Source organism: Actinoallomurus vinaceus, assembly GCF_039542055.1.
Taxonomy (GTDB): Bacteria; Actinomycetota; Actinomycetes; order Streptosporangiales; family Streptosporangiaceae; genus Actinoallomurus; species Actinoallomurus vinaceus.
This window is the reverse complement of sequence record NZ_BAABHK010000029.1, coordinates 55,969-98,009: the sequence shown is the minus strand read 5'-3', so window position 1 is coordinate 98,009 and position 42,041 is coordinate 55,969. Positions and strand designations below refer to the sequence as shown.

General features: G+C 71.4%; 35 protein-coding genes (1 of these 35 running past the window's edge). 19 read left to right on the top strand and 16 right to left on the bottom strand.

Annotation, left to right across the window (positions count from 1 at the left end; genetic code table 11):
- The first annotated feature begins 23 nt into the window (after nucleotides 1–23).
- Nucleotides 24–155, top strand: coding sequence for a DUF4082 domain-containing protein (locus ABEA24_RS53955; protein WP_425551333.1), 132 nt, complete (start codon nucleotides 24–26; stop codon nucleotides 153–155).
- Between the two features lie 8 nt (nucleotides 156–163).
- Here ABEA24_RS53955 and ABEA24_RS50910 read toward each other — a convergent pair whose 3' ends face one another.
- Complete coding sequence (locus ABEA24_RS50910) at nucleotides 164–823, bottom strand: response regulator (protein WP_345443485.1); 660 nt, start codon at nucleotides 821–823, stop codon at nucleotides 164–166.
- A complete protein-coding gene (locus tag ABEA24_RS50905; RefSeq protein WP_345443483.1) occupies nucleotides 820–2,412 on the bottom strand; it encodes a sensor histidine kinase in 1,593 nt (530 codons plus the stop codon). Before ABEA24_RS50905 ends, ABEA24_RS50910 begins: the two co-directional genes overlap by 4 nt.
- Nucleotides 2,413–2,567: 155 nt before the next feature.
- Here ABEA24_RS50905 and ABEA24_RS50900 point away from each other — a divergent pair, with 155 nt between their 5' ends.
- The 3 genes from ABEA24_RS50900 (at nucleotide 2,568) to ABEA24_RS50890 (ending at nucleotide 5,381) form a co-directional block, all read left to right on the top strand.
- A complete protein-coding gene (locus tag ABEA24_RS50900) occupies nucleotides 2,568–3,413 on the top strand; it encodes an ABC transporter ATP-binding protein (protein ID WP_345443482.1) in 846 nt (281 codons plus the stop codon).
- The gene (locus ABEA24_RS50895; protein ID WP_345443479.1) at nucleotides 3,403–4,251 is read left to right on the top strand and encodes an ABC transporter permease; all 849 of its coding nucleotides are present in this window, start codon (nucleotides 3,403–3,405) and stop codon (nucleotides 4,249–4,251) included. The genes ABEA24_RS50900 and ABEA24_RS50895 overlap by 11 nt, the downstream gene beginning before the upstream one ends.
- Before the next feature lie 74 nt (nucleotides 4,252–4,325).
- Nucleotides 4,326–5,381, top strand: a complete 1,056-nt coding sequence (locus ABEA24_RS50890) for an ABC transporter substrate-binding protein (protein WP_345443477.1) — start codon at nucleotides 4,326–4,328, stop codon at nucleotides 5,379–5,381.
- Nucleotides 5,382–5,432: 51 nt separating this feature from the next.
- Here ABEA24_RS50890 and ABEA24_RS50885 read toward each other — a convergent pair whose 3' ends face one another.
- The gene (locus ABEA24_RS50885; protein ID WP_345443474.1) at nucleotides 5,433–6,854 is read right to left on the bottom strand and encodes an NAD-dependent succinate-semialdehyde dehydrogenase; all 1,422 of its coding nucleotides are present in this window, start codon (nucleotides 6,852–6,854) and stop codon (nucleotides 5,433–5,435) included.
- A gap of 240 nt (nucleotides 6,855–7,094) precedes the next feature.
- Here ABEA24_RS50885 and ABEA24_RS50880 point away from each other — a divergent pair, with 240 nt between their 5' ends.
- The 3 genes from ABEA24_RS50880 to ABEA24_RS50870 all read left to right on the top strand — a co-directional run bounded on the left by ABEA24_RS50880 (nucleotide 7,095) and on the right by ABEA24_RS50870 (nucleotide 10,022).
- Nucleotides 7,095–7,997, top strand: coding sequence for a CDP-alcohol phosphatidyltransferase family protein (locus ABEA24_RS50880; protein ID WP_345443471.1), 903 nt, complete (start codon nucleotides 7,095–7,097; stop codon nucleotides 7,995–7,997).
- 187 nt (nucleotides 7,998–8,184) lie between these two features.
- A complete protein-coding gene (locus ABEA24_RS50875) occupies nucleotides 8,185–8,940 on the top strand; it encodes a hypothetical protein (RefSeq protein ID WP_345443468.1) in 756 nt (251 codons plus the stop codon).
- A complete protein-coding gene (locus ABEA24_RS50870; RefSeq protein ID WP_345443465.1) occupies nucleotides 8,937–10,022 on the top strand; it encodes a hypothetical protein in 1,086 nt (361 codons plus the stop codon). Before ABEA24_RS50875 ends, ABEA24_RS50870 begins: the two co-directional genes overlap by 4 nt.
- Before the next feature lie 129 nt (nucleotides 10,023–10,151).
- Here the strand turns inward: ABEA24_RS50870 and ABEA24_RS50865 are convergent, their stop codons facing one another.
- Together ABEA24_RS50865 and ABEA24_RS50860 are read right to left on the bottom strand one after the other, a co-directional pair.
- The gene (locus ABEA24_RS50865; RefSeq protein WP_345443462.1) at nucleotides 10,152–11,222 is read right to left on the bottom strand and encodes an alpha/beta hydrolase; all 1,071 of its coding nucleotides are present in this window, start codon (nucleotides 11,220–11,222) and stop codon (nucleotides 10,152–10,154) included.
- Nucleotides 11,223–11,538: 316 nt separating this feature from the next.
- Complete coding sequence (locus ABEA24_RS50860) at nucleotides 11,539–13,026, bottom strand: alpha/beta hydrolase (RefSeq protein WP_345443459.1); 1,488 nt, start codon at nucleotides 13,024–13,026, stop codon at nucleotides 11,539–11,541.
- Between the two features lie 479 nt (nucleotides 13,027–13,505).
- On the opposite strand from ABEA24_RS50860, the gene ABEA24_RS50855 reads away from it, so the two are divergent.
- The 4 genes from ABEA24_RS50855 to ABEA24_RS50840 all read left to right on the top strand — a co-directional run bounded on the left by ABEA24_RS50855 (nucleotide 13,506) and on the right by ABEA24_RS50840 (nucleotide 17,485).
- The gene (locus ABEA24_RS50855; RefSeq protein WP_345443456.1) at nucleotides 13,506–14,372 is read left to right on the top strand and encodes a hypothetical protein; all 867 of its coding nucleotides are present in this window, start codon (nucleotides 13,506–13,508) and stop codon (nucleotides 14,370–14,372) included.
- Between the two features lie 69 nt (nucleotides 14,373–14,441).
- Nucleotides 14,442–15,851 carry an aldehyde dehydrogenase family protein gene (locus ABEA24_RS50850; RefSeq protein ID WP_345443453.1) on the top strand — a complete coding sequence of 470 codons (1,410 nt, stop codon included), beginning with the start codon at nucleotides 14,442–14,444 and terminating at the stop codon, nucleotides 15,849–15,851.
- A 98-nt stretch (nucleotides 15,852–15,949) separates the two neighbouring features.
- Nucleotides 15,950–16,687 (top strand): LysE family translocator, encoded by a 738-nt coding sequence (locus ABEA24_RS50845; RefSeq protein WP_345443450.1) that lies wholly within the window; start codon nucleotides 15,950–15,952, stop codon nucleotides 16,685–16,687.
- A gap of 396 nt (nucleotides 16,688–17,083) precedes the next feature.
- Nucleotides 17,084–17,485 (top strand): nitroreductase family deazaflavin-dependent oxidoreductase, encoded by a 402-nt coding sequence (locus tag ABEA24_RS50840; protein ID WP_345443501.1) that lies wholly within the window; start codon nucleotides 17,084–17,086, stop codon nucleotides 17,483–17,485.
- A 2-nt stretch (nucleotides 17,486–17,487) separates the two neighbouring features.
- On the opposite strand, the gene ABEA24_RS50835 is transcribed toward ABEA24_RS50840, so the two are convergent.
- From ABEA24_RS50835 to ABEA24_RS50825, 3 genes are all read right to left on the bottom strand, one after another.
- Nucleotides 17,488–17,925 (bottom strand): HNH endonuclease, encoded by a 438-nt coding sequence (locus ABEA24_RS50835; RefSeq protein ID WP_345443447.1) that lies wholly within the window; start codon nucleotides 17,923–17,925, stop codon nucleotides 17,488–17,490.
- Nucleotides 17,926–18,353: 428 nt separating this feature from the next.
- A complete protein-coding gene (locus ABEA24_RS50830; protein ID WP_345443444.1) occupies nucleotides 18,354–19,322 on the bottom strand; it encodes an LLM class F420-dependent oxidoreductase in 969 nt (322 codons plus the stop codon).
- 33 nt (nucleotides 19,323–19,355) lie between these two features.
- Nucleotides 19,356–23,441 (bottom strand): S8 family serine peptidase, encoded by a 4,086-nt coding sequence (locus ABEA24_RS50825; protein WP_345443442.1) that lies wholly within the window; start codon nucleotides 23,439–23,441, stop codon nucleotides 19,356–19,358.
- A gap of 89 nt (nucleotides 23,442–23,530) precedes the next feature.
- Between ABEA24_RS50825 and ABEA24_RS50820 the strand changes: the two genes are divergently transcribed.
- Together ABEA24_RS50820 and murA are read left to right on the top strand one after the other, a co-directional pair.
- Nucleotides 23,531–24,490, top strand: a complete 960-nt coding sequence (locus tag ABEA24_RS50820; protein WP_345443440.1) for a helix-turn-helix domain-containing protein — start codon at nucleotides 23,531–23,533, stop codon at nucleotides 24,488–24,490.
- A 105-nt stretch (nucleotides 24,491–24,595) separates the two neighbouring features.
- Entirely contained in the window at nucleotides 24,596–25,903 is a 1,308-nt protein-coding gene (murA, locus tag ABEA24_RS50815; RefSeq protein ID WP_345443437.1) for a UDP-N-acetylglucosamine 1-carboxyvinyltransferase, read from the top strand.
- A gap of 77 nt (nucleotides 25,904–25,980) precedes the next feature.
- Here the strand turns inward: murA and ABEA24_RS50810 are convergent, their stop codons facing one another.
- The 6 genes from ABEA24_RS50810 to ABEA24_RS50785 all read right to left on the bottom strand — a co-directional run bounded on the left by ABEA24_RS50810 (nucleotide 25,981) and on the right by ABEA24_RS50785 (nucleotide 31,956).
- Nucleotides 25,981–26,427 (bottom strand): hypothetical protein, encoded by a 447-nt coding sequence (locus tag ABEA24_RS50810; RefSeq protein ID WP_345443434.1) that lies wholly within the window; start codon nucleotides 26,425–26,427, stop codon nucleotides 25,981–25,983.
- Nucleotides 26,428–26,499: 72 nt separating this feature from the next.
- The gene (locus ABEA24_RS50805; protein WP_345443431.1) at nucleotides 26,500–28,011 is read right to left on the bottom strand and encodes a glycosyltransferase family 2 protein; all 1,512 of its coding nucleotides are present in this window, start codon (nucleotides 28,009–28,011) and stop codon (nucleotides 26,500–26,502) included.
- A complete protein-coding gene (locus tag ABEA24_RS50800) occupies nucleotides 28,008–28,382 on the bottom strand; it encodes an NUDIX hydrolase (RefSeq protein ID WP_345443428.1) in 375 nt (124 codons plus the stop codon). The genes ABEA24_RS50805 and ABEA24_RS50800 overlap by 4 nt, the downstream gene beginning before the upstream one ends.
- Nucleotides 28,383–28,449: 67 nt before the next feature.
- Entirely contained in the window at nucleotides 28,450–29,745 is a 1,296-nt protein-coding gene (locus ABEA24_RS50795; protein WP_345443425.1) for an RICIN domain-containing protein, read from the bottom strand.
- A gap of 198 nt (nucleotides 29,746–29,943) precedes the next feature.
- A complete protein-coding gene (locus ABEA24_RS50790; protein ID WP_345443422.1) occupies nucleotides 29,944–31,095 on the bottom strand; it encodes a L,D-transpeptidase in 1,152 nt (383 codons plus the stop codon).
- A 117-nt stretch (nucleotides 31,096–31,212) separates the two neighbouring features.
- Nucleotides 31,213–31,956: a VC0807 family protein gene (locus ABEA24_RS50785; protein ID WP_345443419.1), complete on the bottom strand. Its 744-nt coding sequence runs from the start codon at nucleotides 31,954–31,956 to the stop codon at nucleotides 31,213–31,215.
- A gap of 199 nt (nucleotides 31,957–32,155) precedes the next feature.
- Between ABEA24_RS50785 and ABEA24_RS50780 the strand changes: the two genes are divergently transcribed.
- Both ABEA24_RS50780 and ABEA24_RS50775 read left to right on the top strand, forming a co-directional pair.
- Entirely contained in the window at nucleotides 32,156–32,425 is a 270-nt protein-coding gene (locus ABEA24_RS50780) for a DUF1876 domain-containing protein (protein ID WP_345443417.1), read from the top strand.
- Between the two features lie 67 nt (nucleotides 32,426–32,492).
- Nucleotides 32,493–32,822: a CU044_2847 family protein gene (locus ABEA24_RS50775; protein ID WP_345443415.1), complete on the top strand. Its 330-nt coding sequence runs from the start codon at nucleotides 32,493–32,495 to the stop codon at nucleotides 32,820–32,822.
- 34 nt (nucleotides 32,823–32,856) lie between these two features.
- Here ABEA24_RS50775 and ABEA24_RS50770 read toward each other — a convergent pair whose 3' ends face one another.
- Nucleotides 32,857–35,043, bottom strand: coding sequence for a CHAT domain-containing tetratricopeptide repeat protein (locus tag ABEA24_RS50770; protein ID WP_345443412.1), 2,187 nt, complete (start codon nucleotides 35,041–35,043; stop codon nucleotides 32,857–32,859).
- Between the two features lie 397 nt (nucleotides 35,044–35,440).
- Here ABEA24_RS50770 and ABEA24_RS50765 point away from each other — a divergent pair, with 397 nt between their 5' ends.
- The 3 genes from ABEA24_RS50765 (at nucleotide 35,441) to ABEA24_RS50755 (ending at nucleotide 40,630) form a co-directional block, all read left to right on the top strand.
- Complete coding sequence (locus tag ABEA24_RS50765) at nucleotides 35,441–36,823, top strand: tryptophanase (protein ID WP_345443409.1); 1,383 nt, start codon at nucleotides 35,441–35,443, stop codon at nucleotides 36,821–36,823.
- 57 nt (nucleotides 36,824–36,880) lie between these two features.
- Complete coding sequence (locus tag ABEA24_RS50760; protein WP_345443406.1) at nucleotides 36,881–38,374, top strand: M1 family metallopeptidase; 1,494 nt, start codon at nucleotides 36,881–36,883, stop codon at nucleotides 38,372–38,374.
- Nucleotides 38,375–38,866: 492 nt separating this feature from the next.
- Nucleotides 38,867–40,630: a S53 family peptidase gene (locus tag ABEA24_RS50755; protein ID WP_345443403.1), complete on the top strand. Its 1,764-nt coding sequence runs from the start codon at nucleotides 38,867–38,869 to the stop codon at nucleotides 40,628–40,630.
- A 46-nt stretch (nucleotides 40,631–40,676) separates the two neighbouring features.
- Here ABEA24_RS50755 and ABEA24_RS50750 read toward each other — a convergent pair whose 3' ends face one another.
- The gene (locus tag ABEA24_RS50750; RefSeq protein ID WP_345443400.1) at nucleotides 40,677–41,300 is read right to left on the bottom strand and encodes a PaaI family thioesterase; all 624 of its coding nucleotides are present in this window, start codon (nucleotides 41,298–41,300) and stop codon (nucleotides 40,677–40,679) included.
- 384 nt (nucleotides 41,301–41,684) lie between these two features.
- On the opposite strand from ABEA24_RS50750, the gene ABEA24_RS50745 reads away from it, so the two are divergent.
- On the top strand, nucleotides 41,685–42,041 hold the 5' portion of the coding sequence (locus ABEA24_RS50745) for a hypothetical protein (protein ID WP_345443398.1). 222 nt of this gene lie beyond the right edge of the window; the window shows 357 of its 579 coding nt (coding positions 1–357); it begins with the start codon at nucleotides 41,685–41,687; the stop codon falls past the right edge of the window.

Here is a 42,041-nt window from a genome sequence, read left to right as displayed (position 1 = left end):
CCAGTGCGCACATCAATGGTCCTTTGACCGCGCCGGCGAGCGCTGATTCTGGCGGGAACGGTGTGTATGCCTACGGTGCCACGAACACGTTCCCCACGGGGAGCTATCAGTCCACCAACTACTGGGTTGACGTGGTGTTCGCACAATCGAGCTAGGCACGCGGTCAGCGGGCGCGCCAGTCGTACTGGTGCTCGGGTCGGCCCGTGGTGCCGTACCTCATTGTGACGTGCACCCGCCCCGCCTGGGCGAGTGAGGCCAGGTAACGCTGGGCCGTGGCGCGGGAGATGCCCACCTCGTCGGAGATCTCGGCGGCCGAGCGCGGCTCGCCGGAGCGCTTGAGCGCGTCGGCGACCAGCCGGGCGGTGACCGAGGACTGTCCCTTGGCGGGCCGCGGCTCGCCGCGCGGTACGGCGTGCAGGGCGCGGATCGCGCGGTCCACGTCGGTCTGGGTGAGCTCCCCGGTCGTCGTGAGGTGATCGCGGTAGCGGGCGTAGGCCTGCAGCCGGTGGCCGAGCTCCTGGGCGGTGAACGGCTTGATCAGGTAGTGCAGCGCGCCGCGGGAGAAGGCGGTGCGGACCGACTCGGGGTCGGTCGCGGCGGTGGCCATGATGACGTCGGCGTCCAGGTCGGGCAGCAGCGAGAGGCCGGACTCGTCGGGCAGGTAGACGTCGAGCAGCACCAGGTCGACCCCTGCCGCGCCGGCCCGGGCGTCGGCGGCGGTGTGCGCCCGACCGGCCACGCGGAACCCGGGCACCAGCTCGACGAACCCGGCGTGGATCTGCGCCACCCGGAAGTCGTCGTCGACGACCAGGACATCGATCACTGCAGCACCTCCGGGAGGCTCGCGACGAACACGGCGCCGGCGCCGTCGGGTCCGGGGTCCGCGATGGTGACGTCGCCGCCGCGGCCCCGCGCGGCCTGGCGGGCGAGGGCCAGGCCCAGCCCGCGCGGCCGGCCGGGCTCGGGCTCGCGCGTGGACACGCCGTCGCGGAAGACGGCCTCTCTGAGCTCCTTCGGCACGCCCTCCCCCGAGTCCGCGACGGTGACGTGCAGGTCGGTCCCGTCGCCGAGCAGTTCTACCTCCACGCGCGCCGGGCGGCTGCCGAGCCGCGCCGCCTCGATGGCGTTCTCCACCAGGTTGCCGAGGACGGTGGTCACGTCGAGCGGGTCGACGACCCGTCCCGGCACCCAGCTCGTCTCGGCGATCTCCAGGGAGACGCCCTTCTCGGTCGCGACCGCGGCCTTGGCGGCGAGGAACGCGCGGAGGTAGGGATCGGGGACGTCGTCCGGGGGCGCCTCCCGCGCGGCCGGGACCTCGGCGAGGGTCTGGATGTAGCCCGCCGCCTCCTCGTAGTGGCCGAGCTGGAGGAGGCCGGACAGGGTGTGCATGCGGTTCGCGTACTCGTGCCGCTGCGCGCGCAGCGCGTCGAACAGGGCGCGCACCCCGTCGAGCTCCCGGGCCAGCGACTCGACGTCCGTACGGTCCCGCAGCGTGATCACCGTGCCGAGCAGGCGCCCGTCGTGCCGGACCTCCCGCCGGTTGACGACCAGGACGCGCTCACCGGCCAGGACGAAGAGGTTGTGCGCGTCCTCCTCCCCGTCGAGCACCGACCTGAGCCGTCCGCGTACGGGCAGGTCGGCGACGGGTTCCCCGCGGTCGGGGGTGACGCCGAGCAGCCGGGCCGCCTCGGCGTTGCAGGCCGTCACCCGGTTGGCGGCGTCGACCGCGAGCACGCCCTCGTTGATGCCGTGCAGCACCGCCGCGCGCTCCTGGACCAGCTCGGCCAGCTCGTACGGTTCGAGGCCGAGCGTCTGGCGTTTGAGCCGGCGCCCGATCGCGACCGACCCGACCACGCCGAGCGCGACGGCGGCCGCGGCGACCAGGGCGGCGACGGCCATCGTGCGATGCACCCGCCGGTCGATGTCCTCCGCGTCGAACCCGACGCTGACCTCGCCGACCAGGGCTCCGGTGTGGTCGCGTAGCGGGACCTTTCCGCGCGCGGACAGGCCGAGGGTGCCGCGCTCGATGACCTTCACCTCCCGGCCGGACAGCGCGGCCGAGGGATCCGTGCTGACCCGTTTGCCGATCAGCGAGCGGGTGGGATGGGCGAGGCGGATGCCGTTCCGGTCGGTCACCACGACGAACAGCGCGCCGGTGGCGAGCCGCACGCGCTCGGCCCGGTCCTCGACGACGCCGTGCGGGTCGCTCCCGGTCGCGGCGGTGTCACCGATGACCGGATCGGCGGCCACCGACCGGGCGAGCGTGAGCGCCCGCGAGGCGTACTGGTTGCGCAGCTCGTCCCGCTGCATCCACGAGGCAAGTCCGTACCCGACCAGCGCGACGAGCACGACCACGCTGATCTGCAAGATCAGCACCTGGTGCGCGAAGCGGATCCGGATCCCGGAGGACATGACGTGCACGGTAGCCGATACCACTCCGGCGGCTCCGCTCCGCGTGAGCAGAATGCGGAAAACGCCGCTAAGGACGATAAGCGCGGGAAAAACGGCTTGCGATTACATCGCGAGCAAGGCTTAACGGCGCGGAAACGCACTCGTAACCTCCGGGCATGCCAACGCAAGCAGAGCCTGACGGCCCCGCGATCGAGCTCCGCGACGCGACCAAGCGTTTCCGCTCATCGTCGGGCGGAGTGCACACCGCCGTCCGCAACCTCGACCTGACCGTACGCGCCGGTGAGTTCGTCGCCGTGGTCGGCCCCACCGGATGCGGCAAGTCCACCACCCTGTCCCTCGTCTCCGGCCTGGAGCCCCCCTCGGCGGGCGAGGCCCTGGTGCACGGCCGGCCGGTCAACGGCATCCCCGACGGGGTCGGGTACATGTTCCAGACCGACGCCGTGCTGCCCTGGCGGACCGTGCTCGACAACGTCGCCACCGGCCCCCGGTACCGCGGCGTGAGCAAAAAGCATGCCCGGGAGCAGGCCCGCGACTGGGTGCGACGGGTCGGCCTGGACGGGTTCGAGTCCTACTACCCGCACCAGCTGTCCGGCGGCATGCGCAAGCGCGTCGCCCTCGCCCAGACGCTCGTCAACGAGCCCTCGATCCTGCTGATGGACGAGCCGTTCTCCGCGCTCGACGTGCAGACCCGCGGCCTGATGCAGGACGAGCTGCTGCGCCTGTGGTCCGGTGACGACCCCCTCGGGCAGGGCGGCGGCGCGGCCGTCGTCTTCGTCACGCACGACCTGGAAGAGGCGATCGTGCTCGGGGACCGGGTCGTCGTCATGACCGCGAGCCCCGCCACCGTCAAGGCCTCCTTCACGGTGCCGCTGAAGCGCCCACGCGACGCCGAGGAGATCCGGCTCACCCCCGAGTTCCTCGAGATCTACCGCGAGGTGTGGGAGTCGCTCCGCGAAGAGGTCCAGATCACCCGCGAGAGGGGTGCCGGCAATGCTGCTTGAGCTGGACGACCAGGCGACGGCCGTCGCCCAGGCCCGCGCCGCGGGCCGCCGCCGGTCCTTCACCGTCAACGCGGTCCGGATCCTGCTCGTCGCCGCCGTGCTCGGCTCCTGGGAGCTGGCCGCGACGTACTGGATCGACCCGTTCTACTACTCGAAGCCGAGCGCGATCTGGAACCGCCTCGTCGACTGGTTCACCACCGGCACCTCGCAGGGCTCGATCTGGACCCAGATCACCTACACCCTGGAAGAGGCCGTGATCGGGTTCGCGCTGGGCAGCGTCGGCGGCGTGGTCCTCGGCATCATCCTGGGCCGCAGCCGGTTCCTGTCCGACGTGTGCGCGCCGTTCATCAAGGCCGCCAACGCCATCCCCCGGATCATCCTGGCGTCGTTGTTCGTCATCTGGTTCGGCCTGGGCATGTCCTCGAAGGTCGCGACCGCGTTCATCCTGGTGTTCTTCGCGGTGTTCTTCAACGCCTTCCAGGGCGCCCGCGAAGTCGACCGTAACCTGGTGAACAACGCGCGGATCCTGGGCGCGAGCCGTACCGCCGTCCTGCGGACGATCGTCGTGCCCAGCGCGACCTCCTGGATCCTCGCCTCGCTGCACTCGGCGTTCGGGTTCGCCATCATCGGCGCGGTCGTCGGCGAGTACAGCGGCGCGGACAAGGGCCTCGGCCTGCTCATCAACCACGCCCAGGGCACGTTCGACTCCGCCGGCATCTACGCCGGAATGATCATCATCACGGTGATCGCGCTGCTCGCCGAGTGGCTCCTGACCCTCCTCGAACGCCGCCTGCTGCGCTGGCGTCCGCCGACCGCCGGCCACGACGCGCAGATCTGACCCACCCCTCCGTCCCCGGCCCGCGGAACACCCCGCCGCGGATCGGCATCCTCATGTACCCAAGGAGAGCTCATATGCGCACCACCACCCGTATCGCCGCGGCGGCGCTCGCCGCCACGACCGCCCTGTCCCTGGCCGCCTGCCGCGACTCGCGTACCTCCTCCGGAGGCGGCGGCGGCGGGAAGGGGAACGACACCGTCAAGATCATGGTCGGCGGCATCGACAAGGTGATCTACCTGCCCGCCAAGCTCACCGAGCAGCTCGGCTACTTCAAGGAGCAGGGCCTGAACGTCCAGCTGCTGACCGAGCCGGCGGGCGCCCAGGCCGAGAACGTCATGATCTCGGGCGATGTCCAGGGCGTCGTCGGCTTCTATGACCATACGATCGACCTGCAGACCAAGGGCAAGTGCGTCGAGAGCGTGGTCCAGCTGTCCGACGTCCCCGGAGAGGTCGAGGTCGTCAACTCCGGCAAGGCCGGCCAGATCAAGTCCCCGGCGGACTTCAAGGGCAAGAAGCTCGGCGTCACCAGCCCCGGTTCCTCGACCGACTTCCTCACGCAGTACCTGGCCACCAAGAACGGCGTGCCGACCTCCGGGTACACCACCGTGAAGGCGGGCGCGGGCCAGACCTTCATCGCCACGCTGAAGAACGGCGGCATCGACGCCGGCATGACCACCGACCCGACCGTCGCCAAGCTCACCAGCACCGGTCAGGGCAAGGTCATGCTCGACATGCGGACCGAGGCGGGCACCAAGGCGGCGCTCGGCGGCCTGTACCCGGCCAGCTCCCTCTACATGAACTGCGACTACGTCAAGAACAACGCGGCGACCGTGCAGAAGCTGGCCAACGCGTTCGTCAAGACGCTCGGCTGGATCAAGGCGCACAAGCCGGCGGAGATCGCCGCGAAGATGCCGGCGGACTACGCCGGCGGCGACCCGAAGCTGTACGAGAAGGCCATCACCGACAGCATCGGCATGTTCACCGCGGACGGCGTCATGCCCGCCGACGGCGCGAAGAACGTCCTGAACGTCCTCGCGCAGTTCTCGCCGAACGTCAAGGGCAAGAAGAACGACATCGACCTGTCCAAGACTTACACCACCGAGTACGCCTCCAAAGCGCCCAAGCAGTGACGACCGTCCGTACGGCCCCGGGACTCGCTTCCGGGGCCGTACGGCTTTTCGTCACAGGTCGACGGCGAGGTACTTCACCTCGGTGTACTCGTCGATGCCCTCGTAACCGCCCTCGCGGCCGATACCGGACTCCTTCACCCCGCCGAACGGCGCCGCCGGGTTGGACACGAGCCCGCGGTTGATCCCGACCATGCCGCTCTCCAGGGCCTCCCCGACCCGCAGCGCCCGGTTCAGGTCCCGGGTGTAGGCGTAGGCGACCAGGCCCGCCTCGGTGTCGTTGGCCGCGGCGATCATGGACTCCTCGTCGGGGAAGGCGGCGATCGGCGCGACCGGGGCGAAGATCTCCTCCCGCATCACGCGGGCGTCCGCCGGCACGTCGCTCAGCACGGTCGGCGGGTAGAACCATCCCGGCCCCTCCGGCGTCTTCCCGCCCGTACGGAGGGTCGCCCCGCGCTCGAGGGCGTCGGACACGAGGCCGGCGACGCGGTCCCGGGCCCGCTCGTCGACCAGCGGGCCGACCTGGGTCCCGGGGTCGAGCCCAGGGCCGAGCCGCAGCGCGCTGAGCCGCTCGGCGAGCCCGGCCGCGAACTCCTCGGCCACCGCCTCGTGGACGATGAACCGGTTCGCGGCGACGCACGACTCGCCGGTGTTGCGCATCTTGGCCAGCACCGCGCCGTCGAGGGCGGCGTCCAGGTCGGCGTCGTCGAAGACGAGGAAGGGGGCGTTGCCGCCCAGCTCCATCGTCGTCTTGATCACCTTGCTCGCCGCCTGCTCCATCAGCTTCCTGCCGACCGGCGTCGAGCCGGTGAACGAGAGCACGCGCAGCCGGCCGTCCGCGATGAGCGCGTCGGTCACCTCGGGCGCGTGATTCGTCGGCAGCACGCTCAGGACGCCCTCGGGCACGCCGGCGTCGGTCAGCAGCCGGCCGAGGGCCAGCGCTGACAGGGGCGTCGCCTCCGCCGGCTTGATGATCATCGTGCAGCCCGCGGCGATCGCCGGGCCGACCTTCCGGGTGACCATGGACAGCGGGAAGTTCCACGGGGTGACGAGGTACGCCGGTCCGATCGGCTGCCGCGTGGTGAGGATGCGATAGTCACCGCCCGGGGCGACCCGGTATTCGCCGCCGACGCGCACCGCCTCCTCGGAGAACCACCGCAGGAACTCCGCCGCATAGACGACCTCGCCCTTGGACTCGGCGAGCGGCCGCCCCATCTCGAGCGTCGTGATCCGCGCGAGCTCGTCGGCGCGCTCGTGCATCAGCTCGTACGCCCGGCGGAGGATGTCCGACCGCTCCCGGGGGGCCGTCGCGGCCCAGGACGCCTGGGCGGCCGCCGCGGCGTCGAGCGCGCGTACGGCGGCGTCCGCGTCGGCGTCCGCCACCGAGGCGAAGACCTCGCCGGTGGACGGGTCGGTCACGTCGAAGGTCGCCTTCGCCGTCTCCCACGCTCCGCCGATGTAGAGCCTGTTCTCCATGTTGATCGCCTCCCGATGCCTCTCGCCCCGCACGTTACCCGCCCCGGCACGCGCGGCCTCTCGCAGGTCGGTCCGGAGCGGATCGTCCGTTACGGATTTCAAAGGTGACCAAAAGGCCAAGTTTCCGTAAATCTGAGGTAAACCATGGAACCGGAAGGAGCGTCTCACCCAATACCGATCAGAACGCGACGGCCCGGGGGTTTCGGGCCGTCCTCACTGTGACCAAGGGGACCGAATCGTATGAAGTTCACGCTGGAAGAGGTGAAGTCCGGGACCTTCAAGGCCCGGGACGCCTGGTGGACCGTGTTCCTCGTGGACCCCCTGGCCGGCCGGCTCGTCGTCGGAACCGCGAACAGGACCTCGATCACGCCGAACCAGATCACCTGGGGCGCGCTCTTCCTCGGCCTCGGCTCGGCCGGCTGCTTCCTGATGGCGGACTGGAAGTGGCTGGTGCTGGGTGCCCTCCTCTACCACCTGAGCTTCGTGCTCGACTGCATGGACGGCAAGATCGCCCGGCTCAAGGGCACGGGCACGGTCCTCGGCGGCTGGCTCGACTACGTCTTCGACCGCGTCCGCGTGCTGACCTGCACCCTCGCCCTGATGTGGGGGCAGTACCACGCGACCGGCAAGGAGCGCTACCTTCTCCTCGGCGTCGCGGTCGTCTTCCTCGACATGCTCCGCTACGTCGACGCCCTCCAGGTGGCGAAGGTCCGGCGTCAGATGAAGGGCGAGCTGACCAAGGCGATCGAGGAGTCGGCCTCCGCCCACACGCCGGTCTTCGCCGAGGACCTCCTGCGCGAGGACCCCGACCTCGACCCGGACGAGATCAAGACGCGCACCGTCGAGGTCATCGACCTGCAGCAGGAGTTCCGCTCCCGCTTCGCGTGGTACATCCGCGTCCGCGACTGGCTGCGCGACCACCGCGTCCGTACGCACCTGGTCAGCGGCATCGAGTTCCAGATGGCGGTCTTCATCGTCGGGCCGCTGGTGAACCAGATCGTCCCGGTCACCATCGGCGCGGCCGCCCTGCTGCTCGTCTTCGAGTTCGCGATCATGTACAAGCTCTGGCTGTCCTCGCGGGACTTCACCCGCGCTCTCGCGGAGATCCGGGGCGCGGAGTCGCAGCCCGCGCCGGTCGCCTGACCGCGTCCTCTCGTGGGCCTTCGCCCGGTGACACCGCGGCGGAGACGATCGGCAGCATGACGAAAGCCCGGGCCGTGGCCGCCTCTCTCGGCGGCCACGGCCCGGGCTTTCGTTGTGAATCCCAAGGCGTTTTGACCTGTTTTATACGGGCACGTGGCGTCTATCACAGCCCACCACCGGAGGCATCATGTCGACCGCCACAGTGGCCGTCATCGTGATCGTCGCGGTTCTGGTCATCGCGGCCTTGGGTTTCTTCGCCTCGCGGCAGCAGCAGCGACGCCGCCTGCGCGAGAGATTCGGGCCGGAGTACGACCGTGCCGTCGAGCGTCATGGCAGCGCCCGCGAGGCCGAGCAGGAGCTCCGCGCCCGCGAGCAGCGTCACCGCGAGCTCCAGATCCACCCCCTCGACCCGGCCGTGCGTGACCGGTACCACGCCGACTGGCAGCGGGTGCAGGAGCGCTTCGTGGACTCCCCCCAGAGCGCCGTCGCCGAAGCCGACAACCTTCTCATCCGGGTCATGAAGGACCGGGGCTACCCGACCGAGGACTACGAGCAGCAGGTCGCAGACCTGTCCGTCGAACACGGCGGCACGATCGACCGGTACCGGACGGCACACGACATCCGGGGCCGAGCCGACGCCGGTCAGGCGACCACCGAGGATCTGCGCCAGGCCATGGTCGACTACCGCGCCCTGTTCGCGGATCTGCTCGGCGACGGCGAGATCCACGTGCACCGGGCATCCACCGAGGACCGCCGGGTGCCCGCGTCCGGCGACGCGCAGGAGGACCGCGAGGACTCCGAAGACCGCGGAGACCGCCAGGACCGCGACGATCGCGAAGACGCCGCCCGTGCGGCGGCCGAGGAGCAGCGCGCATCGACGCCGGTCGGCCGCCATGCGGCGTCCCGGCGGGACGCCGAGGTCGCGGAGGGACGGAGACGATGAGCGAGCGCCAGGATCGACCCGACGGGCGCCACGCCCTCCCCGGCGACCGCCCCGTGGCCGGGATGCCCTCCGACGACGCCGTCGAGGGCCGCGTCGTCGGCTCCCCGGGAGAACGGACCGGCCGGCCCGGCGAGCCCTCGGCCGGACCGGCGGGCGCCACCGTCCCACCGCAGCCCGGCCCGGTGACGGGCATCGGCGGACGCGGTCCGCTGCCCGCCCGCACCGGCGGAACCGACCGCCGGCGCGACGAGCGCACCCCGCCGGAAGGCTCGCGCGACGCGCGGCCGGACGCGCCCGGGACGGCGAACACGAACCGCGCCGGCGAGGCCGGATCAGACGGAATGATCGAGCCGGGCAGTGCGGCCGATCCGCTGGGCGAGCGTACGGCCGGGCCCTCGGCCACCGCCCGGTCGTACGCTCACGGGGGGTCGTCCGCTCCAGCGATGGCTCCGGGCACCGGCTCCTCCGCCGACCGCGACGAGGACAGATCTCCGAGCCGTGCGCCGGGCGACCGATCCGAAGCGAGCGTGACCCGCACGGACCTGCCCGGCGTGGGCGGACCAGGCGAGGCCCGCACGGACAGGCCTGGCACGGGCGCACCAGGCGATGGCCGCACGGACAGGCCCAGCGCAGGCGGACCGGGCAAGGTCCGCACGGACAGGCCCGGCGCAGGCGGACCAGGCGATGGCCGCACGGACAGGCCCAGCGCAGGCGGACCGGGCAAGGTCCGCACGGACAGGCCCGGCGCAGGCGGACCAGGCGATGGCCGCCGGCACGTGCCCGGCGCGGGCGGACCGGGCGAGGCCCGTGCGGCGACCGAACGGCTGCTCGGCCGAGGCGACGCCGACCGGTTCGAAGCCCGCTGGCACGAGGTCAAGACCGGTTTCGTCGACGATCCCCGCGACTCGGTGCGGCAGGCCAGTTCCCTGTGCGAAGAGGCCGTACGCGCGCTGACCGCCGCCCTCGACGAACAGCGCCGGAGCCTCGAACAGCGATGGCAGGGCGACGACGCCGACACCGAGCGTCTGCGCATCACGCTGCGGGCCTACGGAGATCTCCTGCAGCGTCTCGCCACGCTCTGAGACGACGGCACCGTACGGCGGCGGGCGCATCCGGCGCCCGCCGCTTCCTCGTCCGCCGGAACGCGGAATCGTCAGAGGCGACCTCGCCCAGAACCGGCGCGCGATCGCTCAGAACGGGCAGGCGATCGCTCAGGACGGGCGTGGTGCGGACAGGCGGCTGCTCAGCCAGGCGTACGACTTCGGCAGCATCGAGTTCCAGACCGAGGCGTTGTGGCCGCCCTTGGGCAGGACGTACAGGAAGGCCGTCGTCGGCGGGCGGATGAGCGGCATGATCTGGTCGATCGCCTCGTCGGAATGGCGGTCCTGCCGGGTACCCGCCAGCAGGAGGCTGATCGGCGGACGGTGCGTGCGGAGCAGGTCGAGCACGGAGTTCTGAGCGTTCAGGGCGTGGTCGCGCTGGACCTCCGGCGTCTGGGGAACCGCGTCCCCCTGCATGGTGACGGCCGCACCGAACATGTCGGGCCGGCGGACCGCCATCTTCGCCGCGCAGTAGCCGCCGGTGGAGAATCCCATCAGACCCCAGGCGCCCCGGTCCGGCTGGGCGCGGAACGCCTTCGTGACCGCCTGGCGCACGTCGTCGGTGAGCCAGGTCTCGACGCGTGGCCCCTTGGGGAAGTCGACGCACTCGGTGTCGCGGCCGTGGATGACCGTCGTCACCGGCGCGACGAGGATGAAGGGATGGGCGTGGCCCGCGGCCACGGCCTGCTTGAGGGCGCTCGCACCGTGGACGGCGTGGAACCAGGTCGAGGGGGTGCCGGGATAACCGGGCAGGAGCTCCACCACGGGATAGGTCTGGTGGGCGTTCGCGGGCGAGTTGTAGCCCGGGGGCACCCAGACCAGGATGCGGGAGCGGATCCGGGAGCGTTCGCCGGTCAGCGTGGCGGTGTAGACGTCCGGATCGAGCTTGGGAGTGCGCTGGAAGCGCACGTTGCCGCTGCCGATCGCGCCGGGTCCGAGCGCCTCGATCGGCGTGTCCTCGCCCTTGCCTCCCCCGAACAGGTCGCTCCAGGAGGCGTAGAACTCGAAGTAGTGGTTCACGCTGACGCCGCCGACGAGCAGAGCGAACGCCTGGCACATGACGATCATGAAGAGCCGGGCGGCGATGGCCAGTCGTCCCTTCACGCGGTTCCACAGGTACAGACAGGCCACCGGCCCCGCGATGGCGAGCAGGACGGCCGCGATGAGAAGCGGCCAGCCCATTAGTCCCATGAAGTCCCCCGAAGAACCCGTTGACGTGAGCAGGCCGAGGTTAAGGCGCGCATCGCAGCATCAGCTCCTGCTTCATCCCGATTTAGGGCGTTGTTCACGGCAAGATCCGCTTCATCAACCTCGCCCTAAGCTGCATAAACCTTCCTCTAACCTTTCCCAAGCCCGTGAGCTTTCTCCCACCCGATAGCGGCCGGGGCCAATGCCGCCCGCCGAACGCGTCCGGCGTTCCACGTCCACCATCCTTTCCGACGGATGCGTAAGGGGCCGGTCGAATGAACGATCCGGCCCCTTACGACGTCGCGAACGGTCAGCCGCCGAGGAACGCGATCACCGCATCGCGTCCGGCATGGCCGCGCTCACGGTTCTGGATCGAGTGCGAGGCGCCCTTGACGACGACGACCTTGCCGTTCGGCGCGTGCGTCGCCTCCTCGTACGCCCACTCCAGCGGGGTGGACAGGTCGTGGTCACCGTTCACCAGCAGCACCGGCACGTCGGGCAGCCGCGTCGGCGGCTCCGCGGCCGGGCGCGACCGCCAGCGCAGGCACTCCTGGGTGAAGCCGCTCCCCGCCGAGGTCGCCCGCGTGTACGGCCAGACGCGGCGCGGGTCGGTGTGCCGCAGGAACCGATCGAGCGCGGCCTGCCGGGTGGCCAGGGGCGCGTCGGACCGGCCCCACGGGAAGGCGGCGTCGGAGCAGTACGTGTCGATGTGCAGCCCCGAACTGTACGAGGCCACCGGATCCCCGCCGGGCGCCATGTCGGCGACGATCGTGTCGAGCCGGGCCGGGTCACCCTGCCGGGCCGACCGCAGCGCGCCGATCAGGTCGCCGTGGCCGGCGGGCAGGCCCGGCGGGTTCGGGTCGCGGTACGTCGGGTCCAGGAACTCGTACGACACGATGGCATCGAAGATCTTTACGCCGTCCGCGGCCGGCCGGTGCCGCACCACCCATGCCAGGTCCGCGGCAGGGTCCGACGGGCACGCGGGCGCGGTCGCGCAGGCGTCGCGCAGCACGCGCGCCTGCGCGTGGAGACCGACGAAGTACAGACCGTCGTCGGCCTGCGGGTCGACGTGCGGCAGCACCGAGTCGAGGACGACCTTGCGAACGTGCGACGGGTGGACGGCGGCGTAGCTTGCGGCGGTGAACGACCCGTACGAGACGCCGTCGACGACCATCTTGTCGACGCCGAGCGCCCGCCGGAGCGCCTCATAGTCGGCGACGGTCTGCTCAGTGCCGTAGAGGCCGCGCCGGTCGCCGAGGATGTCGGAGCACTCCTTGATCGCGGCGGGCGTGGGCGCGGCGATGTCGGAGCTGCCGACCTGGGCCTGGAGCTGCGGGCAGTCGATCGCGCCGAACTCCCCCGTGCCCCGCTGGTCCAGCATGACGAACCGGTAGTCCTTGCCGAGCTCGGGCAGGCGTTGCGTGGCGATCCGGGTGATGAACGGCACGCCGGGCTGGCCGGGCCCGCCGGTGAGGAACAGCAGGACGCCCTTGGGCGCCGTGGCGTTGTCGGCGGTGGCGACCTGAAGGTCGAGCGTGCCGGGCACCCTGCCGCGGTGGTCGAGCGGCACCCGGAGAGTGGAGCACGTGAATCCGGGCTGGTCCTTGCACGGGTGCGGATCGGTGAGCCTCGGCCGGGCGGCCACGGCCGAGGCGGTCGCCGCCCCGGACGCGGTCGTCTGCGCGGCGGGCGGTGAGGCGTCGGCGGAGGGCTGAGGCGTGCTGTCGGCGGCGGCCGGGCCGCCGAGGGCGGCCACGGCGGCGGCGCCGACCGCGGTGACGAGTAGTCGTGATCGCATGAGCGGATTCTGACGATCCGGAGCGCCGACGAACATCCTCCACGCGCCGGTTGACGCTTCTCTGACCTCTCGTGGCCACCGGGTGCGCCGCGCCGCCGCCCCAGACGTCTCCGCGCGGCCTCGCCTCACCGGCGCACACCGCAGCCGATCTCCGCCGCGGTCGGCCTACCGGACGCGCACCACAGCCGATCCCCACCGCGCTCCGCCCACCCGACGCACACCACAGCCGATCCCCACCGCGCTCCGCCCACCCGACGCACACCACAGCCGATCCCCACCGCGCTCCGCCCACCCGACGCACACCACAGCCGATCCCCACCGCGCTCCGCCCACCCGACGCGCACGGCGGCCGGTCTCCGCCGCCCGCGTCAACCGACCATCGTGACCGCGCCATGACTGGCCCAAGTCGCGCGCGGTCACGGGGTGGGCACCGGAGCGTACGGCTAGCGTCTGATGCCGATCACCATCAGGGGGACGTCATGCGCACTTTCGCGATCACCGCACTCTTCGGCACGGGCCTGCTCGGCCTCGCGCCGCAGGCCCAGGCCGCGTCACACGCCCGGCCGGGGAATCCGCAGCCGCTACCGGCCCGGCCCGCCGCCGAGAACGCCGCCCACGCCCGGAAGGCCGACCCGCACGCCATCCGGCCCGCCGCCCAGAACCCTGCCCAAGCGCCCGCTGCCCAGGCCCGGCCCGCCGCCCACGCCCGGCTGGCCGCCCACGCCGGGAAGGCCGACCCGCAGCCGAGCCGGTCGGCCGCCCAGAACGCCGGGAACTCGCGGGCGGTGGACGCGCAGACCGGCAAGCCGGCCGTACGGAACGACGTCCGCGTCCAGACCGAGGACCCACAGGCCGGCCGGCCCGCCGCGCAGCACCTCGTCCACGTCCGGCCGGTGCACGCGGAGCCCGACCGGCCCCAGAACCCCGTCCACGGCCGGCCCCGCGACCCGGGGCCGCAGCCGCAGCCGTCGGACCGGCCGTCGTACGCGATGCACATGACGGGCCAGGCGCAGCATTGGGAGGTCTCGCCGGGTGAGCTGGAGACCGTGCGCTGGACCCTCACCAACACCGGCAACCGGCCGCTGGACCACGTGATGCTGGTGGCCGCCATTCCGGCCGGGTGGGGCGTCCGCGAGGGACAGGGCTGCACACGTCACAGCGAGTACCTCGGGTGCGACCTCGGGTCGCTGGAGCCGGGGCGGAGCTCCGCCATCCTCGTGCCGATGGTCGCCCAGGGACGGCCGGGATCCGTGCGGCTGGCCGCCTGGTCGCGGGCGACGGCGGGTTCGCTGACCATTCCGGGGCCGACGACGTCGTTCCGCGTCGAGGTCACCGGGCGCAAGTAGGTTCTGGCCAAGACGGACCTCCTGGGGACAGACTGAACGCTGTTCGGTTTGGCGTTCCCAGGAGGCACCGTGCCCGACTTCACGATGACCATCGGCGGCGCGGCCGTGGAGACCACGGCCACGTTCGACGTGATCAATCCGGCGACCGGCTCGCCGCACGCCGCCGCGCCGGACTGCTCGCGGGCCCAGCTCGACGCGGCGTTCGACGCGGCGGCGACGGCGTACCCGGCGTGGCGGTCCGACGAGGCCGCCCGGCGCACGGCGCTGAAGGCCGCGGCCGACGTCCTGATGGCGGCGGCCGGCGGCGACCTGGCCGCGACCCTGACGGCCGAGCAGGGCAAGCCGCTCCAGGACGCCCGCATCGAGCTCATTGGCGCCGCCGTCTGGCTCCAGTACTTCGCCGACCTGGAGATCCCGCGTGAGGTCATCCAGGACGACGACCGGGCCAAGGTCGAGGTCGTACGCCGCCCGCTCGGCGTCGTCGCGGCGATCACGCCCTGGAACTTCCCGCTCGTCCTCGCCGCCTGGAAGATCGCGCCGGCGCTCCTGGCCGGGAACACGCTCGTCCTCAAGCCGTCCCCGTACACGCCGCTGGCCACGCTCAAGGTCGGCGAGCTGCTCCGCGACGTCCTGCCGCCGGGTGTGCTGAACGTCGTCAGCGGCGGCGACGACCTTGGCGCGTGGATGACCTCCCACCCCGTACCCCGCAAGATCAGCTTCACCGGGTCGATCGAGACGGGCAAGAAGGTCGCCGCCGCCGCGGCCCCCGACCTCAAGCGGACCACCCTCGAGCTCGGCGGCAACGACCCCGCTATCGTGCTGGACGACGCCGATCCCGCGACGGTGGCCGAGAAGGTCTTCGACCAGGCCTTCGCCAACAACGGCCAGGTCTGCTCGGCGATCAAGCGGGTGTACGTCCCGGACCGGCTGTACGACGACGTCGTCGAGGCGCTCGCCGCCAGGGCGCGGTCGGTCAAGGTCGGCAACGGCCTCGAGGAGGGCGTCCAGTACGGCCCGGTCAACAACCGGCCGCAGTACGAGCGGGTCAGCACGCTGGTCGCCGACGCGCTCGCCAAGGGGGCGAAGGCGGCCGCCGGCGGCGGCCCGATCGACGGCCCCGGTTACTTCTTCGCGCCGACGATCCTGACGGACGTCGCCGAGGGCGTCCGGATCGTCGACGAGGAGCAGTTCGGGCCGGCGCTGCCCGTGCTCCGCTACACCGACGTCGACGACGCGGTGGCCCGCGCGAACGCCACGAACTTCGGCCTGTCCGGCTCCGTCTGGGGGACCGACGCCGACCGCGCCGCCGAGGTCGCCGAGCGCCTGGAGTGCGGCACCGCGTGGGTGAACACCCACCTCGCGCTCGCGCCGCACCAGCCGTTCGGCGGGTTCAAGTGGAGCGGCATCGGAGTCGAGAACGGCACCTGGGGACTCACCGGCTTCACCGAGATCCAGGTCGTGCACCGCGCCAAGCGCTGACCCTCCCCCGTGGCCGGGTCATGCCGCGTTCGTCACCTTCGCCACGAAGACGGGGAAAGTGCCGAACTGAGCATGACCCGACCACTTACGATGAACCCGTGCCCGAACTGTTGTTCCCCTTCCTGGGGGTCGTCGCGCTCCTCACCGTGACACCCGGCCCGGACATGCTCCTGGTCGTCCGCAACGGCCTGAACGCCGGCAGCCGCGCGGCCTGGCTGACCGGCCTCGGCTGCTGCCTGGGCATCTCGATCCACGCCACGGCCGCGGTGCTCGGGCTGTCGGCGATCCTCGCGGCCTCCGCCACCGCGTACACGGTGGTGAAGCTGGCCGGCGCGGCGTACCTCGCGTACCTGGGCATCCGCATGCTCATCTCGGCCCTCATGTCCGTCGGCGGCGAGGACGACGCCGAAGCCGGATCCACGACGGCGGCGTCGATTCCGGTGGCCGCGGCCGTGACGGCGGCGCGCGAGGGCGGAGCGGGCACGGCCGCGCCGGCGGTGCCGCCGGAGGACGGCGCGCGGGCCGCGTCACGCACCGGCACGGCGGTGTTCCGGCAGGGACTGATCACCAACCTGCTCAACCCGAAGATCGCGCTGCTGTTCCTCACCCTGCTGCCGCAGTTCGTGGCGCACGACGAGCCGCGCCTGCGCACGACCGTCGTCCTCGCGGCCATCTTCCTCTGCGTCGCGGTGGTGTGGTGGCGGACCTTCTCCCTCGCGATCGGACCGATCTCGCGGGTGCTGCGCGGCGGCCGTGCCCGTCGCCTCCTCGACGGCCTCGCCGGCTCGGCTCTGCTGGCCATCAGCGCCGTCGTCGCCCTCGACGGCGACCGCTAGGGACACCCCTAGCCCCTTGCAACGCGCCGGGCGAATCGATCACAGTGCCGTGCTCGGAGTGAATCGGTCACCGGAGGGCGCTGACGCGGGTTGCAATTTACTGTCAGGCCGAACGCCCTTTCCGGTCGGCTCCTATGGCGCTACGTTCACTCTGCCCTTGGTCGCACGGCCGGTGTCCTTCCAGTGATCCCCTTGCGATCCGGCTTCGCGGCTGCGGCGTGCCGGGGAGGGACGGCGAGGCACTGCGCCGCCGTCCCTCCCGACGGCGCGGCACGGCGTGCACCGACGGCCCACCTGATCGCCAGGCCACGCGGCCCGTTTCGTACTCTCCGGAATATCCACGCGGGCGAGCGGTTCTGCTCCGAAGAGGCCCGCGACAGTGAGGGTGTGATCCAGATGCTGTTCGGAGAAGAACACATACGGCGCTATGTCGAGACCGACGGCGCGGAGGGCCACGACTGGGAGGGCACCACGACCCTGCTCCTGACCACCACCGGCCGCAAGACCGGCAAGCAGCGCACCACGCCGCTGATCTACCAGAAGAACGGCGACGACTACCTCGTCGTCGCGTCGAAGGGCGGCGCGGACGAGCCGCCGCTGTGGTTCCTCAACCTCCAGGCCCACCCGGAGGTGGGCGTGCAGGTGCTCGGTGACAAGTTCACCGCGCACGCCCGCACGGCCACCCCGGAGGAGAAGCCGGCCCTGTGGCGGCAGATGGCCGCCACCTGGCCCGCCTACGACGACTACCAGACGAAGACCTCACGGGAGATACCCGTCGTCGTCCTCGAACGCGTCTGAGGTCACGGCAGCAGTTCGTTCCACTGCGGGATACGCGGCTCGATCAGCAGCCGCATCCCCGCCTCTTCTGGCGTGCGGTCCCGTTTGCGGTTGTTGCAGGGACCGCACGCCAGGACGGTGTTCTCCCACGTCGACCCGCCGCCGCGGGACTGCGGCAGGATGTGGTCGACCGTGTTCCCCCGCCCACCGCAGTAGCCGCACAGTCCGCGGTCCCGGCGCCGGAGCCCCCGTTTGCCCCACGCCGGGCGGTGCCCGTGACGCCACCGCATGGCGACGTAGCGGACCAACCGCAGCACTCGCGGTAACGGGAAGTGCCCGATCCGCCGGCCTTCCACGGCCTCCTCCACCACCGCGACGCCGCGCACGAGCATCCGGACCGCGTGCCGCACGTCGACGTTCTGGAGGGGCTCGTAGGACGCGTTCAGAACGAGTACGCTCACCGAAATCCCCTATCGAACAAAAAGGCCGCTCCCGGAATCCGGAGGCGGCCGATGATGAACCAGGGCGTCATTGGCCCTGGCGGCTGTCTCCGTCCGCAATTCGATCGCGCCCCCGGTGTTCGGCCGGACCGTACTCCACGGGGTCACCGCAGGCCTGCGCCTGGGTGGACACACGTGAGCGGCGTTCCGGCGGCGTGAGCGCGGCCGGCGCGTCGCTCGGCGTCTCGTCCGCCGACTCGATCGGGTGTAGCACCGTCTCCTCCTTTCTTCCCCGAAATCGAGAACAGAATGAATCAACCGTCGCACCGCAGGCAACGCTTTTTTCGGAATATCCCACGGGACGCGGCCCGCGACAATGGCCGGCGCCGGACCTCGGGAGCCGGAGCCCCCTGACGCCGGCCACGGCTCCCGAACCACGCAGCCGGCCGTCAGCCGATGAGCTCCCGGATCGCCGTGAGCGTGCGCTCGCCCCCGGGGTCGCCACCTGTCGCGGGCACCACCGCCACCTCGTCCACGCCAGCCTCGCCGTACTCCCGCAGCCGCGACCGCACCTCGTCCGCGCCGCCGACCAGGCCGACCCGGCCCGCGACGTCGAACGGCAGCGCGGTCAGCAGTTCCTTCGGCTCGGCCCCGCCCCGCGCGAGGGCGACCGCGTCGCCCAGCCCGGCGCCCTCGAACGCCTCGGCGTAACCGGGCAGCGCGAGATAGGGGACGATGCTCCACATCAGCTGCGCGTACGACTCGGGCGTCGGGTCCACTGCGGCGGGCAGCCACGCCACCAGCTTGGGCGCCGGGCGGCCGGCCTTCTCGGCCGCCGCGTCCAGTCGTGTCCGCAGGTCGCCGGCGACCTGCGGCGCGACCATGTCGATCAGCATCCGGTCCGCGTGCTCCGCCGCTGTCCGTACGGCCCGGTCGTCGAAGGCCGCCACGCTGAGCGGCCCCTCGGGCGGCGCCAGCCTGAGCCGGAAGCCGTGGGTGCGCACGGCCTTGCCGTCCAGATCGACCCGCTCGCCCGCCAGCAGTCCGCGCACCGCCTGGGCGCTCTCGTCCAGGACGGTGGCGGACCGCTCCCGCGACCGGCCGTGCCACCGCTCGACCACACGCGGGCTCGACGCCCCGAGGGCCACCCCGATCCGCCTGCGGGTGAGCGCGGCGACCGAGGAGGCCCCCATCGCGATCATGACCGGGTCGCGGACGGCGACGGGGAGCGGGCCGACCGTCATCGCGATCTGGTCGGTGGCCAGGCCGATCGCCGACGCCAGGGCGAAGGCGTCCCAGGTGTCGGTCTCGCCGACCCACAGCTCCCCGAAGCGCAACCGGTCGGCGATCGCCGCGGTGTGCAGGGCCTCCTCCGGCGGACGGTCGGGCCAGTTTCCAATGACGACGCTGAATTCCATAACGTCATCGAAGCAGACCCGGCCGCGTCCCTCTCACAGTCGCAGGCGATGGACCCCACCCTGTTCGGTGCCCGCGTAGAGCCACGTGCCGTCCGGGCTCACGGCCAGGCCGAGCACCGAGGTGTTCTGCAGGCCGGCCGAGATGTTGGTCCAGGTCCGTCCGCCGTCGGCCGAGCGGAGTACGCCCCGGCCGCCGAGCCGCAGGCCGTCGGCCCAGTGCGCGGACGTTCCGGCGTAGAGGACGTCGGGGTCGCGCGGCGACGTCACGAGGGCGGAGATCCGCATGGTCAGCGGACCGGCGGCACTCGTGCGGAACGTACGGCCGCCGTCGGTGCTGACACGCAGCGTCGCACCGCCGACGACGATCCGGCGAGGCCGCCGGGGGTCGATCGTGATCGCCGACACCGCGCCGTCGGCGACCTTGGTGAGGTGCGCGCCGGCGTCGTCGGAGCGGTAGAGGGCATCCGGCGTGCCGATCCAGACGCGGTCCGGGTCACGCGGGTCGCCGGCCAGCGCCTCGACCCGCCCGTTCACGGGGTACCGGCGCCAGGTCCGGCCCTCGTCACGGGTGACGTACAGCCCGCTGCCGTCGAGGGAGGTGAACCCGAGGACGACGGTCCGGCGATCGGCGGGGTGCGCCAGCAGCGCGGTGGGCGTCTCGGTCTCGTGTGCGATCTCCGACCAGGTGACGCCGCCGTCGGCGGAGCGCGACAGGTGGAGCCCGCCGAACGCGTCGGCGCGCGTCTTCCAGACCACCCGCGGGTCCGCCGGCGAGACCGCGAGGCCGCCGACCACCGCCCCGACGGCCCCCTCCGAACCGTTGGCTCCCCACTCCGGCGCCGGGTCGTTCCCGGTCGGCAGCGCGGTCAGCCGCGTCTCGGTGTCCGTGCCCGCGACGAGTGCGGTGGTGCCATCGACCCGTCGGCTCACCCCGAGCGCGTACACGGACGTGCCCTGTACGCCGATCCGGTCGTAGTGCGCGCCACCGTCCCTGGTCGAGTACAGGCCTCCGCCGGGCGCCGACACCGTCGTGGCGTCGCCGAGCCTGCCGAAGTCGACGTCGACCGGCCCGCGGGCCGGCTTGGGCAGCACGGTCCAGGCGGCGCCGTGATCGCGACCGGCGAAGTCCCGCTTGCTGCCGCCCACGTACACGGTGCCGCCGGCGATCCGCGCGGAGACCCCGTACTCGCCGTCCGGCATGCGGTAGAGCTCCCGCCAGGTGCGTCCGCCGTCGCCCGACCCGTGGACGACGCCCCTCGTGGTGACCGTGACCAGCAGCTTCGCGTCGGCCGCGACCCCGATCGGGGCGTCTCCGCCGCCCGGCTGGAGCACGCGCGTGGCGGGAGCGAGATCGTCGCCGGTCACGTCGCGGACCACCCAGACGCCGTCGTAGGCGCTCAGGTACAGGTCGCCTCCGGCCAGGGCGGCGCCGTTCACGCCCGCGGGAACGGTCGCCGGATGAGCCGTCCAGTGCCGTCCGCCGTCGTCGCTGGTCACGATCCCGCCGTCGGTGACCGCGACCAGGGCGTCGCCGTTCCCGACGAACGCGTTCAGGTGGACGTCGGGGAACGGCAGCGTCCGCCAGGTCAGCCCCGCGTCGTCGCTGGCGAGCACCTTGCCCTCGTACGTCGGGTCGAACGCGGCCGGCGAGGAGGCGTAGGGCCGGCCGTTCAGGCCGTACCACATCCGGCGGGCGTCGCGTGAGTCGACGATGACGGTGCCCGTGCCGCCCGCGACCGGGAGCCGGCCGAGCTGACGCCACCGTCGGCCGCGGTCGGTGGTGAGCCAGATGCCCGCCTTGCCATCCTGGGTCATCACCATCTGGTCCGGCGCGGCCGGTGATGTCGCCAGCGGGCCGGCCGTAGTGTTCGGCCCGGCCGCCTGCCAGGCCCCGCCGGGCGCCGCGGGCGGGACGACCTCGAAGGTGCCGGCGCCCCACAGCGCCCGCCCGCCGCTCATGACGGCGCGGGCCTCGACCTGGTAGATCCCGGCCGCGCTCCCGGTCACCGACGCGCGGTACCAGCGATCGTGGTCGAGCGTCGTGGTCACGTCGGTGCGCCGCCCGCCGGGGGCGGTCACCGTGACGACCGGCGGACCGGACGTCGCGGCCGGGGCGTACACGAAGACCTGGGCTTGCCCGTCGCCCGGGTCCGGGGTCGTGTGCACCAGCAGCGGACGCAGGGCGAGCAGGTACGGCACCCGCAGCCGGCCGCCGACCGTCAGCCAGCCGCTGACGTCGGCGTCGGCGCGCGGCCGTCCGGCCGTGGCGGTGAGGGTGACGGTCGCCGTGCGGCCGGCCGGTACGGTGACGCGGCTCGGGCTGATCCGCACCCGGCCGGGGCTGCCGGCCGCGGCGGTGACGCCGAGCCGCGAGCTGAACGCGGTGCGCCCGTGGTTGGTCAGCCGGACCGCGGCCGTCGCCGTCGTGGTCCGGCCGCGCAGATCGGCCAGGCCGAAGGAGACCGTGGCCGGCTGCGCGGTGAGGGTCGCGCCCGCCGCCGCCGACACGTCGAGCCGGCCCGCGCCCTGCGTCAGCGGACCGGTGCCGGCCAGACCCCGGGCCGAGCCGACGAGCGCCCCGGAGACGTCCGGGGTACCGAGTTGGCGCAGCAGCGCGGCCGCCCCGGCCACGTGCGGCGACGCCATGCTCGTGCCGGACATGCGGTACTCCCCCGGCTCCCAGAGGCTCTTGGGCACGCTCGACCGGATCTCGACACCCGGCGCCACGATGTCCGGCTTAAGGGTGTACCGGTCGGTCGGGCCGCGTGAGCTGAAGCCGGCGATCTGATCGGTGACGTCCTTGCCCGTGACGGTGATCCGTACCTTGCCGTGAGCGGCCTCCCGGCCGAGTGCCGCCCACTGGGTCTGGTCCACGCCCAGCACGACGATCCGGTCCATGCGGAAGTCATCGCCGGAGGCGAGGGTCGAGGGCACGGCCGGCTGGACACCGGCCCCGCCGGTGAACGACACGCCGCCGGATCCGGTCGCGTACAGCAGGGCGCCGATCGCGCCGCGCCTCTCGGCCTCCCGCGCCCGCTGGACGTCGGTCCAGGTGGGGGTGGCGGCGGAGCCGTCGTAGGCGACGACCTTGCCGCGCACGTCGCCGGCCTTGTCGAAGTCGGCGGGCTGTCCCTCCCCGACGTCGACGAGCGTGCCGGTGATCGGCTTCGCGGGCGGATTCGCCGAATAGACGGCGCGGGTCGTCTGCAGTTCCTCGCCGGTGCGCGTGAGCCGGGCGGCGGGCGTCCGGACGCCACTGAAGGAGGCGCCGACGGCGATCACGCCGTCGGCGGCGGCCGGGGTGCCGATCGTCATCGCGCCCGGTCCGGCGTTGCCGGCTGCGGCGACGACGACCACCCCGGAGCGGGCGGCGCGGGTCGCGGCCTGGCCCAGCGGGTCGGTGCCGTCGCCGGGCGCGCCGAGGCTCAGGTTGACGACGTCGGCGCGGTGCGGGTTGGCCGGGTCGACGGCGGCCTCCAAGCCCGCGAGGACGTCGGACTCGTAGCCGCCGCCGTCGGCGTTCAGCACCTTGTACGCGGTGATGGAGGCGCCCGGAGCGGTGCGGGCGATGATGCCGGCGACGTGCGTGCCGTGCGCGTTGTCGTCCGCCGGGTCGTCGTCGCCGTTGACGAAGTCGTGTCCGCCGACGACGCGGCCGGCCAGGTCGGGGTGGCCGGCGTCGACACCGGTGTCGACGACGGCCACGGTGACGCCCGTGCCGGTGACCTTGCGGCCCTGCCGGTCCTTCCGCCGCCACACGTCGGGAGCGCCGATGAGCGCGACGTTCTCGTCGGTCGCGGCCTTGACCGGCAGGTCGGGGTACACGGCCCGTACCCCGGGCAGGGTGCGCAGGCGGCCGACCTGGTCGGCGGGGACGCTCGCGGCCACCGCGTCGACGAGCCGGGAGAAACGTCGCGACGTCCGCAGCGTGACCCCGGCCTCGGCGGCCCGCGCCCGTACGTCCGAGCCGTCGGCGCGTGCGCCCGGTGCCGCGGTCAGTTCGACGATGACCCGCTGGTCGGCCCGCTTCGCGGCATGGGCGGTCCCGCCGAGTGCGGGAAGGAGCGCGGCCAGCACCGCCGCGGCCGTGACCGGCCGCCACCCTCGAATCTTGATCACCGGCTCAATGTGACGTTTCCGGACAAGAGTCGACAACGTTTTGAGTTGGCTCATTGCGGACGTTGGCACATCCCGGACACGATGCGCGCATGATTCAGGACGGCCGGATCCTCGCGCCGCTCGACGTGGCCGCCTTCGACGAGACCGTCTACCGGGAGCTGCTCGCCGGTCCCGAGGCGACAGCCCAGGAACTGGCCGAACGCCTCGGCTGCGGGTCCGACCGGCTGGTCCGCGCACTCGACCGGCTACGAGCCCGCGGCCTCGTCAGCCGGCTGTCCGGCCGCCCGCGGCGCTACGCCGCGGCCGAGCCGGACATCGCGCTCGACGCCCTCATCCGCGAGCGCGAGCAGGACCTGACCCGGCTTCGTACGGCGGCGGCCGAGATGGCCGTGCTGTACCGCCGCGAGCGCGTCGGGCAGGCCGGGGCCGTCGAGCTCGTCACCGGGCGGGACGAGGTCGCCCGCCGGTTCCTGCGGTTGCAGCACACGGTCCGGCGGGACATGCGCATGCTCGACCGGCCGCCGTACGCTCTCGCCGCGACCAACCCGGTCGAACCGGGCGCGCTGCAACGCGGCGTGCGCTGGCGGGCCGTGTACGCGCCCGAGGCGCTCGAACAGCCCGGAGCGCTCCAGGAGATCCACGCGCTCGTCGCGCAGGGCGAGCAGGCGCGGGTGGCGAGCGGCATCCCGGTCAAGCTGGCCATCGCGGACGCCGACGCCGCCCTGGTGTCCGTGCAGCTGGAGCAGGCGACCACCGAGGCCGCGCTCGTCCACCCGTCCGCGCTGCTGGACGCCCTGGTCCAGTTGTTCGAGTTCATCTGGGCGGCGGCCGCGCCCCTCGCCGCGACGACGCGGACGTCGCCGCTGACGGAGGATGATCGGCGGCTCCTCGACCTGCTCCTCGCCGGGATGAAGGACGACGCGATCGCCCGTCACCTCGGGCTGAGCACCCGGACCATGCGCCGCCGGATGAAGAACCTGCTCGACCTGCTCGGCGCGGACAACCGCTTCCAGGCGGGTGCGCAGGCCGTGCGCCGCGGCTGGCTGTGACACGTCGCAGGCCGGCGGCCCCGGCCCTGGGTGGGAGAGGTCACCTCGCCGGGCCACGGCGCGGGCCGTCGATGGTGCCGGCGTTCCACCCGTACAGTGGTCGGCGTGGCTGAAGAGGCATGGAAGGTAGAACCGTCGGGTCCGCTGCGCGGTGACATTCACGTGCGCGGGTCGAAGAACGGTGTCACGAAGCATATGGTCGCGGCCATGCTCGGGGAGGGCGAGAGCACGATCCGCAACGCCCCCGAGGTGGGCGACGTGGAGATCACCGGCGCGATGCTGGAGGCCCTCGGGCACACGGTCGAACGCAACGGGCCCGACATCACCGTCTCCCCGGGAGCGGTGACCGAGCCCCGCGTGCCCAGGGCGTTCACCGGGCTGAACCGCATTCCGATCCTCATGGTCGGCCCGCTGCTCCACCTCGCCGGCGAGGCGTTCGTCCCCCTCGTGGGCGGTGACCCCATCGGCCGGCGCCCCGTCGACTTCCACGTCGACGCGCTGCGCGCCATGGGCGCCGAGGTGGAGGTCGGCGACACCGGCATCTCCGCCCGCGCGAGCCGGCTGTACGGCGCCCGCATCGACCTGCCCTACCCCAGCGTCGGCGCCACCGAGACGGTGCTGATGACCGCGGTGCTCGCCGAGGGCAAGACGGTGCTGCGCGGCGCCGCCATGGAGCCCGAGGTGGTCGAGCTCGCGCTGTTCCTGCAGCGGATGGGCGCGCACATCGAGCTCAGCCCCGACCGCCGCATCGTCATCGAGGGCGTCGACAAGCTGAAGGGCGCGTCGACACGGCTCGCCGGGGACCGCCTCGAGGCCTTCTCGTACCTCGTCGCCGGGCTCATCACCCGCGGCGAGGTCCGTGTGCACGGCTGCACGCAGGACCGCCTCGTCACCGCGATCACGACGCTGGCCCGGATGGGCGCCCGCTTCGAGATCACCGACGAGTGGATCACCGCGTCGGCGCCGGACGGGCTGCGCCCGGCCGCCGTGCACACCGACACGCACCCGGGCTACATGACCGACTGGCAGCAGCCGCTCATGGTGCTGTTCACCCAGGCCGAGGGCATGTCGGTGCTCCACGAGACGGTGTTCGAGAACCGCCTGGTGTACGTCCCGGCCCTGAAGAAGATGGGCTGCGAGATCGAGGTGTTCAGCGCGTGCCTCGGCGGTCCGGCCTGCCGTTTCCACGACAGCAACTCGGTGCACTCGGCGGTCGTCCGCGGCGTCTCGAAGCTGACCGGCGCCGACGTCACCATGCCCGACGTACGGGCGGGATTCTCGGCCGTCCTGGCCGCGTCGGTGGCGGACGGCCCGTCGACCCTGCGCGGCGTGCACCACATCGAGCGGGGCTACCACCGCCCGGCCGAGCAGTTCGCGTCCCTCGGCCTGAAGCTCCAGCCCGTCACCGTCTGACCGGACCGCGTCCCGACCTCAGGTGATGCGCGATACGGCGACCGCCGCGCGGCTCTGTCGCGACGGCGGTCGTCCGCTCACGGGTGGTAGACCTCGGCGACCTTGGTGACCGTGCGGCCCTTCATGGTCAGGTAGGCGTCGACCTGGTCGCCGCCCTTGACGGCGGCCTCGAGCTGCTGCAGCGTGCAGGGCTTCGTCCCGACACCGGTCTTCTCGTCCACGGTCGCGTCCTCGCCGGAGCAGATGTTCACCGCGCTGAGCACGGCGGCGTTCTTCGCGACGGTGGCGTTCTGCACGGGCCCGGTCGGCTCGATGGCGTCGTCGGGTTCCTGCACCTTCTTGGTGCCCTGGTACTCCAGGGCACCCGACGCGGCGTCATACGTCTTCAGCACGACGACCTGCGTCGTGACGACCTTCCCCGACTCGGCCGCGGTGGCCTTGGGCTTGTCGCCACTGCAGGCTCCGCTCAGCAGCAGGGCGGCCATCGCCCCGGCCGCTCCGAACAAACGCACCGATCTCGTCATGATCACCTCCGGCCCGGAGACGATACAACAGCGCGCCGTGCCGTGTACGCGGAGCGCGGGAATCGCAGCAGATCACGCGCGCAGTCGGCGCACGGCGCGGCGGGCGCCGGGGATCTTCTTGATCGCCCGCCGCAGCAGCGGCCCTTCCGGCCGGGCCCGCTCGTCCTCGGAGGCGAGGACGCGGACGCTGAGCCTCCCGTTCTCGGTGCGGTACGGCATCAGGCGGCCCCGGCGCGCGATCTTCCCGACGCCCTCCAGCCGGCGCTCGCAGGTCCAGCCGCCGGTGTCCAGCCGGGCGACGAAGTCCCAGACGCCGGGTGCCAGTGCCGGGTCGGCGGCGGGGTCCACCACGGCCTCACCGGACATGGCGAACACCTCGGACGAGGTGACCGTCACCGGCAGGAGATGGTCGGCCGCGTCCTCCCGGCGCCGGACGTACAGGTCGAGCCGGCGGCCCTCGCCCGTCGCGTCGAGCAGGTCACCAGAGATCGGCAGCGGCACGGGCGGCTCCCACCGGCCGTCCCGGACGACGAACGGCGTGCCGTCCGCGTGCACGAGACGCGCGGTGAACCGCACCACGAGCCGGGCGTCGTCCCAGTGCAGCCCGTCCAGCGCCGTCTCGATCGCCACGCCGCGTTCGGCCTCGACCAGCCTGAACAGGTCGTCGTACGCGTCGGCGCGCAGGAGCGCGGCACGGACGCGCATCCGGAACGGCAGCCGCCGGTCGACGCTCTCGCCGAACCGCTCGACCACCACGCGGCGGGCCTCGTCGTACACGGCACGGCGGTACTCCGGCGGGGCCTCCAGGAAGCTCTTCTCCCCGAGCCGTTTGAGGATCTTCCCGCGGTACCAGTGCATGTAGTAGCGCTCGCGGTCGGGACCGGGCTCGACGTGCTCGTCGACGATGTCGAGGACCTCCCGCAGCGCGCCGTAGTAGTGCGCGGGGTCCGGCCGGCTTCGGGAGTAGCTACCGGGGCGCCGCACCCAGTGGCAGCACGGGTAGTCGGCGAGCACCGAGATCGTACGGGCCCGGAAGTACGCGGTGAGGACGAAGCGGTGGTCCTCCAGCCGCACCGGCCCTTCGGGGAACCGGATCCGGTGCTCGCCGAGGAAGGAGCGGCGGAACAGCTTGTGCGGCGTGAGGATGCCGTACAGCGCGTCCTTCAGCACGTCGGCGCGGTCACGAGATCGCCGGAACATGGCGCGGGGCACCGAACGGCCGTGCCCGACCATCTTGCCGATCACGATGTCGGCGTCGTTGCGCACCGCCATCGCGTGCATGCGCTCGAGCGCCTCGGGACCGAGCCAGTCGTCGTCGTCTAGGAAGTAGACGTAGTCGCCGTGGGCCTCGTCGATCCCGGTGTTGCGCGGCCCGCCGGGGCCGCCGCTGGGCGGCAGGTGGACGACCCGTACGCGGTCGTGTTCGGCGGCCAGCGCGTCGAGGAGCTTCTCGGTGCCGTCGTCCGACCCGTCGTCGGCGAAGATCACCTCATAGTCGTCGAGGGTCTGGCCGAGGAGGGACTCGACGCACTTGGTCAGGTGCTCGCCGGTGTTGAACACCGGCACGACCACGCTCACCTTCACCGTGTCAGCTCCAGCGCGGCCCGTACCGCGGGGGCGAGCAGGTGATGGTCGGCGGGGTCGACGAAGAGCCACTCGTCGACCTCACCGGTCGCCGACAGCTCTCCCTCGTAGTCGGCGGTGTAGCAGGCCATCCGCACCCGGGTGCCCGGCGGCTGGTCGTGCGCCGGCGCCTCGACGACGCCGATCGCCCGGAAGGTGCTCCGGTCGAGCCGGACGCCGAGCTCCTCGCGCACCTCGCGGGAGAGCGCCGTCCAGTCGTCCTCCCCCGGCTCGCGCTTGCCGCCGGGCAGGTAGAGCCGGTCACGCGCCCGCGCGCGTACGGCCAGCAGCCGCCCCTGCGACATATGAACCCATCCGACCACATCCAGCACGGAGCCATCCTGCCAGGCCCGCGTCTGTCACGCGCATCAGACGCGGGCCGGAGCCGCAGGTCATCCCTCAGTTCTGGGCGACCAGCCGGTAGGACTGGGCGGCCGTGCCGTTGCAGGTGTACTGGACGAGTTGGACCCCGTCTGCGGTCGACGCGGCGGGGACGTCGAGGCACTTGCCACTGCCCCGGTTGACGAAGTGGTAGTAGCCGTCCCCCTCGGACACCGGCTGCCACTGCTGGTTTTCGCCGCCGCCGTACGTCCAGAGCTGGATCGGGGCGTTGTCGGCGGTCGACACGTCGGTGACGTCGAGTACCTGGGCGCTGTTGCCGCGGTTGTCGACGCGAACGTAGTTCCCGCTGGTCGGCGCGAACTGGTACTGCTGAGCGTTGGTGGCGTTGCAGGCGTACTGCTGGATCGCGGTGCCGTTGGCCGTGCCGGCCGAGCGGGCGTCGACGCACTTGCCGCTGCCCTTGTTGACGACGGAGTACCACGCCGTCGGGCTCGGCTCCGTCGGGGGAGGTGTGGTGCCGTCCGCGCCGGCCAGCCAGCGCAGGCCGTTGATCAGCCACTGATTCTGCTGGGCGCTCGCGAAGGTGGACGATTTGCGCGTGTTGGTGGAGTAGTCCATGTCATTGTGGCCGAAGTTGGCGTACAGCATCTTGTACTTCTTGTTGGTCCACATGATCGGGTAGAAGCCGCTGTGCCACTGCTGGTTCGGGTCGGTGCCGACCGGGAAGCTGGAGGCGTCGATCGACGTCAGGATGTCGATGTCGGGGTTCTGCCGCAGGTCACGACTCCACGAGTACCACTCGCTCACCGAGGACTGGATGGTCGCGGGCAGTCCCGCCGTGGACGGGTGGCCGCGATCCTCGATCTTCAGGGTCTCGGCGGTCGGCCCCCAGGTATTCGTCTGGAACACGCCCGAGCCCAGGAAGGTGTTGAAGTACCAGCTCCACGAGTCGGGGTCGGTGGTGAAGGCGCTGACGTGGAAGCCCATCCAGGCCCCGCCGTTCTGCATGTAGGTCTGGAACGCGGCGCGCTGGCTCGCGGGCGGGACGTCGTCCAGGAACATGATGACCTTGTACTGCGACAGGTCCGGGGAGCTGAGGCGGCTCCAGTCCGTCGTCGCCTCCCAGGTGAAGCCGTACTGGGCGCCGGCCGCGGGGAACCATTCCTTGGCCTCTTTGTCGAAGTCGATGTGGGCGGCATCCCACGTGCCGCTGTAGAAGGCGAGCACCTTGAACGGGGTGGCGGCCTGCCTGGCGACGGCACCGCCGGCGGGGCTGCCGACGACTCCGATGGAGGCCGCGACGGCGATGCCGGAGAGCACGGCGAGGGAGCGTTTCACGAATTCTCTGAGCACGGGGATCCTTCAGCGGTGGGGGTGGCGGGCGCTGAGAATGGAGCCCTGAGATGAGCCGAAAGTCCCTTCTTTAGTAAACTTTCCTAATAGCGGGCTCGCGCCGAGATTACGATCGGCCATGACCGCTGTCAACGCCGGGACGCGACGGACGTGCTTCACCCGCGACGATGCCGGCCTGCACCGGGATCCGGCTCGATGTCAGTGCAGGGCGCTGCCCTTCTGCCAGTCGGACCAGGACAGTTGCCAGTAGCCGTAGCCGTTGTCCGGCTCGAGCTCGCGGTCGGTGCCGGTGACCTTGACGATGTCCCCGCGGTTCGACAGGTCGTAGAACCACTTGGCGAAGGACGGGGGCGCGTTGACGCAGCCGTGGCTGACGTTCTCCTTGCCCTGCGAGCCGACGGACCAGGGCGCGGAGTGGACGTACTCGCCGCTGGAGGAGATCTGCACGGCCTGGTAGACGGTGAGGCTGTAGTAGTTCGGGTCGCTCGTGTTCGTCACGCCCATCCAGCCGGACGTCATCGTGACGGGGCTCTGCTTGCCCATGACCGCGTGGACGCCGTTCGTGGTGGTGTACTTCTGCTCTCCGCCCTTGCCGGCGCTGATCGGGGCGGTCTTGGCCGTCCGGCCGTTGACCGTGACCGTCATCTGGTGCTCCTTCACGTCGACGGTGCTGACGTGGGAGTCGCCGATCGTGATGGTCCGGCTGTAGTCCTTGGTCCCGTAGGTGTCCTTGGCACCGCGGACGCCGGTCAGGTTGGCGGTGAACGTCACGGTCTGGTGCGGCTGCCAGTAGTCCTTGGTGCGGTAGACGGCCTCCTGGTTCCCATACCACCGCCAGGCGCCCTCGGCCGGCTTGGACGAGGTGACCCGCAGGGCGCGCTCGACGTTCTCCTTGTTGTAGACCGGGTCGCTGAACTTGACGATGAGCGGCATCCCCACGCCGACCGTCTCTCCGGGCATCGGCGTGATGTCCGCGATGCCGAACGTCCGTTTCGGAGTGAGCGTCTGGAACGCACTGTTCGCCGTGGTGGTCTTACCGCCGGAGTTCTTCGCCGTCGCCGTGACCGTGTACTTCGTCGCGGGCTTGAGCATCCCGCTCGACGTCCACTGGGCGTGGCCCTTGTCGAACGTGCCGGCGACCTGCCCGCCGTCGGATCGTACGGTGACGTCGCCCAGCCTTCCCTTGGCCGCTTTGACGACGATCGGCTGGTCGGGACGGCTGTCGGCCGCGCCGTTGGCAGGCGTGATGGTGACCGAGGCCGGCGAGGCCGACGAGCCGGACAGACCGCATCCCGTGGACAGCAGCAGCGTCGTCGCTCCGGTTACCGTGAGCATCGTTCGGCGCTTCACGCGAATCTCTCCCTCGACATGCGATGGCGATCAGGGGTTGGGGGCCAGATGCCCTCATAGGGAGAGATGTCACCTACGGCGTGTTGGTTCGCCGCGATGGGCGAGATCAGGTCGCCGTCACCGCAGGGCCAGGTCGGCGGACCGGGCCGATCCGGGCAGCGCGGGGACCTCGGCGGACGGAGCCATACCGGGCAGCGCGGGGACCTCGGCGGACGGAGCCATACCGGGCAGCGCGGGGACCGCCGTGACGCGGTTCACGCAGCGCTTGAACCCCCACACCGAGATCAGCACCGCGACCGCTCCCAGGAGCCCGACCGCCGTGGTCCGGACCCACAGGTACGTGCCGATCGACTGGTTGAACAGCAGCCAGAGGCTGATGGCGGTGTTGAGCGTGAAGGTGAGGGACCACAGCAGCGAGATCCGCAGGAAGAACCGGCGGACGCGGTGGTGGGCGAGGAACGCCTCCGGCAGCGGCACCAGGTCGGTGGCGACCTTGGCGGCGAGAGGGCGGCCGAGCGGCACCGAGGCGAGGAACGACAGGGCGACCAGCATCGTGCCCAGAGTCGGCTGGAGGAAGTAGACGACGGCGCTTCCCGTGACCGCGGCGAGGGCGGCGCGGGCGGTCACGCCTAGTGCCGCGAGCAGGAGGGTGCCGGGCACGGGGCGGCGCCGTACGACGCGGACGAGGATCCCGCCGTAGACCCAGGCGACCGCGGTCACCAGCGCGCCGTTCAGACCGAGCAGGATGAGCCCCGCGTAGAACACCACCACGGGGGCGATCATGCCTTCGACGACCCGGGGCAGCGCGTGCAGGAGAAGTGCGGTCAGGCGGGGAATCTCGAACCGGTGGGGGGATTCCATGTGCCGGGCGACTCCCGATCGATCGACTTCAGGAGGACCGGGACAACGGTACGCGAAGATCCCCATTGCATAGGCCCGCTTTGCGGCATTCGTCCGGCACCCGTGGGCGCACCGCGATGAGGGACCTTCGCCCCTGCCTTCGTCCGCCTGCCGGCGGAAGCCTCGTAGTAGGGAGGCCCGGCGTCCAAGGAGGGTGGAGATGAGAATGCAGGATCGATGGTCCGTCGAGATCTACCTCGACGAACAGGAGGGCCAGACACACGCCGAGGCGCGGCTCCTCGCCCGGGACACCGAGAAGGCGCGCGGCCGTGGAAAGGCGCGATGCAACCCGGCCGACTGGGACGTCCCGGAGATCGGCGCGGAGCTCGCGACGTCGCGGGCGCTGTCCGACCTGGCGCACCGGCTGCTCGACCTCGCCGCCTCCGACATCGAGGCGGTCACCCACGAACACGTCACGCTCAACCAATGACCGGTACCCGCGACCGTACGACCCGGAAGGCGTGACACGGCCGAGCGAGGATCGGAGGAGCGGCGCGATGGGAAGGCTGGTGGAGTTCCCGCTGGAGGACGGGGGCACGGTCGTCATCGCGGTGACGGACGTCCCGACGTGCGATGACGGCCCCGTGCTCCGCGGCATCGACGGGGGCCGCGTCGTCGAGCAGGCACAGCGCACCTTCGAGGAGGCGATAGATCAGATACGGCCCGCCGCGCAGGCCCTGGTGGCCCGGTTGCGGGCACTCGCCGATCCGCCGGACGAGATGCACATCACGTTCGGCCTCGACCTTCATGTCAAGGCGGGGGCGATCATCGCGGAGACCGGCGCCGACGCCAACTTCGCGGTCGAGTTGACGTGGCGACGCTCCTGACCGCCGGATGTGCGTTCCCGGCTCGGCGAGCCCGCTACTTCCGCAGTTCGTCCAGAATGGTGTTGACCCGCTTGGACATCGGCATCATCGCGTCGTAGGCCGACACGTTCTCACCGCCGTACAGGCAGAAGCGCAGACGGAACTGGTCCGCGGTCGCGCAGTAGATGTACTGATGTTTTGAACCTCGCGTCGTGCGCGCCTCACAGCTCAGTATTCCGGTGAGGTTTCCGCTGTGACTCTGCCAGATCTTCTCGCCCACACGCGGCGGCCTCTTGGCATGGCACTCCCACCGCCGCCCTCCCCGTTTCGCATAGTCGTCCATGGCCCTCGTGGATGTGAACAGCTGGAACAGAACGGGGAAATCCTCGGAGCATGACGCCTGGGCCAGGATCCCGTCGGCATGGTTGGACGGGCCTTTCTCGCAGTCGGCGGCGTATGGGGTCATCCCGATGTAGCTCCACAGACGCCGGTCCGGGTCGTGACTCTTCTGGTAGGCGGACACGATGCCGTAGAGACCGAGCGCTACGAGGAGGACCAGGGGCACGGCGGCCCACCGCCGCCGCGATGCCCGGCGTCGCGGCGAAGGCCGACCGGCGACGGATGGCGGCGGTGTTCCTGAGACGCCACCGGTGCCCGTGACGCCCTCTGGCGGTGGAGGCGGCGCGCCATGGGGCGGGTGAGCCGAGGGCGGTGACCGCAGCGCCTCCAGTTCGGCGCTCACCTCGTCGGCGACCCGCTCGTTCCCCAGGTCCTCGTACAGTCGCCGCTCGGCCTCCAGGTCGGCGATGCGCTGCCCGCGAAGGCAGTCGTCGCGCCTGATGAACGCCTCGGGATGCTCGGGGTCCTGCTCGATCACCGTCGCGTACGAACGGATCGCGGCATCCCATTCGCCGTTCCGCTCCGCCGCCTGGCCGCGTTCGAAGGCCTTGGCGGCGCGCAGGGCGGCACGCGCCCGGTCTCGCCGCTCGGCCGCGTCCCGGTAGCCCGGGTCGAGCGTGAGGACACCGTTAAGCAGGGTGATCGCCGCCTCGTAGTCGTGGTGCCGGAGTTCTCCCAGTGCCTGGATGTAGTTCGCCCGCAGGGCCGCCGTCTGCCCGGTCTCCTCGGGCGACCCCGTGGCCGTCTCCGGCTTCGCGCCGGAGACGGTGAACAGCGGTGAATCCTCGCCACGCAGGTAGAGGACGGGCGTCACCCACTCGAGGGTGTCGGCGCCCGAGCCGATGATCGCGATGCGGCCGATGCGCACCGCCTCGCTGATCGCCCGGTTGCCGACGACCCCGGAGTAGAAACCACCGGCGAACGCCGTCGCGGCAGGATCGCTGATCGCGAACTGCATGGCGACGGCGGCCTGCACTCCGCTGCGTACGAGCGCGGCGGCGGTGCTCGAGAACAGGTCCTCCACACCCGTCTCTCCGGACGAACAGGAATTGAGCACGACCAGCCTCGGCTGCGGGGCCGCCGTGCTGAGCAGCGTCGTGAACCTCGACGCCGAGACATGGTCGGCGGTCCCCCCGGGACCGACCAGCGCCAGGACTCCCGCCCCGCCCCGGAAGCCACCATGGCCGATGAAGTGCACGACGTGCCACGGTCCGGCGAGGAGTTTGCGCTGGAGGTCCATCCATCCCCCGCCGTCCGCCCAGACGAGCTCGACCTGGCCGCCCAGGCCCGCCAGGACCTCGCTCAGCCGGCGCTGCTCTTCCGCGACGTCGAGCGGGCAGAGGTCGGAGGGGCTCGCGGTCATGCCGAGAATGCGCAACGGCGGATCGATGTGCAGCGGATGGGTCGCCGACGGAACGGTCATGTAGCGCAGGATCGGCTCGGCCTGGCAGACATAAATGTCATTCTCGGAATCGAACATCGTCTCCCACGGCAACGCGGCGAGTTCGGGGTCCTGGAGCCGCAGAACGACGCGCAGCGACTCTCCGCGTTCGGCCGCGGCGGCGAGGCTTCCCGCGTAACGTCCGTACACCGGCCCGTTGAAGAGGGCGGAGAAGAGCACGTTCCCGATGTCTCGTACGGGCCCTTCGGCGGTCGAATCGTGGGCCCGGCTGGTCACCGCGGAGGCCAGCACCACCGACTGCAGTTCACGACGCCGCGCGAGCAGCGCATTCGTGTCGAGCCGGAGCCGCCCCGACGTGCCGCCGGCGGGCGACGACAACACATTGACCTGATATTCCCCGATGCCACCGCGCAGGATCTCCACTTCGAAGTCGCATCGCATGACCCTCATCCCCCGGACATCGATACCTCCACGGTCCTGACCGGGATTCGACTGGTAGTAGGGTCTTTCGTCCCCGCATCCGTAAAAACATCGAGGTCGGCCGGTAGCTCGCCGTACCGCCGGGCCGCCACCACCTCGCGCTCGTGCGAGCCACGGCGAGGCGGGCGGCACCGCGACGATCCGGTACGCCGACGGACCACCTCGCCGCCGACATCGAGGCGGTCGCCCAGGAACACGTCTCACTCATCCCCTGACCGAAGGGCCACCCGCTGACGGCATGTGGTCAATCCAGTTACGTAAACGTGAAATACCCCGTTAACGGGCTAGATGACCGATACGCTCCTAACCCTCATTACCGGTTGCCCGAAATTAGGCCGGGCCAGCAAGGAGCTAGGGCATGCCCCTCATGGAGCCGTACCGCATCAAGGTCGTCGAGCCGATTCCGGTGACCACACGCGCAGTCCGCGAGAAGGCGCTGGAGCGCGCGGGACACAACCTGTTCAACCTGAGCGCGGACGAGGTCACGATCGACCTGCTCACCGACTCCGGCACCGGGGCTCTGTCCGCCGCCCAGCAGGCGGCCGCCGCGCTGGGCGACGAGAGCTACGCGGGCGCGCGGTCGTACCATCGGTTCCGTGCGGTCGTCGACGAACTGACGGCTTATCCGCACGTCTTCCCCGTCCACCAGGGGCGGGCCGCGGAGCGCATCCTGTTCTCCGCGCTGCTCGAGCCGGGCCAGATCACCATCAGCAACACGCATTTCGACACCACGCGCGCCAACTCGGAGCTGGCCGGGTGCGAGGCGCGCGATCTGCCCTGCCCCGAGATGAAGGACCTCGAAAGCGACGAGCCGTTCAAGGGGAACATCGATCTGGTGGCCCTGGAAGCCGCTCTGACCGGCCCGGACGCCGACCGCATCGGCATCGTGATCATGACGATCACCAACAACGGAGGCGGCGGGCAGCCGGTCTCCATGGCCAACCTCGAGGCCGCGTCGCGGCTCTGCCGCCGACATGCCGTGCCGTTCTTCCTGGACGCCGGGCGGTTCGCCGAGAACGCGTGGCTGGTGACCCAGCGCGAGCCCGGCTACGAGAACTCCTCTCCCCGCGAGGTGGCGAAAGCGGCGTTCCGGCTGGCCGACGGCTGCCTGGCGAGCCTGAAGAAGGACGGGATCGCCAACATCGGTGGCCTGCTCGCGCTCCGCGATGACGACGTGGCCCGGCGCTGCGAGCTCATCCTGACCGCCACGGAGGGGTTCCGCACGTACGGCGGCCTGGCGGGCCGGGACCTGGAGATGCTCGCCCAAGGGCTGATCGAGGTCACGGATCCGCACTACCTGCGCGCCCGGGCCGACGCGGCCGCGCACCTCGCCGAACTCGTCAACACGGCAGGCGTCGGCACCGTACGGCCGCCGGGGATCCACGGGGTCTACCTGAACGCCGGACGCCTGCTGCCGCACATTCCGCCGGAGCGGTTCCCGGGCCACGCACTGGCGTGCGCGCTGTACATCGAGGGCGGCATCCGCTCGGTGGAACTGGGCTCGCTCTTCCTCGGCGAGGTCGACTCGGACGGTCGGCTCCGGACGCCGGCCCCGTACGAACTGCTCCGCCTCGCCCTGCCGCGCCGGGTCTACACCCAGAGCCACCTGGAGTACGTCGCCGAGATCGTCGCCGCCGTGGCCAAGCGGGCCGAGAGCGTCCCCGGCTACCGCCTCGTCACCGTCCCTCCCATCCTCCGTCACTTCAACGCGACATTGGAGCCCATCACACCATTGACCTGACGCCACAGAAACTCCCTATTATCCCACCGGGTCAACTTGGAGAAAGCGGGAGAGTAAATGCGCAGCAGACGACTGACCGCCGCGGTGGCGGCCACCGCCGGCGTCCTCCTGGCGGCCACGGCCGCCCACGCGGACGCCGGCCCGGGCGCGCCGGGGATCGGCGATCCGTACTACCCCGACTACGGGAACGGCGGTTACGACGTCGCCCACTACGGCCTCGACCTGAGGTACCGGCCGTCCGACGACCGCCTCGACGGCACGGCGACCATCACCGCCCGGGCGACTCAGGACCTCACCCGCTTTGACCTGGACTTCCTGCTCGACGTCTCCTCGGTGACGGTGAACGGCCGGCCGGCGCGGTTCACGGCCTCCGGCGCCCACGAGCTGGTGATCACCCCGGCGGCCGTCCTCCGCAAGGGCCGGCCGCTCACCGTCGTCGTCCGGTACTCCGGCGTCCCGTCGACGAAGAAGTACAACGACTACGTCGGCTGGGCCCGGACCCCGGACGGCGCGGTCGCCGCGCAGGAGCCGGAGAGCGCCTGGTGGTGGTTCCCCAGCAACGACCATCCGCTCGACAAGGCGACGTACGACATCCAGATCGCCGTGCCGGAGGGCCTGCAGACGATCAGCAACGGCGAGCCGACCGGCACGCGCACCGCGGGCGGCTGGACGCGGTACGGCTGGCGCGAGACCCGCCAGCAGGCGACGTACCTCGCGACGCTCGCGATCGGCAAGTTCGACGTCCATCGCTCCCGGACGAAGAGCGGCCTCCCGGTCATCACCGCCTACAGCCCCGACCTGCCCGCCGACCGCGCGGCGGCGGCCAAGGCGAGCGTCGAGCGGACCGCCGAGGTCGTCGACTGGGAGAGCCGGATCTTCGGCCCCTACCCGTTCACCTCGCTCGGCGGGTACGTGCCGAACGTGACCTCCCACTTCGCGCTGGAGACCCAGACCCGGGTGTTCTACAGCCCGTACGGCTTCCGCAACGGGCCCCGGCCGTACCTCGTCGTGCACGAGAACGCCCACCAGTGGTTCGGGGACAGCGTCTCGCTCGCCCGGTGGAGCGACATCTGGCTGAACGAGGGGTTCGCGACGTACGCCGAGTGGCTGTGGTCGGAGCAGCACGGCGAGGGCACGGCCGCCGAACTGGCCAAGAAGACCTACGACTCCTACCCGGCGGACGACGCGTTCTGGCAGGTGAAGCCGGGCGACCCGGGACCGGGTGAGAACCAGTTCGCCGACGCCGTCTACGACCGCGGCGCGATGGCCCTGCAGGCGCTGCGGGCGAAGGTCGGCGACCGGGCCTTCTTCACGATCCTGCGCACCTGGGCGGCGCAGAAGCGGTACGGCAACGCGACGATCCCGGAGTTCGTCGCGCACGCCGAGCGGGTGTCCGGTCAGCGGCTCGGGGACCTGTTCCAGACCTGGCTGTTCACCCCGGGACGTCCGGCCGCACCGCCGCAGCCGGTCGCCGCGACGGCTCAGCCGAAGTCGTGGCCGCAGATCCGGCAGGCGCACGCCGCCCTGCACACCCCAACGCTTCACCCCTGACTTAACGGCCGTCCGGAACCGGCCACCAGCCCGGCCACCTGCCCGAGCAGGTGGCCGGACGCATTTCCGGCGCCCCGGGCCGGGCGCCCTGTGACGCGTCGGCGCCCTGTGCCGGTCGCGGCCGGGTGCAGCGGGCGTACACGCGGCACGGATGCCGTGCAGGGCGTGGCGGCACGAGCGCCCCGGCGACGGGTACGAGGGCGGCTCCCTGACGACCGCCGCGGCCATGGCCAGCCGATACATCCCTTCAAGCTTCGTTGAAGTTGTTGCTACCCGCGTTTCCGGTCTGTCATCGTATGCGGGCACACACACCATGAGTGGTCATCCGGCTACTGGTGTCACATCAGTCCCAGGACCGCCTCCGCCGACCTGGAAGCCGGAAACCCGACCGAACGAGTGGAACCGGCGATTCGTCGCGCTCGTCTGAGCGCTCACGCACGGTCCGCCCGTGCGTGTTCGAGAAATTCATAGACGACGAAACGGGGTAGATCCGTGCGCAAGCGCCGGACCGCATATCTCAGCGGGCTGCTCGCACTGACCGTGCTGAGCGGTTGCGGGAGCTCTGGGCACTCCAGCAAACCGTCGGCATCGCCGACCGCGGCCGTATCGTGGAAGTTCACGACCCTCGATCTCGGGATCCCGGACAAGGTGCTCAAGGCACCGGTCACCGGCAAGGTCCCGGACGACAAGACGCTGCACGTCGGCGTCACGCTGAAGGTCAGCGACGAGGCCTGGAAGAAGTTCGGGCACGGCAAGAGCCCGGCCCAGCGGGCCGGGGACGTCGGCAAGGACCTCGGCATCACCGACGCGCAGCTCCAGAAGGTCCAGGCCTACCTCAACCAGGCCCACATCCAGGCCAAGACCAGCAAGACGCGCACCAGCGTGACCTTCGACGTCAAGGCCGGCCAGGCCGCCAAGCTGCTGCGCACGTCCTTCGTCACGCACAAGCTGAACGGCCGCACCTACTTCACGCCCGACCCGAACCACCCGCCGCAGATCCCCGAGCAGATCAAGCCGTACATCCTGGCCGTCACGGGCCTGGAGAGCTACAGCGTCGCCCCCAAGGCCCGTGCGCTGGGCGCCTCGGCGCCCGGACGCGCGCTCCCGACTCGCGCGGGGCGCTGCATCCAGCGGTTCCCCCAGAAGTTCGCGTCGAGTCAGCGGGTCGCCGCCGCGTACGGGTTCAACCAGCTGTGGGGGCAGGGCTGGCGCGGGGAGAACATGACGGTCAACCTCGTCGAGATGGACGGGTACGACCGGAACGACGTCGCCAACTACGTCGCGTGCACCGGCGCCCACATCCAGCTCGGCAACGTGAACCTCGGGGCGACCGAGCCCGCGGTCGGCGCGGAGGCCACCCTCGACATCCAGATGCTGGCGGGCCTGGCCCCGAACCTGCGCATCGTGGACTACCAGGAGGACCCCGAGCTGCTGAACAGCGGCAACGGCGCCGACTCCTGGGCCGCGCTCAACAACGCGCTGCAGCGGATCATCGACGACAACGCCGACAAGAAGCGGCCGGGCAGCATCGTCAGCATCAGCATGGGCGGCCCGGAGGGCTTCCTGTCGCAGCCCATCATGCAGGCGATCGACCAGAGCCTTCGGATCCTCACCGCCACCGAGCAGATGTCGGTGTTCATCTCGAGCGGTGACTGCGGCGCGTTCGCCGACCGGCAGTACGGCTCGCTCGACGTCTCCTTCCCCGCGAGCTCGCCGTACGCCGTCTCGGTGGGCGGCACCCGCCTCGACCTGGCGCCGAACGGGGCCCGTACCGGGGAGGTCGTCTGGTCCGACCGGTCGAGCCTGTCCCGGTGCGAGAACCAGTGGGGCAGCGGCGGCGGAGTGAGCAAGGTGTTCCAGCGGCCGTCGTACCAGCAGGCGCCGGGCGCGGACAACCGGTACGCCGCCAGTGGCGGCCGGCAGGTCCCGGACATCTCCGCGGCCGCGATCAACCTGCCGATCTACTTCCGGGGCAATTGGGTGTCGTCCGGCGGCACGAGCGCGGCGGCGCCCATCTGGGCGGCCGGAATGGCACTGGTGAACCAGGGCCTGCTGGCGCGAGCCCACATCTTCTGCTACGGCCCGGACACCTTCTACCACGCGCTCAGCGCGGGGGCTGCCAACAGGCCGTACACCGACGTGGTCGCGGGCAACAACCTGTACTACCCGGCGACGGCCGGCTTCGACCTGTCGACGGGTCTGGGCAGCCCGAACCTGCCGGCGTTCTTCAACACGCTGGCGGCCAACCCGGGCTGACCGGACGCCCGGCCCGGCGCGCGGAGGCGCGCCGGGTCTTCGGCGGTCACAGGTCCGGGTCGGTGTCCTTCGCGGACGCGACCGGCCGCAGCGGCTTGCGCAGCGGCACGATCATCATGCTGAAGTCGGCCGCGGCGATGACGCGCTCCTCCACGTCGGTGACCCGGCACTCCACGACGATGAGCTGACGGCCGGCCTTCAGCACCTGGGCCCGCGCGTAGACCACGTCGCCGTGCGGGCGGCCGAGGTACCGGACGTGCAGGTCGGCCGTGACGAGGCTCTGCCGGCCCGGCTCGAACCCGCTCCCCCGGGCCGCGGCCGTGCCGGCCGCCACGTCGATGAGCGTGGCGATCGCGCCGCCGTGCAGGTTACCGGTGCTGTTGAACGCCTGCGGCCGGATCGGCATGGACAGCACCGCGTGATCCTCGCCGATCTCGACCATCTCCAGACCGAGCAGGTCGTGCAGTGGCGTGTCGTGACGCAGGGCGTTACGCAGCGACTTCTGGTCCGACTCCGGCAGGTCGACGATACGGACGGTGGCACCCGGCCCCTGCGGGCGGCCCGGCGCCGGTCCCTCCATCATCGAAGGCCCGGCCGGGTCTGCTCGGCCGATCTTCTGGGGTTCATCTGTTGTGGCCCGATCCTGCGACATCTCCGCTTGCTCGGACATGTGACTCCTTCGGCTCGCACCTGATCCGCCGTATCGCAGTTTACGGACAGCACCTCGCCTCCGCCGTGATCGCCGCCCCGCCCGCCGTCTTTATGGGCAATAGGGCGAATCATCCAAAAGGACGGATACCAGAAGATCGATTAAGTCGGCACCGGGGGTCCTCGCGTCCCACCACGCCCCCACCTGGATAATCTTCCACGGAGGAGGATGCCCGATCTGGGCCATCGACATTCCTCTTAAACCGCCCTATTACCACATAAGTCGACCGACACCTTGGCCAGCCCGCCCGATGGAATCCGAACTTCGCCATAGGAGAAGGCCACCGGACCGGGAAGATAGGCGTCTTATGACGTACCGCGAATAGCCCGAAAGAAGGGGACTCGGATGAGACACGCGCGCGATGGCGCGGTGACGGTGACGGATACCGCGAACCAGATACTCCTGCTCCGCGGCCGGTCGGAGCCGCCCGAGGCGGCCAATCCGGACGTCACCTGGGGCCCGCGGGCGCTCGACGGCGTCTCCGTGCCGACCCGGAACGGGCAGCGCCTCCAGATCGGGCTGCCCGGCCCCGCCGACGACCGAGCGGTCACCGCCGTCCGCCCGACTCTCCGGGTCTTCCCCGGCGTCGACACCGACACCGACCTGATCGCCCAGACCACCACCACGGGCGTGCGCCTCATCACGGTGCTGCACGGGCCGGACGCGCCCACGGAGTTCCGCTTCGCCCTGGGACTCGGCGAA

Coding starts and splice junctions, on each gene's coding strand:
- ABEA24_RS50905 (WP_345443483.1), bottom strand. CDS start 2,412: ATGTCCTCCGGGATCCGGATCCGCTTCGCGCACCAGGTGCTGATCTTG.
- ABEA24_RS50900 (WP_345443482.1), top strand. CDS start 2,568: ATGCCAACGCAAGCAGAGCCTGACGGCCCCGCGATCGAGCTCCGCGAC.
- ABEA24_RS50895 (WP_345443479.1), top strand. CDS start 3,403: ATGCTGCTTGAGCTGGACGACCAGGCGACGGCCGTCGCCCAGGCCCGC.
- ABEA24_RS50890 (WP_345443477.1), top strand. CDS start 4,326: ATGCGCACCACCACCCGTATCGCCGCGGCGGCGCTCGCCGCCACGACC.
- ABEA24_RS50885 (WP_345443474.1), bottom strand. CDS start 6,854: ATGGAGAACAGGCTCTACATCGGCGGAGCGTGGGAGACGGCGAAGGCG.
- ABEA24_RS50880 (WP_345443471.1), top strand. CDS start 7,095: ATGAAGTTCACGCTGGAAGAGGTGAAGTCCGGGACCTTCAAGGCCCGG.
- ABEA24_RS50875 (WP_345443468.1), top strand. CDS start 8,185: ATGTCGACCGCCACAGTGGCCGTCATCGTGATCGTCGCGGTTCTGGTC.
- ABEA24_RS50870 (WP_345443465.1), top strand. CDS start 8,937: ATGAGCGAGCGCCAGGATCGACCCGACGGGCGCCACGCCCTCCCCGGC.
- ABEA24_RS50865 (WP_345443462.1), bottom strand. CDS start 11,222: ATGGGCTGGCCGCTTCTCATCGCGGCCGTCCTGCTCGCCATCGCGGGG.
- ABEA24_RS50860 (WP_345443459.1), bottom strand. CDS start 13,026: ATGCGATCACGACTACTCGTCACCGCGGTCGGCGCCGCCGCCGTGGCC.
- ABEA24_RS50855 (WP_345443456.1), top strand. CDS start 13,506: ATGCGCACTTTCGCGATCACCGCACTCTTCGGCACGGGCCTGCTCGGC.
- ABEA24_RS50840 (WP_345443501.1), top strand. CDS start 17,084: ATGCTGTTCGGAGAAGAACACATACGGCGCTATGTCGAGACCGACGGC.
- ABEA24_RS50830 (WP_345443444.1), bottom strand. CDS start 19,322: ATGGAATTCAGCGTCGTCATTGGAAACTGGCCCGACCGTCCGCCGGAG.
- ABEA24_RS50820 (WP_345443440.1), top strand. CDS start 23,531: ATGATTCAGGACGGCCGGATCCTCGCGCCGCTCGACGTGGCCGCCTTC.
- ABEA24_RS50810 (WP_345443434.1), bottom strand. CDS start 26,427: ATGACGAGATCGGTGCGTTTGTTCGGAGCGGCCGGGGCGATGGCCGCC.
- ABEA24_RS50785 (WP_345443419.1), bottom strand. CDS start 31,956: ATGGAATCCCCCCACCGGTTCGAGATTCCCCGCCTGACCGCACTTCTC.
- ABEA24_RS50780 (WP_345443417.1), top strand. CDS start 32,156: ATGAGAATGCAGGATCGATGGTCCGTCGAGATCTACCTCGACGAACAG.
- ABEA24_RS50775 (WP_345443415.1), top strand. CDS start 32,493: ATGGGAAGGCTGGTGGAGTTCCCGCTGGAGGACGGGGGCACGGTCGTC.
- ABEA24_RS50770 (WP_345443412.1), bottom strand. CDS start 35,043: ATGCGATGCGACTTCGAAGTGGAGATCCTGCGCGGTGGCATCGGGGAA.
- ABEA24_RS50765 (WP_345443409.1), top strand. CDS start 35,441: ATGCCCCTCATGGAGCCGTACCGCATCAAGGTCGTCGAGCCGATTCCG.
- ABEA24_RS50760 (WP_345443406.1), top strand. CDS start 36,881: ATGCGCAGCAGACGACTGACCGCCGCGGTGGCGGCCACCGCCGGCGTC.
- ABEA24_RS50750 (WP_345443400.1), bottom strand. CDS start 41,300: ATGTCCGAGCAAGCGGAGATGTCGCAGGATCGGGCCACAACAGATGAA.